This is a genomic window from Streptomyces sp. ADI95-16 (assembly GCF_003721495.1).
Taxonomy (GTDB): Bacteria; Actinomycetota; Actinomycetes; order Streptomycetales; family Streptomycetaceae; genus Streptomyces; species Streptomyces goshikiensis.
In genome coordinates, this window is sequence record NZ_CP033581.1 from 6,780,560 (window position 1) to 6,837,814 (window position 57,255).

48 protein-coding genes and 4 pseudogenes (2 of these 52 only partly in view) are annotated in these 57,255 nt (G+C 72.1%); 31 read left to right on the forward strand and 21 right to left on the reverse strand.

Features of this window, described 5'->3' with window-relative positions; all coding sequences use genetic code 11:
- Positions 1-812: the 3' portion of a trypsin-like serine protease gene (locus tag EES41_RS30220; protein ID WP_123081152.1), read on the forward strand. The gene continues 991 nt to the left of window position 1, outside the view; the window shows 812 of its 1,803 coding nt (coding positions 992-1,803); its start codon lies off the left edge, out of view; it ends in the stop codon at positions 810-812.
- A 66-nt stretch (positions 813-878) separates the two neighbouring features.
- Positions 879-1,107, forward strand: a pseudogene (locus EES41_RS43205) (pyridoxamine 5'-phosphate oxidase); the annotation flags it as partial.
- Positions 1,108-1,284: 177 nt separating this feature from the next.
- Here EES41_RS43205 and EES41_RS42390 read toward each other — a convergent pair.
- The 3 genes and pseudogenes from EES41_RS42390 to EES41_RS30235 form a co-directional block, all read right to left on the reverse strand.
- Positions 1,285-2,418 (reverse strand): hypothetical protein, encoded by a 1,134-nt coding sequence (locus EES41_RS42390; protein WP_216827320.1) that lies wholly within the window; start codon positions 2,416-2,418, stop codon positions 1,285-1,287.
- A pseudogene (locus tag EES41_RS30230) lies at positions 2,413-2,789 on the reverse strand (asparagine synthetase B); the annotation flags it as partial. The gene EES41_RS42390 and the pseudogene EES41_RS30230, both read right to left, overlap by 6 nt.
- Positions 2,790-2,975: 186 nt before the next feature.
- On the reverse strand, positions 2,976-4,106 hold the full coding sequence (locus EES41_RS30235) for an MFS transporter (RefSeq protein WP_254211614.1): 1,131 nt from the start codon (positions 4,104-4,106) through the stop codon (positions 2,976-2,978).
- On the opposite strand from EES41_RS30235, the gene EES41_RS43210 reads away from it, so the two are divergent.
- On the forward strand, positions 3,994-4,302 hold the full coding sequence (locus EES41_RS43210; RefSeq protein ID WP_250569103.1) for a hypothetical protein: 309 nt from the start codon (positions 3,994-3,996) through the stop codon (positions 4,300-4,302). The two genes, EES41_RS30235 and EES41_RS43210, sit on opposite strands and share 113 nt — an antisense overlap.
- A gap of 555 nt (positions 4,303-4,857) precedes the next feature.
- Here EES41_RS43210 and EES41_RS30240 read toward each other — a convergent pair.
- From EES41_RS30240 to EES41_RS30250, 3 genes and pseudogenes are all read right to left on the reverse strand, one after another.
- Positions 4,858-5,040: pseudogene (locus EES41_RS30240) on the reverse strand (5'-nucleotidase); the annotation flags it as partial.
- Between the two features lie 106 nt (positions 5,041-5,146).
- Positions 5,147-6,265: an acyl-CoA desaturase gene (locus EES41_RS30245; protein ID WP_123081154.1), complete on the reverse strand. Its 1,119-nt coding sequence runs from the start codon at positions 6,263-6,265 to the stop codon at positions 5,147-5,149.
- 7 nt (positions 6,266-6,272) lie between these two features.
- Complete coding sequence (locus EES41_RS30250) at positions 6,273-7,328, reverse strand: ferredoxin reductase (RefSeq protein WP_123081155.1); 1,056 nt, start codon at positions 7,326-7,328, stop codon at positions 6,273-6,275.
- 86 nt (positions 7,329-7,414) lie between these two features.
- Between EES41_RS30250 and EES41_RS30255 the strand changes: the two genes are divergently transcribed.
- Both EES41_RS30255 and EES41_RS42395 read left to right on the forward strand, forming a co-directional pair.
- Entirely contained in the window at positions 7,415-8,563 is a 1,149-nt protein-coding gene (locus EES41_RS30255; protein ID WP_123081156.1) for a CdaR family transcriptional regulator, read from the forward strand.
- Positions 8,564-8,706: 143 nt separating this feature from the next.
- Positions 8,707-9,057 carry a hypothetical protein gene (locus EES41_RS42395; RefSeq protein ID WP_216827271.1) on the forward strand — a complete coding sequence of 117 codons (351 nt, stop codon included), beginning with the start codon at positions 8,707-8,709 and terminating at the stop codon, positions 9,055-9,057.
- Between the two features lie 95 nt (positions 9,058-9,152).
- Here the strand turns inward: EES41_RS42395 and EES41_RS30265 are convergent, their stop codons facing one another.
- Together EES41_RS30265 and EES41_RS30270 are read right to left on the reverse strand one after the other, a co-directional pair.
- Positions 9,153-11,342, reverse strand: coding sequence for a DUF4157 domain-containing protein (locus EES41_RS30265; RefSeq protein ID WP_123081157.1), 2,190 nt, complete (start codon positions 11,340-11,342; stop codon positions 9,153-9,155).
- Between the two features lie 167 nt (positions 11,343-11,509).
- The gene (locus EES41_RS30270; RefSeq protein ID WP_254211615.1) at positions 11,510-14,566 is read right to left on the reverse strand and encodes a LuxR family transcriptional regulator; all 3,057 of its coding nucleotides are present in this window, start codon (positions 14,564-14,566) and stop codon (positions 11,510-11,512) included.
- Between the two features lie 80 nt (positions 14,567-14,646).
- Between EES41_RS30270 and EES41_RS30275 the strand changes: the two genes are divergently transcribed.
- The 3 genes from EES41_RS30275 to EES41_RS30285 all read left to right on the forward strand — a co-directional run bounded on the left by EES41_RS30275 (position 14,647) and on the right by EES41_RS30285 (position 18,289).
- Positions 14,647-15,285: a LuxR C-terminal-related transcriptional regulator gene (locus EES41_RS30275; RefSeq protein WP_123081158.1), complete on the forward strand. Its 639-nt coding sequence runs from the start codon at positions 14,647-14,649 to the stop codon at positions 15,283-15,285.
- A 179-nt stretch (positions 15,286-15,464) separates the two neighbouring features.
- Positions 15,465-16,154 (forward strand): DUF4255 domain-containing protein, encoded by a 690-nt coding sequence (locus EES41_RS30280; protein WP_123081159.1) that lies wholly within the window; start codon positions 15,465-15,467, stop codon positions 16,152-16,154.
- Entirely contained in the window at positions 16,151-18,289 is a 2,139-nt protein-coding gene (locus EES41_RS30285) for an ATP-binding protein (RefSeq protein ID WP_123081160.1), read from the forward strand. The genes EES41_RS30280 and EES41_RS30285 overlap by 4 nt, the downstream gene beginning before the upstream one ends.
- A gap of 119 nt (positions 18,290-18,408) precedes the next feature.
- On the opposite strand, the gene EES41_RS30290 is transcribed toward EES41_RS30285, so the two are convergent.
- Entirely contained in the window at positions 18,409-19,944 is a 1,536-nt protein-coding gene (locus tag EES41_RS30290; protein WP_123081161.1) for a hypothetical protein, read from the reverse strand.
- Positions 19,945-20,289: 345 nt separating this feature from the next.
- On the opposite strand from EES41_RS30290, the gene EES41_RS30295 reads away from it, so the two are divergent.
- The 12 genes from EES41_RS30295 to EES41_RS30350 all read left to right on the forward strand — a co-directional run bounded on the left by EES41_RS30295 (position 20,290) and on the right by EES41_RS30350 (position 34,119).
- Positions 20,290-21,918, forward strand: coding sequence for a phage tail sheath subtilisin-like domain-containing protein (locus tag EES41_RS30295; RefSeq protein ID WP_123081162.1), 1,629 nt, complete (start codon positions 20,290-20,292; stop codon positions 21,916-21,918).
- 81 nt (positions 21,919-21,999) lie between these two features.
- A complete protein-coding gene (locus EES41_RS30300) occupies positions 22,000-22,440 on the forward strand; it encodes a phage tail protein (RefSeq protein ID WP_123081163.1) in 441 nt (146 codons plus the stop codon).
- Complete coding sequence (locus tag EES41_RS30305; RefSeq protein WP_123081164.1) at positions 22,440-22,922, forward strand: hypothetical protein; 483 nt, start codon at positions 22,440-22,442, stop codon at positions 22,920-22,922. The genes EES41_RS30300 and EES41_RS30305 overlap by 1 nt, the downstream gene beginning before the upstream one ends.
- Positions 22,919-23,077 carry a DUF6760 family protein gene (locus EES41_RS41630; protein ID WP_164495973.1) on the forward strand — a complete coding sequence of 53 codons (159 nt, stop codon included), beginning with the start codon at positions 22,919-22,921 and terminating at the stop codon, positions 23,075-23,077. Before EES41_RS30305 ends, EES41_RS41630 begins: the two co-directional genes overlap by 4 nt.
- A gap of 2,987 nt (positions 23,078-26,064) precedes the next feature.
- Positions 26,065-26,442 carry a hypothetical protein gene (locus EES41_RS41635; RefSeq protein ID WP_164495974.1) on the forward strand — a complete coding sequence of 126 codons (378 nt, stop codon included), beginning with the start codon at positions 26,065-26,067 and terminating at the stop codon, positions 26,440-26,442.
- A gap of 155 nt (positions 26,443-26,597) precedes the next feature.
- Entirely contained in the window at positions 26,598-27,035 is a 438-nt protein-coding gene (locus tag EES41_RS30320; RefSeq protein ID WP_123081167.1) for a phage tail protein, read from the forward strand.
- A gap of 3 nt (positions 27,036-27,038) precedes the next feature.
- Positions 27,039-27,761: a peptidase M23 gene (locus EES41_RS30325; RefSeq protein WP_123081168.1), complete on the forward strand. Its 723-nt coding sequence runs from the start codon at positions 27,039-27,041 to the stop codon at positions 27,759-27,761.
- Positions 27,761-29,659, forward strand: a complete 1,899-nt coding sequence (locus EES41_RS30330; RefSeq protein ID WP_123081169.1) for a VgrG-related protein — start codon at positions 27,761-27,763, stop codon at positions 29,657-29,659. Before EES41_RS30325 ends, EES41_RS30330 begins: the two co-directional genes overlap by 1 nt.
- Positions 29,659-30,102 (forward strand): GPW/gp25 family protein, encoded by a 444-nt coding sequence (locus tag EES41_RS30335; protein WP_123081170.1) that lies wholly within the window; start codon positions 29,659-29,661, stop codon positions 30,100-30,102. Before EES41_RS30330 ends, EES41_RS30335 begins: the two co-directional genes overlap by 1 nt.
- On the forward strand, positions 30,102-32,060 hold the full coding sequence (locus EES41_RS30340; RefSeq protein WP_123081171.1) for a putative baseplate assembly protein: 1,959 nt from the start codon (positions 30,102-30,104) through the stop codon (positions 32,058-32,060). The genes EES41_RS30335 and EES41_RS30340 overlap by 1 nt, the downstream gene beginning before the upstream one ends.
- Positions 32,061-32,074: 14 nt before the next feature.
- Positions 32,075-32,722 (forward strand): phage tail protein, encoded by a 648-nt coding sequence (locus EES41_RS30345; RefSeq protein WP_123082786.1) that lies wholly within the window; start codon positions 32,075-32,077, stop codon positions 32,720-32,722.
- A 431-nt stretch (positions 32,723-33,153) separates the two neighbouring features.
- Entirely contained in the window at positions 33,154-34,119 is a 966-nt protein-coding gene (locus EES41_RS30350; protein WP_367995788.1) for a zinc ribbon domain-containing protein, read from the forward strand.
- A gap of 381 nt (positions 34,120-34,500) precedes the next feature.
- On the opposite strand, the gene EES41_RS30355 is transcribed toward EES41_RS30350, so the two are convergent.
- Together EES41_RS30355 and EES41_RS30360 are read right to left on the reverse strand one after the other, a co-directional pair.
- Positions 34,501-36,024 (reverse strand): aldehyde dehydrogenase family protein, encoded by a 1,524-nt coding sequence (locus EES41_RS30355; RefSeq protein ID WP_123081173.1) that lies wholly within the window; start codon positions 36,022-36,024, stop codon positions 34,501-34,503.
- A gap of 53 nt (positions 36,025-36,077) precedes the next feature.
- Positions 36,078-37,364 (reverse strand): GAF domain-containing protein, encoded by a 1,287-nt coding sequence (locus EES41_RS30360; RefSeq protein WP_123081174.1) that lies wholly within the window; start codon positions 37,362-37,364, stop codon positions 36,078-36,080.
- Positions 37,365-37,619: 255 nt separating this feature from the next.
- Between EES41_RS30360 and EES41_RS30365 the strand changes: the two genes are divergently transcribed.
- Both EES41_RS30365 and EES41_RS30370 read left to right on the forward strand, forming a co-directional pair.
- Complete coding sequence (locus EES41_RS30365) at positions 37,620-37,802, forward strand: hypothetical protein (RefSeq protein WP_123081175.1); 183 nt, start codon at positions 37,620-37,622, stop codon at positions 37,800-37,802.
- 23 nt (positions 37,803-37,825) lie between these two features.
- Positions 37,826-38,373, forward strand: a pseudogene (locus tag EES41_RS30370) (MOSC domain-containing protein).
- 55 nt (positions 38,374-38,428) lie between these two features.
- Here EES41_RS30370 and EES41_RS30375 read toward each other — a convergent pair.
- Entirely contained in the window at positions 38,429-38,893 is a 465-nt protein-coding gene (locus tag EES41_RS30375) for an SAM-dependent methyltransferase (RefSeq protein ID WP_214354410.1), read from the reverse strand.
- A 55-nt stretch (positions 38,894-38,948) separates the two neighbouring features.
- Positions 38,949-39,737, reverse strand: a complete 789-nt coding sequence (locus EES41_RS30380) for a hypothetical protein (protein WP_123081176.1) — start codon at positions 39,735-39,737, stop codon at positions 38,949-38,951.
- 135 nt (positions 39,738-39,872) lie between these two features.
- On the opposite strand from EES41_RS30380, the gene EES41_RS30385 reads away from it, so the two are divergent.
- Positions 39,873-40,787 (forward strand): oxygenase MpaB family protein, encoded by a 915-nt coding sequence (locus EES41_RS30385; protein WP_123081177.1) that lies wholly within the window; start codon positions 39,873-39,875, stop codon positions 40,785-40,787.
- Between the two features lie 23 nt (positions 40,788-40,810).
- On the opposite strand, the gene EES41_RS30390 is transcribed toward EES41_RS30385, so the two are convergent.
- On the reverse strand, positions 40,811-41,410 hold the full coding sequence (locus tag EES41_RS30390) for a class I SAM-dependent methyltransferase (RefSeq protein WP_123081178.1): 600 nt from the start codon (positions 41,408-41,410) through the stop codon (positions 40,811-40,813).
- Positions 41,411-41,570: 160 nt separating this feature from the next.
- On the opposite strand from EES41_RS30390, the gene EES41_RS30395 reads away from it, so the two are divergent.
- The 5 genes from EES41_RS30395 to EES41_RS30415 all read left to right on the forward strand — a co-directional run bounded on the left by EES41_RS30395 (position 41,571) and on the right by EES41_RS30415 (position 46,598).
- Positions 41,571-42,353 carry an MHYT domain-containing protein gene (locus tag EES41_RS30395; protein WP_123081179.1) on the forward strand — a complete coding sequence of 261 codons (783 nt, stop codon included), beginning with the start codon at positions 41,571-41,573 and terminating at the stop codon, positions 42,351-42,353.
- Between the two features lie 129 nt (positions 42,354-42,482).
- Positions 42,483-45,089, forward strand: a complete 2,607-nt coding sequence (locus tag EES41_RS30400; RefSeq protein ID WP_123081180.1) for a nitrate- and nitrite sensing domain-containing protein — start codon at positions 42,483-42,485, stop codon at positions 45,087-45,089.
- On the forward strand, positions 45,086-45,529 hold the full coding sequence (locus tag EES41_RS30405) for a roadblock/LC7 domain-containing protein (protein WP_123081181.1): 444 nt from the start codon (positions 45,086-45,088) through the stop codon (positions 45,527-45,529). The genes EES41_RS30400 and EES41_RS30405 overlap by 4 nt, the downstream gene beginning before the upstream one ends.
- Complete coding sequence (locus EES41_RS30410) at positions 45,526-45,936, forward strand: DUF742 domain-containing protein (protein ID WP_123081182.1); 411 nt, start codon at positions 45,526-45,528, stop codon at positions 45,934-45,936. Before EES41_RS30405 ends, EES41_RS30410 begins: the two co-directional genes overlap by 4 nt.
- Positions 45,936-46,598, forward strand: coding sequence for an ATP/GTP-binding protein (locus EES41_RS30415; RefSeq protein WP_254211616.1), 663 nt, complete (start codon positions 45,936-45,938; stop codon positions 46,596-46,598). The genes EES41_RS30410 and EES41_RS30415 overlap by 1 nt, the downstream gene beginning before the upstream one ends.
- An 18-nt stretch (positions 46,599-46,616) precedes the next feature.
- Here the strand turns inward: EES41_RS30415 and EES41_RS30420 are convergent, their stop codons facing one another.
- Positions 46,617-47,054 carry a PPOX class F420-dependent oxidoreductase gene (locus tag EES41_RS30420; protein ID WP_123081183.1) on the reverse strand — a complete coding sequence of 146 codons (438 nt, stop codon included), beginning with the start codon at positions 47,052-47,054 and terminating at the stop codon, positions 46,617-46,619.
- A gap of 106 nt (positions 47,055-47,160) precedes the next feature.
- On the opposite strand from EES41_RS30420, the gene EES41_RS30425 reads away from it, so the two are divergent.
- Together EES41_RS30425 and EES41_RS30430 are read left to right on the forward strand one after the other, a co-directional pair.
- Positions 47,161-47,559, forward strand: coding sequence for a roadblock/LC7 domain-containing protein (locus EES41_RS30425; protein ID WP_073772704.1), 399 nt, complete (start codon positions 47,161-47,163; stop codon positions 47,557-47,559).
- A gap of 100 nt (positions 47,560-47,659) precedes the next feature.
- Positions 47,660-48,481 (forward strand): DUF6397 family protein, encoded by an 822-nt coding sequence (locus EES41_RS30430; RefSeq protein ID WP_123081184.1) that lies wholly within the window; start codon positions 47,660-47,662, stop codon positions 48,479-48,481.
- On the opposite strand, the gene EES41_RS30435 is transcribed toward EES41_RS30430, so the two are convergent.
- From EES41_RS30435 to EES41_RS30445, 3 genes are all read right to left on the reverse strand, one after another.
- Positions 48,445-48,846, reverse strand: a complete 402-nt coding sequence (locus EES41_RS30435) for a YchJ family protein (RefSeq protein ID WP_123081185.1) — start codon at positions 48,844-48,846, stop codon at positions 48,445-48,447. The two genes, EES41_RS30430 and EES41_RS30435, sit on opposite strands and share 37 nt — an antisense overlap.
- Positions 48,847-48,919: 73 nt before the next feature.
- Positions 48,920-49,822, reverse strand: a complete 903-nt coding sequence (locus tag EES41_RS30440) for an acyl-CoA thioesterase II (RefSeq protein WP_123081186.1) — start codon at positions 49,820-49,822, stop codon at positions 48,920-48,922.
- Positions 49,823-49,883: 61 nt separating this feature from the next.
- On the reverse strand, positions 49,884-52,406 hold the full coding sequence (locus tag EES41_RS30445) for an RNA helicase (RefSeq protein ID WP_123082789.1): 2,523 nt from the start codon (positions 52,404-52,406) through the stop codon (positions 49,884-49,886).
- A 144-nt stretch (positions 52,407-52,550) separates the two neighbouring features.
- Here EES41_RS30445 and EES41_RS30450 point away from each other — a divergent pair, with 144 nt between their 5' ends.
- Positions 52,551-53,342, forward strand: a complete 792-nt coding sequence (locus EES41_RS30450; RefSeq protein WP_123081187.1) for a metal-dependent hydrolase — start codon at positions 52,551-52,553, stop codon at positions 53,340-53,342.
- A gap of 70 nt (positions 53,343-53,412) precedes the next feature.
- On the opposite strand, the gene EES41_RS30455 is transcribed toward EES41_RS30450, so the two are convergent.
- The 3 genes from EES41_RS30455 to EES41_RS30465 all read right to left on the reverse strand — a co-directional run.
- The gene (locus EES41_RS30455) at positions 53,413-55,194 is read right to left on the reverse strand and encodes an ABC transporter ATP-binding protein (RefSeq protein ID WP_123081188.1); all 1,782 of its coding nucleotides are present in this window, start codon (positions 55,192-55,194) and stop codon (positions 53,413-53,415) included.
- Positions 55,191-57,011, reverse strand: a complete 1,821-nt coding sequence (locus tag EES41_RS30460; protein WP_123081189.1) for an ABC transporter ATP-binding protein — start codon at positions 57,009-57,011, stop codon at positions 55,191-55,193. The genes EES41_RS30455 and EES41_RS30460 overlap by 4 nt, the downstream gene beginning before the upstream one ends.
- 144 nt (positions 57,012-57,155) lie before the next feature.
- Positions 57,156-57,255 carry the end of an FAD-binding and (Fe-S)-binding domain-containing protein gene (locus EES41_RS30465; RefSeq protein ID WP_123081190.1) on the reverse strand. 2,837 nt of this gene lie beyond the right edge of the window, so 100 of the gene's 2,937 nt are visible here — the last part of the coding sequence; the start codon falls outside the window, past its right edge; it ends in the stop codon at positions 57,156-57,158.

Genomic DNA, 57,255 nt, shown 5'->3' on the forward strand with positions numbered 1-57,255 from the left:
AGATGTACACGGGTCTTGCCGATGCGTCGGGTCACATTCAGCCGTTCACCAGCAGCTATACGGTGCCTGCGAGTGCCGGCTGGGACTGGAACGCGATCCAGCTTCACGCGGGTGACCTCAATGGTGACGGCCGTTCCGATGTGGCGATGGTCTACCGTCATGCGGACACGTCGATCGGTTTCTACAGCTCTTTCACCACCGCGACCGGTGCCTTTGGTGAGTTCACCGAGGGGTACAAGGTTCCGGCGGCGAGCTGGGACTGGGCGTCGATGAAGTTGGTCTCCGGTGACTTCAATGGTGACCGTCGCATGGACATGGGCATGATGTACCGGTTCGGTGATGGCTCGATCAAGATGTACACGGGTCTTGCCGATGCGTCGGGTCACATTCAGCCGTTCACCAGCAGCTATACGGTGCCTGCGAGTGCCGGCTGGGACTGGAACGCGATCCAGCTTCACGCGGGTGACCTCAATGGTGACGGCCGTTCCGATGTGGCGATGGTCTACCGTCATGCGGACACGTCGATCGGTTTCTACAGCTCTTTCACCACCGCGACCGGTGCGTTCGGTGAGTTCACCGAGGGGTACAAGGTTCCGGCGGCGAGCTGGGACTGGGCGTCGATGAAGTTGGTCTCCGGTGACTTCAATGGTGACCGCCGTATGGACATGGGCATGATGTACCGGTTCGGTGATGGCTCGATCAAGATGTACACGGGTCTTGCCGATGCGTCGGGTCACATTCAGCCGTTCACCAGCAGTTACACGGTGCCTGCGAGTGCCGGCTGGGACTGGAACGCGATCCACCTTCCGTAGGCGATCTCTGCCGCAAAGGCACCACAGGTAACCCTGCCGGGCCCGTCACGACCATCAGCCGAGAGGTGCTGGTCGCGACGGGCCCGGCCTCATTGGGCGGGTGGGAGGACTTGGAAGAAGCCCTGGCCTCAAGTCGCCTCCGCGTAGCCGGGCCTGGAGGCCGGAGCAGCCGCTGCCGGCGGACGCCCAGCCCGCCTCGGTCGAGGTGACGCCGGCCCAGATGCGGATGCCGGAGTTGACGATCGCCGACATCGAGCAGGCGGAGCCGGACTCGCCGAAGTACCGGTACGAGTGACGGGCTGAGCGGAGGAGGAAGGACGAGCCGTGCAGAGGGCTGGTCACCCCTCCAGCAGCGTGCGGCGCGGGGCACGGCCGGATCGACGGCTGCCCGCCTTCCTTCCGGTCCTGGGCGAAAAGGCAGTCCTCCGCCCGCCTGGGAACACAGCCGGCCCAGCCACAACCCGGCCCCCGGTTACGGGTGTTTGGCGCCGCCTGCCTGCGCTTGATGAGGGTGGCCGGCAGGCGGGTTCCCGGCCCGCAGTTCGCGCTTCAGTGCGCGCAGCGCCGTACGTTCCTCTGCGCGACGCCGCAGCCGGGCACGCCACCGCTTGCGCGTGACGATGAGGACGAGGCCCGGGGCGAGGAGGCCGCCGACGGCGAGACCGGCGACGAGCCAGGGGAAGTAGGACAGCCGGACCGTGTTGCTCTCCACGGTCCTTGCCGCGCCGCCGGGAACGGTGGCGATCACCGAGGCGGTGACCGCGCGGCGGCCGAGAGCGGGAAGGTCGGCCGGGCGGCCGGTGATGGTGGCGCTGCCGCCGGGGATCACGTAGATCCCCGTGGGGGTGAGCGGGACCGTACGCGTCGAGCCGCCACCGGTGACGTTCAGCGTTCCGGCGAAGGTGTACAGGACGTTGCCCGTGTTGCGTACGGTCACGGTGAACTCCTCGTCGCCGCCCGCAGGCCGGTGCTCCAGTTCTGTCAGGGAGACCTGGAGGTCGGCTGTGCCGGGGACGGTGAGCTGGACGAGCCGGGCGATACGGGTTTCGGTGTTCACCTGGCCGCTGACCGCGGGGGTGCGCAGCGCGGTGATCAGGCTGCCGAGGTAGCTGCCCGGCGGGGTGCCGTCGGGGACCGCGAGGGAGAAGCGGACCGTGGCGCTGCTCTTCGGCCGCACGGTGATGGTGGCCTCGGAGTCCAGCTTCAGCCAGGCTCCGACCGCGCGCATCTGCTGGCCTTCCTGCGCGGGGGCCAGGCCGCCGCCGGCCGCGTTGGTGACGTCGACTCCGTAGACGTGGAAGGTCCGGGCCTCGTCGCTCTCGTTGTGGATGACGGCTGAGTCCTCGATCCGGGCGCCGGCCTTCAGCGCGTACCCGAAGTGCCCGCCGGTCAGCGTCGTCAGACCGTAGAGCCCGGCCTGCACGCCGAACGGCGCGCCCGCGGCGGATTCCGGTGGGGCGGGCGATGGTACGGGGGCCGGCGATGCCTGCGCGCCCGGCGCCAGGGCGAGCACGGGGCCCGTGAGGAGGAGGCTCCACAGGGCGGGGAACTGTGCCCGGCGGGTGGCGGTGGCGCTGCCCCGGGCGCGCAGACAGCTGTCGAACATGCCGTTCAGCTGTCGGCGACGCCAACGCCCCACTCCAGGTACCCCCGGAGGACCACCTCGGTGTCGCTCTCGGTACGGAAGCGGTGTCCGCGGGAGATCAGGTCCGCGCGCAGCTCGCGGTAGTTGTAGATCTCACCGCTGAAGGTCAGCACCGCCAGCGTGCACCCGTCCTGTTCGGCGGTCATCGGCTGACGTCCGCCCTCCAGGTCGATGACGGAGAGACGACGGCGAACAATGGCGGCGTGCTGATCAATCCACACGCCTTCGGCGTCGGGACCGCAGCACGCCATCGTCTGGGTCATGGCGTCGACGATGGCGCGCTCCTGGGTGAGATCGCGCCCGTGATCCATCCAGCCCGCAATGCCGTACATGAGCGACGTTCTCCTTGGGCAGGCGATCGTGGCATCTGGCTCGTCGAGGTGGTCCGAGAAGGGGAGGTGGAGACACCTCTCGCCGGGCCGGGCCGGCCCGGCCGGCTGGAGCGGGCGCGACCGGGAGCGAAGGGGGAAGCGGTGGAGCATGCGCCGGGGCGGACGGCCACCCCGATCGCGGTGTGGCTAGGCGGCCTTGGGCCACGCGTACCTTCCGGCCCAGTGGACCCAGGCCACGAGGACCGTCAGGACGGCTGCCAGTCCGCCCAGGACCATGACTGCGCAGGGCGAGGAGCGGTCGAGGACAGCCCCTCCGACCAGGGCTCCGATGGAGATCGTGGCCTGGAAGGAGGCGGTGAAGAGGACCGAGGACGCCTCGGGGGAGTCCGGGGCGGCCTTGGAGAACCAGGTCTGGGAGCAGACCGGGACAGCGCCGTAGGCGACGCCCCAGACGACCAGTAGTGCCACTGCGCCGGCGTCCGAGTGCCCCAGGACGGGCAGGAGGAGGGTCGCGCCGGCGATCAGCGCGGCGGCCGCCGCGAAGGTGGACCGCGGGTACCGTCCCACCGTCGCTCCGCCCAGGAAGTTGCCGGCGATGCCGGCCGCTCCGTAGATGAGCAGGTAGACCGTGATGAGACCCGAACTGACATGGGTCACCTGCTCCAGGAACGGGGTGACGTAGGTGTACGTGCCGAAGTGGGCGAGCACGACGAGGAAAGTCATGACCAGGGCGAAGCGGGTGTTGACGCTGCGGAGCATGCCACCGAGGACGTCGAGGCGCGTCGCCTGGTCGGAAGGCAGGGGCGGGACGACCACGAGCAGCAGCACGAGGACGGCCAGCGTGAAGCCGCCCATGACGAGGAACGCCGTCCGCCAGCCTGCGATGTCACCGATGAACGTGCCCAGCGGCACGCCGAGTACGGAGCCGAGCGGTACGGCGGAGAAGATCAGCGAGGTCGCGCGGCCGACGGACTTTGCGGGAACCAGCTGGCTGGCGAGTCCGGCGCCGATGGACCAGAATCCGCCGATGGTGATGCCCACCATGACGCGGGAGATCAGGACCAGCCAGTAGTTTGAGGCGGCGGCGGCCAGGAAGTTGGCCAGCGCCAGCAGCAGGATGAACACACCCAGCATGACCCGCCGGTCGATACGCCCTGTGGCCACCGTGACCACGGGGGCCGAGACCGCGGCGAGGAATCCTGGCATGGTCATCATGAGACCAGCCATTCCGTCCGAAATGGTGAAACTCGATCCGATCGACGTGAGAAGGCCGATCGGAAGAATCTCGGTCGTGACGATGGAGAAGATCCCTAGCATCACCGAAATGACGGCCAGCCAGGAGACGGACGGTGAGCGGTCCGTCGGTGCGGGGGATTGGACAGAAATGGTGGTTGCCGTGGACATGAATCCCGTCCTGAGTTGGACATCACATGCAGAGTTGCGTGATCTCGAGTCCAGCAGGAACGGGCATCATTTTCTGGCAGGTTACCGACACCAACAACCGACCCCTTGAGGCGTCGAGAGTGATCCGGCTGCACCCGCAGAGTCGCTAGCTCCGGTGTTTCAGCAGGTCAACGGGTTCTTTCAAGTGTCGGAGCGGGCCGTTCGTCATGATGCGGCGCGCGGGAGGCGCTGTGTGGCTCGCGACCACCAAGCCAAGTCGAGAGACTGTCCGCGCAGGAAAAACGTCGCGGGATGGTTCACGTCACGAACCTGCCAGACCGCGACTCGATTCGGGATGGGAAGTTCTGGCACTGATCCATGTCCAGCATGTCCCTGGCGCCCGCCACTGCGTCGCGGGGGCCGGCCGGTGAGGCCATGCGCCCGTGAAAAGGACGTCGGCCCGGCGGCGGGCGAGGCAGAGCAGAACTTGGGTGTGGTGCCTCCCTTCGAGATCCGGACTCCAGCAATAGCCGTCAAGCCGGAGGGCTCCGTTGAGCCCTGAGGCGCTTGTCGCCATCCACACGCGTCAGTGTCCAGGGCGACGCGTTGGGCTCGATGAGATCTGCTGCGTTCAAGTACCGCACCGGGACGCCGTGGATGGACCTGCCTGAGTGCTTCGGTTTCTGTTCAGCGACAGCAGGCGCCGGACGAAGGGGAAGGCCACCCCCTTGTCCAGGACGTCGTCCACCTCACCCTGCTCCCGGAACACCGCGTCGCAGTCGGCGAGGTCGAACAGGGCGCTGGGGGCGATCCCGATGACGACGCGGTCGGACAGTGCCCACACGCGGATGATTCCGTGTGCAGACATCCCGGTGACCTCGTGGGCGGGGGTCTTCGTGACCGGGCGATCGGGCATCTCACCGAACCCGGTGGTGCCGCCGGTACGGCCGAAAGATCTGAACCGCTACCGGGAATCAGGCAGCGACGAGCTCCTGCTCGCGGTCCGGCGCATTGACCTTGGGCTTCTTGTTCGGCAGGGAGAGCCGGAAGACCTTGTGCCACGCGGAGAACACCTGCTTCGGCAGCGGCCCGGTGACGTACTCCAGCTCGTACTTCTCGAACAGCGCGCGCACCCTCACCGCGACCTCGGCGTACCGGTTGCTCGGCAGGTCCGGGAACAGGTGGTGCTCGATCTGGTGCGACAGGTTGCCGGTCATGAAGTGCATGGCCCTGCTGCCGCTGATGTTCGCCGAGCCCATCATCTGGCGCAGGTACCACTGGCCGCGCGTCTCGCCCTTGATCGACCGGCGCTCGAAGACCTGCACGCCTTCGGGGAAGTGCCCGCACATGATCACGGAGTGGGACCAGATGTTGCGGACCAGGTTCGCGGTGAACGTGGCGGCGAGGGTGGTGAGGAATGACGGGCCCGACAGCAGTGGGTGGATCACGTAGTCCTTGAGTACCTGCTTGCGGATCTTGCGGCCCACGGCCTTGGCCCGTGCGCGGAATTCCGGGTTCTTGCGGCGGCGCTTGTGCAGGTTCTTGCCGAGCTCCAGGTCGTACGCTGCGATGCCGTACTCGAAGAAGCAGGCGTTGATGAAGTTCCACAGCGGCTGGCCGAGGTGGAACGGGTGCCACTTCTGGTCCTCGTCGACGCGCATGATGCCGTAGCCGAGGTCGTTGTCCTTGCCGATCACGTTGGTGTACGTGTGGTGCAGCTCGTTGTGCGAATGCCTCCACTGATCGGACGGCGAGACGTGATCCCACTCCCAGGTGGTGGAATGGATCTTCGGGTCCCGCATCCAGTCCCACTGGCCGTGCAGGACGTTGTGGCCGATCTCCATGTTGTCCATGATCTTCGCCACGGACAGACCGGCGGTGCCGAGCAGCCACGCGGGCGGGAAGAACGAGAACAGCAGCACGCCCCTGCTGACCAGCTCGAGCTTGCGCTGCGCCGAGATGACCTTACGGATGTAGGCGGCGTCCTTCTCGCCTCGGCTGGCGATCACCTCATCGCGGATCGCGTCCAGCTCGCGGCCGAGCTCCTCGATCTGCTCCGCGGTCAGGTGGGCGGTGGGGTCGATGGCGGTCAAGGTGCTCCTACCGTTCGATATCGCAGGGGCCCGCCGCGGCGGACACACAGGTCTGGATGAGGACGCCCGGCTCGGCCTCGGTGATCTCGCCGGTGCGCAGGTCGCGGACGGCACCCGCCTTGAGCGGCGTGACGCAGCCGAAGCAGATGCCCATACGGCATCCGGACGGCATGAGCACGCCGGCCTCCTCGCCGACGTCCAGCAACGGCGTGGCGCCGTCCGCGTCGACGGTCCTGCCGGTGGCGCTGAACGTGACCTCGCCGCCGTCACCGGCGACGACGATGCTGGGGCGGAAGCGTTCGGTGTGCAGGCGCTCGTGTACGCCGTGCTCAGTCCAGTGCTCTTCGGCGGCATCCAGCAGGCCCGCGGGCCCGCAAGCCCAGGTCTCGCGCTCGGCCCAGTCGGGTACCAGTTCGTCGAGACGGGCGATGTCGAGCACGCCGTCCGTGTCGGTGTGCACCTCGGTGAGCCGCAGCTTCTTGTCCGCGACCAGGTCGTGCAGTTCGTTGCGGAAGATCACGTCTTGTGGCTGGGGCGCGCAATGGACCATGACGACGTCGTCGAAGTCGATGTCACGCAGCATGCCCATCACGGGCGTGATGCCGCTGCCGGCCGTCAGGTAGAGCACCTTGGCGGGCTTGGCCTTCGGCAGTACGAAGTCACCGGTCGGCTGGTCGAGCTGGACCAGCGTGCCCGGTTTCGCCCTGCGGACCAGGTGGTTGCTGACCTTGCCGTCCGGGATCGCCTTCACGGTGATCGTGACGCGGCCGTCCTGGCGGTCTGTCGGCGAGGTGATGGAGTAGGCACGCCACAGGCGCCTCCCGTCGACGTCGACCCCGATCCGCACGTACTGACCGGCCGTGTGACCGCGCCAGCCCCTTCCCGGCCTGATCACGATGGTCGCGGCGTCACCCGTCTCGGGGTGCACGGCCTCGATGCGCCCACGCAGGTCAGCGCCCGCGCGCAGCGGGCTGACCAGGTCGAGGTAGTCCGACGGCAGCAGCGGCGTCGTGATCATCTCCAGCAGTTTCCACGCCCTACTGCGGAGGGCTGCACTCGTCATGACCCCAGCTTGATGCGCCTCAAGGCGTAAAGTCCTGACCACAGGACGTAAATTTGCCCGGCTGAATTGTTCGCAGGGAATAAAATATGAGCCATCCAATCCGGAGGGTCACCGAACTGGCCCTGGATCAGACAACGGTCACCGCACTTCGGGCCGCGCTGAAGACCACCGCCGACGAGGTCGTCCAGGCGATCATCGACGAGGTCCCTCCCTACGCCAACGCCCTTTCGGGTCGCATGGGCGTCACCATCCGCCGAGCCGTCCGCACTGCCCTGGGGCACTACCTGGACCTCGCGAGCGGGAACGCCACAGGCGGCGACGCCGGTGACGCGGCCTACGAGCTGGGCCGCGGCGAGGTGCGCGACGGGCGTTCGATGGACGCCCTGCTCAGCGCCTACCGCGTAGGCGCCCGCGTGGCCTGGCGATGCCTGGCAGCGGGTGCCGTACCCGCAGGTCTGCCCGCCGCCGAGGTCGCCAAGTTCGCCGAGCTGACCTTCGCCTACATCGACGAGCTCTCCGGCGCGAGCGCCGCGGGCCACGCCGACGAACTGGCTGCCCGGGGCCGGGACCACGAGCGCCACCTGGAACACCTGGCCCGCGACCTCCTCGCCGGCGCGAGCCCGGAGGTGCTGCTGGCCTCGGTTCAACGGGCTGGGTGGCAGCCTCCGGTTTCGCTGACCGCCGTCTTGCTGCCCGCCGCCCAGGCCCGGCCCGCCTACCGCGCGCTCGACCCGGGCACCCTCGTCCTCGACGATCTGCCGGACGCCACCGGCGTGCTGCTCGTCCCCGATGCCGACCGGTCACATCTCTTGCGGCAGCTGACCGACCGCACCGCCGTGGTCGGCCCGGCCCGGCCATGGACTCGTGCGTCCGCCTCGTACGCACGAGCCGTACGCGCGCGCTCCCTCTCCCCCGACATTCGCGACACCGAGGACCACCTGCCCGAGCTGGTGCTGAGCGCCGACGTGGACGCGTTCGCAGACCTGCGCGCCCGAGCCCTCGCACCGTTGCGGACCTTGCCTGTCGCGACGGCACGGCGGCTGGAGGAGACGTTGCGGGCGTGGTTGCTGCACCAGGGCAGGCGGGACGAGGCGGCGGCGGCGTTGTTCGTCCATCCTCAGACCGTCCGGTACCGGATGTCGCAGCTGCGGGAGCTGTATCCGGATCTCGCATCGCCACACCGGGTCCTCGAGCTGACGCTGGCGGTCGGTCTCGGCGTGCCACCCGCCCGGTGAGCCGGGCCTGGCCCGCGACTGGTCCGGAGCAGCCGGTCAGGAGCGGGAGAGGGGCGGGAGGAACCGGAAGAATTGACAACCGTGTCGAGCGGGTCACGCCGACGGCGCCGAAGGCGGGCCGCCCCCCCCACGACCGCGTGGCCGTGGGGGGCGAGCCTGCCCGCAACGGCCAGGGCGACGAAGCCGCCTACGAGCGGCATGCCGCCCGCGCCCTCGCGGCGGGCCTGTCCGGGGCCGGGGAGCGGCGCCTGGTGTCAGTCGGGCTGGCCTCCGTACTGTCCACAGCGGCCGGGGCGCCGCTGATGGACACACCGGACCACCCGCAGGAGTGGCGGGCGTTCTACGTAGGCCACGGCGCCGGAACCGAGGCCTTGAGGGCGGCCGCGCCCGAGGGCCTCCACCTGATGCGGTCCCTTGGCCCTGGCTGGTCCGGATCTTGCCAGGACGCTCACGGCGGGGAGGGCACGGGGTGGGCCGGGAAGTTCTGGGAATGATCGGGAGCGGCTGGCATCGTGACCCTGGCCGGCGCTGTGCGGGCGGTGCCCAGCGCGGCGGGGTCTGCCTTTCCCGACCGGTCGTGGTTTCCCCCTTATCTGGGCCGGCGGCTGCGGCTGCGCTTCGGCGGAGGGGCGTAGAGGTCTTCCTCGACGTCGGATTCCGCGTAGCTGGTGGGAACGACGGTGGGGCGACCGCTGTCCGTGAAGAAGGCCATCTGGCCGGACGAGGGGCGGCGGCTGCGGTTGCGCTCCCGCCGCGGCGCGGGTTCGGCCGGGGCGCCGTAGAAGGCGTCCCTCGTGTCGACGGCGCGACTGCTCGACCTGCGGCTGTCTGGTGCCCGGCTCGACGTCCGGTGGCGCCCGCGTTCCCGTTCCCGTTCCCGTTCTCGTTCGGGCGCCGGTGTGGGTTCGGAGGGGCCGCCTCCGTACGCGTAGGCGCCTTCGATGCTGACCGAGCCGCGGCGACTCCTCCTGCCGGAGCGCGCCCCCTCGTCCCCGGAGTCGACGGCGTAGTGGTGGCCGCCGCCGCGGTGGCGCGACTGGCTGCGGCTGGGGATCTGACTGCTGACGGGATAGTCGTCCTCGTACTCCGGCGCGGCGTAGTTGACGGGGGCGGCGGCGGGAGGGCGGCCCGACCTGCTCAGCGGTGGGCGGCTCGACCTGCGCCGACGGGCGGGCGCGGGGGCGGGAGTCTCGCTGACGCGGCTCCTGCTCTTGCTCCTGCTGCGGTAGGAGGAGGGGCCGCCCTCCTCCTCGGGGCTGTTGCTGCGCGAGGCCGCCTCGAACCGGTAGGTCTTCCGGCGGGCGGCCACGTCGGCCCCCTTGTCCTTGGTGGTCTGCCGGTGACCGTAGCCGTATTCCTCCAGGTCCGCGTCCTCGTCGGAGACGCCGCCCGCGTACGTCATGCCCTCCGGCACGGCCTTTCGGTTCAACACCCCGTAGAAGCTGTTGTGCGTCGACTCCTTCCCGTACATGGACGGATGGGGCATGGTCTCGCTCACGGTCACATCGCGCCGATCGGCTTCCAAGGGGAGCCTGATGGAGTCTCTGACGAGCTTTTGGGTGGAGTAGCCCGCCTCTCGTCCCGTGCGCGGCATCTGGACGTGCACGTTGGCGTTGGGGGCGAGCTTGCGGACGAGGCCGGCGGCCTTGGGCGCTCTCATGTCGACACCGTTGATGACGGTGACGTCCAGGCGCCGCAGATCCTCGCGGTTGGCCGCGTACTGCTGGTAGTCGGGCTGCTCCTCGAACGTGGTCACGGCGGTCCTGGCCGCCTCGCGCGGGTTCTTGCGCAGCCGCGCCCGCACCCCTGACAGGTCGGCCTCGGACATGAGGAGCTGGCTGCGGTCGTGCAGGTTCTCCTCGGGCGGGCGGACCCGGCCCGGCGGGTGCAGGCTGCCCACCGTGGGCCGGACGCCGATGATCTGGTCGGGGTACACCGCTATGCGCCCCTGCTCGGAGGTGTCGAAGATGTGCATCACGCCGTCCGACGAGGCCCTGACGTACCGCCCCATGACCGAACCGCGTGCGGTCGCGATCTCGAACTGCTGGCCCCGGTCGCTCGGATACATCTTCCTGCCATCGGTGGACCGTGCGCGTGCCACCGAGATCCCACCACCGGTCTGCACGGGCGCGGGGGCCGGTGCTGAGGCACCGGATCCCGGGCCCGACAGGTCGGGCATGGCGCCCTGGGCCATGCGTCTGCCGTTCGCCGTGGCGTGGCGCTCGAACGGGTCGTCCTGGTGGGAGAGCTTCACTCCCGCCCCGTTGTCGGTCCCCGGGACGGAGCCCAGGGACTGCTGCCGGACGTGGTCGAGTTCGTGGAACATCGTCTCGTCGTCCGTGCCCTGCGGGCCGACGACGATGTCACTGCCGGTGGTGTAGGCGCGGGCGCCGAGCGCCATCGCGGAGCGCTGTGCGACCGGGTCGCTGTGGACGCGCACGTGGCGGAAGGACATGCCGTAGCCCTGCTCCGCCCTCGCCAGGAGACGCGGGTCCAGCGGGCGCCCCGGGGAGCGAACGGCGTCGGCCACGGACGACTGGTCGGCGGAGGCCTGAGGGACGGGCGCCTGGTCGGCGAGCGGCTGCTCGGCGGGCGGCCGGTCGTGACCGCAGCCGGTGCCGTGCTCGTGCTGTTCTTCCTCGATGGCGCGGCTCACGCTCGCGTTTCCCACCGAACGCTGGAGTGTCAGGACGCGCTGCGCGAGCGTACGCGGTCTCTCCGTGCGTCCGCCGCTCTTGCGGCCACCGGACTGCTCGGCCTGTGCCTTGTATGCGCGCACGGTGCTCCTCGCCACTCGACGCCCGATCAGGAATGGTCACCCGCACCGCGGCGGGAGCGAAAGGTCCGCGAGGGCAGAGTCACGGGGGGTCCGGGTGGACGGGAGGGCCGTAAGGGCAGCGTCCGCGCTCGATGCGCCCCTCGAACCCCTCGGCCCCGGACCCCCGCTCAGACGGGGTCTTCCGCATCGCTGCTCAGCACGGCGCGCAGGTCTACCCGCCGCCGTATGCCGAGCTTGCGGTACGTGCTGGTCAGATGGGTTTCCACGGTACGCAGCGCCAGGTGCAGAAGCTCGGAGATCTCGGCGTTCGTACGGCCGTCGGCGGCCAGTGCGGCGATCCGGCGTTCACCGGCGGTCAGCGAATCCGGGCCGGTGAGCGAAGTGTTCCAGCGGCGGGAGCCGCTGGCGCGCAGGGCCCGTTCCGCGCTGCTTGACAGCCTGATCGCGCCGAGCCGTTCGGCTGCCGTCGCGGCCTCCCTGAGCAACGGGCGGGCCCGGCGGGGCTGCCCGGCGGCCGTGAGCTGGAGGCCGTGGGTGACGAGCGCGGGGATCAACTCGATGTCGAGCGAGGTGCCGCGCAGAATGCCGACGGCCTCGGCGGTGAGTTCGAGACCGCGTCGGCCGCCGGTGGCCGCGCCCAGGACGCGCAGCGCGCGGCCCCGGACCCGGGGAGTGCCCCACGCGGCGGCGTACCGGCTGTCTTCCTCGGCGAGCGCGAGCGCCTGGGGGGTTTCCCCCAGAAAGAGAAGGCATTCGGCGGCGGCCGAGCGCCACGGTGTGATGACAAGGCTCTCCACGTCGCGGCCGAGTTGGCGCCTGCCGCACTCCCGGAAGTCGGCGAGGGCGCCCGCCGGATCGCCTAAGGACGCACGCAGGACGCCGCGCGCGTAGAGGAACCGGTTCAGCTCCCAGCTGTCGTTCGCTTCCTCGACATCGATGTCGGCGATGAGTCGCTCGGCCTCGGCGGCGCGGCCGCGCTCGGCGAGTGCGATGACGCGATGGGCCAGGAGGTTGCTCACACCGGTACGAGCCGCGTCGGCCGGTGTCCGCAGCTTGTCAGCGGTCTCCTCCAGCAGCCACTGGTACTGGCCGCGTGCGGCGGCGGTGTCCGCCCGCGAGTCGAGCAGGGAGCGGTGGACGGGGTGCAGCGGTGTCAGCCAGTGCTCGGTCAGCCCGGCCCTGACGAGCCGTTCGGCGTCGTCCGGCGCGTCGGCCCACTGGGCCACGGCGGCGGCCGTGGCCAGTAAGTACGGCACCAGCAGGGGATCCTCCGGGGCGGCCAGCAGTTGCCGGATCTGTTCCACGGCCGACGCCGCAGACAGTGCTCCGGCCGCCGCCCTGTAGCGGATCAGCAGGGCGCGCAGGGCCGGGCTGATCCAGTCGGGGGATTGCTCGGCGCGCTCGAGGAGCCGGGTGTGGACGGCTCTGCGGATTTCCGGATCGTGGTCGGAGAAGAACGCCGATGCCGTCTGGACGGTACGGGCGAGGACGGGTTCCGCGTCCAGCGGACCCAGATCGCGCAGGACGTCGAGCGCGGCGTGCGGCCTGCCCTGGTTGGCCAGGGCGTTGCCCAGGTTGACGGCGGCCAGCACCCGCCCCCTGGGCTGCTCCTGCAGTCGCAGCGCTTCGGCGAGCCGGGGTATCCCGCCCGTCCGCTGGGTGGTGAACTCCAGTTCGCCGAGTTCGGTGAGTACCGCGGACCGTCGCTCGCGCGGCAGCGGTTCGTCCAGCGCGCGGCGCAGATAGAGCGCGGCGGCGCCGGTCCTGCCGGCCCTGGACGCTTCGGCCGCCGCGTCCAGGAGGGCTCTGTCGACGGGCCCCCCGCCTCCGGCCGCACCGGACGGCTCTGTCCCTCCGTCCGCGCCGGCGGGGGAGGTGCGCAGCAGATGCCCGGCCACTGCTTCGGCCCCGTCGCCCCGGCGTCGGCGCAGTTCGGCCGCGCGGTGGTGCAGAGACTGCCGGTGCGAGCGGGGCCAGCCGTCGAGGACCGCTCCGCGTAGCAGCGGATGCGCGAAGCGCGGGACGCCGGTGCCGGAGGCGCGGCGCAGCAGCCCGAGCCGGATCATCGCGGCGACCCAGCCCGCGACGCGGTCGGGATCGGCCCCGGTGAGCTCGGCGAGGAAGTCGACGAAGTCGAGGCCCGGGTCGGGCTCACCGGGGCCGGCGGCCCCCGGGCGGAGGTCGGACGTTCCGGCCCCGTCGGGGAACCCGCGTCCCCCGACTCCCTGTTCGCTGTCCTCCTGCCTTCCCTCGTCGCACTGTTGCGGAGCCGAACCCTCCAGTTCTGCCAGCGCGCGGGCCACCAGGGTGCTTTCGTGGCCCGTGCTCTTCAGCCACCACGAGACAGCCGCGACGAAAGCCCCCGGGTACAGCTCGGCGCACCTTTCGGGAAGCCGCGGCTCCGGGCCGCCGCTGTCCGACGCGCGGTACGGGAAGGCCGCCCGCAGGTCGTCGAGCAGCGAGCGCAGCAGCAGCGGATTGCCGGCGCCGGCCCGTACACAGCCGTCCAGCCAGGCGTCGCTGGTGTCCGGGCCCAGGGCTCCGCGGACCAGTTCCGCGGCGGCGGCGCGGCTCAGCGGCGCGAGCGCGTGCATCCGCACGGTGTCGGGGGGCAAGGTGTACGCGAGGCCCGCTCGGGGCGGGGTGATGTCGTACTGCCCTCGTTCGGTGACCACCATGAGGACCGGCATTCCGGTCAGCCGCCGGGCGGCCTCGGTCAGCCAGTTCCGGGAGGCCTGGTCGGCGAGGTGCACGTCATCCACGGTGATCAGCAGGGGGGACACGGCCGCGTACCCGCACAGTAATCGCCACAGGCGGGACGAGTGGGTCGAGAGCTTCGGAGTCTGCGGGGCACTGTGGAGGTCGCCGGGATCGGACTCCGCGTCGAGGAGCCGCTGCACCAGGGCGAGGGGGGCGCCGGGGCAGTCGGCCGAGGCATGGGCCCGCAGGACCTGCATGCCGAGCTTCGCGCCCTGTTGGGCGGCGACCTCCAGCAGTGCGCTGCGGCCCGTGCCGGTGGGCGCGCGGAACAGAACCAGTCGACCCGATCCGTTCAGGGCTCGATCGGTCTCCGCCGCCAGCAGCTCCAGCGCGCCGTCGCGTTCCAGGAGCCCGGCGGAGCCGGGGCCGGGGACCGACGGTGTGGCCGAATCAAGTGGGTGATGTCGTGGCCGGATCGATTCCACTGTCACGCCGATCTCGTGGTCGGTCTCGTGGTAAGCCACGGTGGTGGTCGTCCCCTCGGCGAAGGAAGGATGTAGCAGGCACGCTTTGTTCCGATGAGTGAGACGTGAGGACGTAGGGCATGGTTCTTCGAAGCCCGAACAGAATTCCGGTAGAGGTCCACGCGTCGGACCCGCTGTCCCTGGACGGAGCGGTCAGCCAACTGCGCCGCCACTCCGAGGTGGAGCTCTTCGAGGAGGGCGCGAGCCGGCCGGGCACGGTCGCGGTCCTGCTCGCGGAGGTCCTGGACGAACCCACGATGTCGCGGCTGAGGCGGCTGACGCGCGCGGATGGCATCAGGGCGGTTCTCGTCACGCACCTCATACGCGAGGCGGAGCTGCTCCAGGTGATCGAGTACGGGGTCGGCGCGATCGTCTGGCGGCGCGAGGCCACCGGACACCGCCTTCTCCAAGCGGTCCTCGCGGCCTCCCGGGGCGACGGGGACCTTCCATCGGACCTGCTGGGACGGCTGATGGCCCAGGTCGGCACGCTGCAGCGCGGCACGACCAGCGTGTCGGGAGCCACGGTGTCCGGCCTGGCGCCGCGTGAGATCGATGTGCTCCGACTGGTGGCCGAAGGGCTGGATACCGCGGAGATCGCCGGCAAACTCTCGTACTCCGAACGCACGGTCAAGAACGTCATGCACGGCCTGACGACCCGCCTGCAGCTCCGCAACCGGGCCCATGCCGTGGCCTACGCCTTGCGCGAAGGCTACATCTGACGTCTCGCGCGCCGGTACCGCGCCGGTACAAGGTCCCCGAGGACAGGAGCAGGGCGACGCGGGGGCAGCGGAGTTGCCCCCGGATCGTCCCCCGGGTGCCTCGCGGGCGGGCGCCCCGGCGGCCACGATGGACTGGGCTCCTCCATGCCCGGGCGTCGACGGCGAAGGGCAACGCGACCGTGATTCACGAGGTGGACGACATCCTGAGAGGGCTGCTCATCCGCGGCTCCTTCGCGGGGTCCGAAGTCGAAGTCACCTTCGACGCCCCGACGCGCGACTGGGCTGCCCGGCGCAACGCGCCGACCATCGACGTGTACCTCTACGACATCCGCGAGGACACCAAGCGGCGCCAGCGCGGCAGGATCGGGCTCCGCGACGAGCAGGGGATCACCGTCAAGGAGCACCAGCCGCCGCGCTGGTTCCGGCTCTCGTACCTCGTCACGGCCTGGACCAAGCGTCCGCAGGACGAGCACCGGATGCTCTCCGCGGTACTGCACACCCTGCTGCCCAAGGAGATCCTGCCGCCGGAGGACCTGACGGGCACCCTCGCCCGACTCGGCCTCTCCGTCCAGTTGACCGTCGCGGGGCTGCACACCGAGGCGCGCTCGCTCGCGGACATCTGGTCCGCGCTGGGCGGTGAACTCAAGCCCTCGCTCGACGTGGTGATCACCGCACCCTTCCAGGCATCCCCCGACTACCGCGTCGGTCCGCCGGTCACGGAGGGACTCGGCGTCCAGGTCCGGGGCACGGACGGCGGGTCCGACGACGTTCCCACGCACCACCACAGCGCCAAGAGCGTGGCCGCCGCCAAGGAGGACTTCGTGCGGAGGAACAGCAGGACGGGATCGGTTCAGGAGCAGCAGAAGTGAACGACTCCTCCCCCCTGCTCGAACGGCTCGCGGAACTGCGCGCGCGGGTGGCCCTCCTCGTCGATCGCCGCAGCGCCACGGACCCGACGGCCACCGACCCGATGCGCGGGATGTACCTGACGGGGGAGGCGGTACAGCACCTGCTGTTCGGGCGGACGGAAACGAAAGGCCTGATTCCGTCCGGCCCGGACGAGCGGCAGGGGTCCGGCGATCCCGGCGCGGCAGAGCAGCCGGAAGCCGAGGACGCGGCGGAGCCGGACGAGACCTGGCCGTCCGAGGACGACCGCCTCCACTGGCTCGCCCACTGGCTGCGCCTCAGCCCCCTCGACACCCAGATCCTGCTGATCGCGCTGGCGCCCGACCTGGACCGCTCCTTCGAGGCGCTGTACGGCTACCTCAATGACGACGTGACCCGTCGCCGGGCGACCGTGGCGCTCGCGCTCGACCTGTGCGGAGTGCCCGCACACTCCGCCGCCGGACGCTCCCGGTTCCATCCGGCCGCACGGCTGCTCGCGCGCGGGCTGATCGAGGTGGACGACTCCGAACGCCCCTTCCTCAGCCGCTCCTTGCGCGTTCCCGACCGGGTCGTGGCGCATCTGCTCGGTGACGACACCCCGGACCCGGCGCTGCGGGGCACCGTACGTCCGCTTCCGTACCGGCCCGGCGCGGCGGCCGAGGACAACGCGGCGGCCACCGGCACGCCGGACGGCGGCGACCTGCTGACCCGGAGACTGGCCGGGCACCTGGCGGCGCGCCCGCTCACCGCCTACCTGCGCGAGCACCGCGACGGCGACGGCCTCGCCTGCGCCACCGTCGCCCTGGGCGCGGCGGGCATCCCGGCCCTGCACTTCGCGCCGGCAGGACGCCCCGAGGAGCACCGCCCCGAGGAGCACGCGCCGGAGCACCCTCCGGCGGGGGAGCGCCTTCCGTACCGGGAACTGCTGCGCGAGGCGCGGCTGACGGGACGCGCGATCGTGGTGACCTCGCTGCCCGAGAAGCCCCGGGAACTGATCCGGGCGCTCACCGTGAAGGACGTCCCGGTCCTGTTCGCGGACCCGCGCTCGTACGACCCGCAGTGGTGCGACAGCGGACGTGACCCGATCGTGCTGGACGCGCCCCGGCAGCGGACCGGCGATCTCGACGCCTGGCGGGCGGCGCTCGGCCCCCAGGAGCCGGCGTTCGACCTGGCGCCGGTCGTCGCCGCGTACCGGCTCGGGCCCGGCGGGATCGACCGCGCGTCCCGCGCGGCGCGCGACCTCGCCGCGTTCGACGGCACGGAACTGTCCGCCGCACACCTGCGGTTCGCGGCCCGGCAGCAGTCCGCGTCGGGCCTAGAGCGGCACGCCCGCCGCATCCGGCCCGACGTCGGCTGGAACGACCTGGTCCTGCCCGTAGGCCCGCTGGCGCAGCTGCGGGAGCTGGTCCTTCGTGCCCGACACCGCGACCGGGTGCTCGGCGACTGGCGGCTGAGCACGGGCGGCGGGCGCGGGCGGGGCGTGGTGGGGCTGTTCGCGGGCGACTCCGGGACCGGGAAGACCCTCTCCGCCGAAGTGATCGCGGGGGAACTGGGCCTGGACCTCTACGTCGTACAGTTACCGTCCATCGTGGACAAGTACGTCGGCGAGACGGAGAAGAACCTGGAGCGGATCTTCACCGAGGCCGACCGTACGGACACGGTGCTGCTCTTCGACGAGGCGGACGCGGTCTTCGGCAAGCGCTCCGAGGTCAGCAGCTCCAACGACCGCCACGCGAACATGGAGAGCGCCTACCTCCTGCAGCGTCTGGAGTCGTTCGACGGAATCGCCCTGCTGACCACCAACCTGCGCTCCAACATCGACGACGCCTTCACCCGCCGGCTGGACCTGGTGGTCGACTTCCCCTTCCCGGACGAGGAGCAGCGCCTGGCGCTGTGGCGGCACAGCCTCGCCCACGTTCCCTGCGCCGAGGACATCGATCCGGCCTTCTGCGCGAGGGACTTCGAGCTAGCGGGCGGCTCGATCCGCAGCGCGGTCGTCACGGCCGCGTACGCGGCGGCGGGCCGGGGCGACGGTGTATCGACGGCGGACCTCCTGGCCGGCGCCCGGCGCGAGTACCGCAAGGCGGGCCGGCTCGTCCTGGACGACGCCTCCTGGTAGACCGTCTTCGGACAGTGTCCCGGCCAGGCCGCGTCCTGGCCGAACGGTTTGCGTGCCGCGGGCCCGCCGCGGCCGGACCGCGAGGGTCCGGCCGCAGCGGGCGACGACCCGGGCCGCGGCTACTTCATCGGTCCCGGGAGCCAGTCCTTGGCTGTCACCGTGCCCGGCGCGGCCTGCTCGTGGACCCAGCCCAGTTTCGCCTTCGTGAGAGTCGGCTCGTCGAGGACCCCGGTCTGCTCGGCCCCGAACTGGGCCTGGTACTCCTTGATCCGGTCCGTGTCGGCCCCGGTCGGCTTCTCCTGGAGCTGTACGTGCTTGCGCAGGTAGTCGATGTTGGCCTTCGTGTACGTGACCGTCGTGGCCAGGTCGCCGTCGTCGAACTCGCCCTGCGTGCCCCAGAGCAGGATGTTCCGTACCCAGGGCACCTCCGGGCTGGCCTGGTTCTGGTTCAGCGGCACGTCCTTGCCGGCGACGAAGTGCGCTGCCAGGAGCGCGGTCATCGTGGTGCGGCCCAGGTTCCCGGGCCCGTCGGTCTTCGTCATCTGGCTGAACTGGCCGTACTTCGAGTCGTTGGACTGCTGGAAGCACGTCAGCGCCTGCTGGGTCGCCGCGTCCAGCTTGCCCACGGTGTAAGGGGCGGTCAGCTTGCAGCCGGCCGCCCCCTCGACCAGCCGTACCTGTGCGAACTGCACGAAGAGGTTCGGCTTGTCCTGCGAGGTGATGGGCAGCGGACCCCGCGCGGGGTTGGCCTCCTCCGGGGGCTTCTCCTCGCCCCCTCCACCGCCGGCGTCCGGTCCCTCGGGCGGTCCCTCGGGCTGCGCCGTGGGCGAGACCGCCGGCGTCGGCTTGCCGGTCGGCTGCTCCGGCAGCGCGGTGGCCGCCGCCTGCTGCAGCTTCTCCTGCGCGAGAGTGCGGACCGGCGCCTTGTAGGTGAGCCAGAGTATGACTCCGGTGACGGTGACAGCGAGCAAAAGGCTCAGCGCGGTCATCATCCAGACCGGCAGCAGTGTGCGCTGCACGTATGTGCCGTTCACCACCAGGGGGTCGAAGCCCGAGCGCCGCACCGACAGCTCGTACGGCCGCTGCTGCTTCTGCCCCACCCAGGTGATCTGCCGGGGCTTCAGCGTCGCGTCGACGAAGGCGGCACGGCCGGGTTCGATCTGAACGCTGGACGGGAGGATCTCGTACGAGAGGTCGTCGCTGGTCTTGTCGCCGCCACCGATCGACGCCGTGAGCACGGTGTTGCCGAGGTTGTCGACGGCCAGCTTGGGCCGGCCCCGGAAGCGTCCCTTGACGGTCTGCGGGACCAGCTCGGCCCGCACCTCCATGAACGTGGTGAAGGTGACGTTCCCCTCGGCGACCGTGGCCGCCCCGGGGTGTTCGGTGGGCAGGATGCGCACACCGTACGGGTGCGGGCCCGCGGTCGCGTCCGGGCTGCGGGGTGGGGCGACCGTCAGCTCCACGGTGCCGGTGGTGCCCGGAAAGAGCCTGATCGTCGGCGGTTCCACCGAGACGTACGGGGCGATGTCGCCGACCGCCTCGAAGCGGTACTCGTCGACGACGTCGCCGGTGTTGCGCAGACGCAGTCGTACGGTGGTGCTGCTGCCCGGGTCGACCGTGGTCGAGGCGGGCTCCAGGGATGTCCAGGTCGTCACCCGATGGACGCTACTGCCCACGGCAGGGCCGGCATCAGGGGCCGCCGGGTAGCGCCGCTGCCCGAAAGGTAACGCCCGCTGCCCTCGAACACGCCTGCGCGCGCCTGCCGTCGAGGGACGCGGGACCGAGCCCGCGGCCGCGTTCCACGGCGCTCCGCCCGGCGCCGCCCCCGGTACGTCCCCGCCGCGGGCACCTCGCCAAGGCTCGGCCTCGCGGGCATCCTCCCGTTGCCCCTGGGGACATGGTCACTGCCCCCGACAAGGCACCGGAGGACGTATCCCCGGTCGGGTGCGGGGCGCGAGGGTGAGTCAGGTCTTGTCCTGGTACCCCGAGGAGAGCAGAGCATGCCGTCTTACCTGTCGCCGGGCGTATACGTGGAAGAGGTGGCCAGTGGCTCTCGTCCGATCGAGGGGGTCGGCACCTCGGTGGCCGCGTTCGTCGGGCTGGCGCCGGACGGTCCGCTGAACGAGCCGACGCTGGTCACCAACTGGACGCAGTACGTCGCCTCCTTCGGCGAGTTCACCGACGGATACTTCCTGGCGCACGCGGTGTACGGCTTCTTCAACAACGGTGGCTCCGCGGCCTACGTGGTACGGGTGGGCGGGGAACGCGACGGAGTGGCGGGCGCACCCGGCGAAGGCACCGAACCGATCGGCGGCGGGCGCGGCCGCGCGGTCGCCGCAGGCGGTGCGTCGGCGCCCGCCGCTCTCACGCCCGGGCCGGCGCAGGCACTGGGGACGTTCAAGGTGTCGGCCGTCGCGCCCGGCGAGAACGGCACGCTCAGCGTCGAGGTCGCGGACGCGGAGGGCGAGGGCCCCACCGAGCGGTTCCGGCTGGTCGTCAAGGACGGCTCGACCCCCGTCGAGACCTTCGACGTCTCGGCGAAGAAGAGTGCCCGCAACTACGTGGTCACCCAGGTCAAGGAACACTCCAAGCTGATCTCCGTGCAGGAGGGGGCCGCGGCCGCACAGCTCGCCCGCCCCGACAACCAGACCGTCGCGCTCGAAGCGCCCGTCGCCGCCGGGCGGGCCCCCGCGGTCCCGGACGCGGCGCAGGGCGCGCCGGTCGGCATCGCCGAGTACCTGGGCGACTCCGCGGACCGCACCGGCTTCGGCGGCCTCGAAGCCGTAGACGAGATCTCCATGGTCGCCGTCCCCGACCTGATGGCCGCCTACCAGCGCGGCGCGATCGACCTGGAGGCCGTGAAGGCCGTCCAGCTCGGTCTGATCGCCCACTGCGAACTGATGGGTGACCGGCTCGCGATCATCGACCCGCCGCCCGGCCTCAACGCCCGGCAGATCCGGGTGTGGCGCCAGGAGACGTCCAACTACGACTCCAAGTACGCCGCGCTCTACTACCCGTGGATCAAGGTCTTCGACCCGGCCGGCGGTCAGACCCGGTTGATCCCGCCGAGCGGCCACATCGCCGGCATCTGGGCCCGCAACGACTTCGAGCGCGGCGTGCACAAGGCTCCCGCCAACGAGGTCGTGCGCGGCGCAGTCGACCTGGAGTTGCAGATCACCCGGGGCGAGCAGGACCTGCTCAACCCGGTCGGCATCAACTGCATCCGCACCTTCCCCGGCCGCGGCATCCGCGTCTGGGGCGCGCGCACCCTCTCCTCCGACCCGGCTTGGCGCTACCTCAACGTCCGCAGGTACTTCAACTACCTGGAGGAGTCGATCCTCAACGGCACCCAGTGGGTGGTGTTCGAGCCCAACGACCAGGCGCTGTGGGCCCGGATCAGGCGGAACATCTCCGCGTTCCTGGTCACGGAGTGGCGCAGCGGCGCGCTGTTCGGCGCCACGCCGGAGGACGCCTACTACGTGAAGTGCGATGCCGAGACCAACCCGACGGAGTCGGTGGACCTCGGGCGGGTCATCTGCCAGATCGGTGTCTCGCCGGTCAAGCCCGCCGAGTTCGTGATCTTCCGGCTGGCGCAGTTCTCCGGAGGCAGCGGGGAGTTGGAGGAGTAGCGGTCCGGCCGCCTCCGACCCTCGCTCGACAGCGCGGGGCAGCCACAGGTCCCAGTATCAGCAGATGGAAAGGCTTCCTTCATGGCCGCTCAGGGTGATTCCCTCACCACCAACAACTTCGGCCTCCAGATCGACGGCGTCATGGTCGAGTACCTGCACGGCGTGGGCGAGATCGGGATGGAGCAGGACGTCATCGAGTACCAGCAGGTCTCGGCGAACGGGCAGCCCATCACCAAGAAGATGCCCGGCGTGAAGAAGGCCGGTGAGACCACCGTCACGCGCGGTATGGAGCAGTCCACCGCCTTCACCGAGTGGATCAACGCCTCCCTGCGCGGCGACATGGGGTCGGCACGCAAGAACGCGAGCATCATCTACATGGACTCCCAGTACAACCCGGTCAGGCGTCAGCATCTGCGCAACGCCTGGTGCAGCAAGGTGATGGGCGCGGCGGCGACGGCGGGCGAGGCCGCCGTGATGACCGAGACCGTCACGATCGTCTACGAAGAGCTGGTCACCGAGTAATGCGCCGCGGACCTGTCAGGCCCGCCACCGACGCCGCTGCCGCCACCTCCGCCTTCGCGGACGTGGCGGTCCCGCCCGTCGGGCCGGCGGAAGTACCGGCCGCACGACAGCAGTTGCGGACCGAGTTCGCGTTCGAGCTGCCACGCGGGTACGTGGACGACATGGGCACCGTGCATCGCGAGGGCGTGATGCGACTGGCGACCGCCCGGGACGAGCTGATCCCGCTGCAGGACGTGCGGGTGCAGCAGAACCCCGCGTATCTCTCCGTGGTGCTGCTCGGACGGGTCATCACCCAGTTGGGCACCGTGGCACACATGCACGACGGTGTGGTGGAGAACATGTTCGCCTCCGACCTCGCCTTTCTGCAGGACTTCTACCGGCAGGTCAACGCCGAGGGCCATACCAGGGCCGGTGTCTCCTGCCCGCACTGCGAGCAGCCGTTCGAGGTCGAGCTCGGCGGGAGCCGCCTGGGGGAATCGTGACGTACGCGACCGACCGGATCCATGACGAGATCGCGTACATCGCCTACCACTTCCACTGGAGTCTGGACGACATCCTGGACCTCGAACACCGTGAGCGGCGGCGATATGCCGAGCAGATCGCCACGTTGGTGACGCGCGCCGCGACGGAGCAGTGATGGGTATCTTCGACCGACTCAAGGGCCGGGGCCGGGGCCGGGAGCGCGGCGCGGGCGGGAACGGCACGGCGCCGGGCCCCACCCCCGAGGCGTCCGCAGACGGCGTGGCCATTGCCGGCAACGATGCCGGTGCTTCCAGAGGGGGACGTGGCTGGGCCGCTCTGCCACCGATCCGGCGCGTCATGCCGGCGTCGGCGAGGCAGACGGTCGCGTCCGCGGATTTCGGCAGCTCCCTGACCACCTGGCAGAACCACTCCTTCTCCGGGACGCTCTCGCACGCCGTGCTGGACGGAGCCCCGACCGGTCTCATCAAGGACACGCTGTCGTTCGCCCGAGGACCCGGGGCGGGCGGCCCCGCCAATGCAACGCTCTTCCCGGCGCCCGCTGTCGTCGACGCCGGTGACGCGCCCGGGCCGGTGCCCTTCGTGCAGCGCGCCCGGGGCCCGCGGGTCGCTCCCGTACGGCCCCGGCCGCCGCGGCCTGCGCCCTCGGCGCTGACGCGAGCCTCCGCCCCGCGCACGGGACACGGCAGGGTGCTTCCCGCAGTGGCACCGGGCAGCGTGACGGCCGCCCCGCCAGGCGCTGGGGGAGCGGCGCGGACGGCTGCGCTCGCGCCCCTTCCGGCGCAGGCGTCCTCGTCCTCGCCTTCCGGTGCCGACTCGCCGAGGCCCGCTCCCGGCTCTCCCCTCCGTCCCCTCCCTCCCTCCTCCGTATCCGCGGCTGCCCCGGTACGCGTCCAGCGTTCCGAGGGAAGCCAGGACGGCTCCCTGCGGTCGGGTCCGGCGGGCCCGCCCGCGGCAGCGCCCCCGGCCGACCGGACCCCGCCGGCTCGCACCTCCTCGCCCCCCGTACGGCGAAGTGCGGCGAGTGTTCCCGGGCCGACGACCGGGCGGGCTGCCGTCACGCCGCCTCGGCGCCCGCTGCTCGGGCCCCCGCTGTCAGGACCTGTGGATCCGCCGGCCGCTCCGCCGGCGCCCGCTGCACCGGTGCACCGGCGTCGTGGCATCGACGGCCCCGTCGTGGCGCCGTCCCCGCCAGGACCGGCCTGGCCCGTGGCTTCGGCGGACCAGGTGCCTGCGTCCGGCAGCGTCGCGAACGGCGGAACGCGGCCCGTACAGAGGACAGCAGGGACCGGGCCGGCAGCTGTGGTGCGCTCGGCGGCAGGAACGTCCGGGTCAGGCCTGTCGTCCGGAACCAGTACACCCGCGATGCCTGCGCCCGTATCCCGCCCGGCCGCCCGGCCGAGGCTGGGCGCTCCGTCGAGTGGACCCGTCGGCGGTCAGACGGCGATCCCGCCCTCGCCCGCACCGGCGGCACTGCCCGCACCGCCCGCACCGGCGGCACCGGCGGCACCGGCCGCACCGGCGGCGCGTCGGCATACGAGCGCCCCGGCTCCCGGCCGCACACCTTTCGTGCAACGTTCCCCGGTGCCGCCGACCGTCCGTCCGGTGGCGGGCCCCGTGACGCCCGCCACCGCACCGGCGTCGCCCGTCCAGCGGTTTGATTCCGCCGGGCGCGACGGTTCCTCCGAGTCGACCACCTTCCCCAAGTCCTCCGAGCCCTCCAGACCTTCCGGCTCCGGTGTGGGGGCGAGCGGCGGGGGATCGGGATCCGGCACGGTCGCCGGACCACCCGTCGCTCCGACGCGTGCGCCCGCGGAGCGGGCCGGCGGGCCGGCGCCGGTGCAGCGGCTCGCTGCCCCGGGGCCATCCGGCCGTGCTGGTACTCCGACGCCGAGCCGCCCCAGTGGCGTGGCCGGTCCTGCGGGCACAACGCCCACTGGCTCTCTTGCGAACGACCCTGCCTTACCTACGCGTCCGCCCGTGGTGCGCACTTCCGGTCCGCCGGCTTCCGGTCCGGCGTCCAGCGATCCGGTGGTTCGTCATGGCGCGCCGGTGCCCGGCGCTCCCGTTCGGCCGTCCGGCGTCTCCGGCGGGAACCCCGCCGACAAGGCAACCCCGGCGACGCGCCCCTCGCCGCCCATGGCGGGCGGATCCGAAGTCGCTCGGTCCGCCACTGTGCTTCCGGTGCAGCGGCAAACGGCGGCGCCCTCCGTACCGGTGCGGCGGCCTGCCTCGACCGTACCGCTGCCGGGCGGCCCACGGCCGGTGCCCGCGCCCGTGGCCGTGTCCGCGCCCGGCGTCCGTCCCGCTCCCGGTTCGCCATCCGGTTCCGCGGCGGGAGCGCCCGTGCGCCCCGCGGTGAACAACGCGTCCGGATCGCGTCGTTCGGGTGGCGCGCCGCCCGTGCAGCGGTCGTCCCTCGCCCCGGCCCCGGTCCAGCACCCGGCCCCGGTGGCGAGTGCCGGGCCATCCGTGACGCGGCAGTCCGCCGTGTCCGCCGCGTCTGCCACACCCCTGGCGTCTGCCGCGGGGCGGGGGCTGACACCGGTCGCTCCGCTGCTGGGTTCCTCACGGCCGGTCACGGCCGCCGGGTTCACGCCGCCGCCGGTGGGGCGGCGCTCCGCGACTCCTGCTCCGGCAGCCGTCGTGCGGCGGCCCGCCGCTCCCGGGGCGGCCGCGCTCCCGGGCGTCCGCAGTGCTGTACCACCGTCCTCGCCGTCGCCGGTTCCCGCACCCATCGCGAAGGGCACTCCGGCCGCCGTGCGTCTGCACCGCGTTCGGACCGCACCTGCCGCTGCCGGCGCTCCTCGTCGGCCTGCCGTACAGCGTGCCGTTCCGCCTGCCCTGGTACCGCCGTCCGCCGCCCGGCCTGCCGCCGCCCGTTCGCTGCCGCGGACAGCCGCTCGTTCCCCGGCCGCTCCCGCCACGGCGCCCGCGCCCGTGCGACCTGCCGGCTACGAGGGATCCCGGCCCTACGGCGCACCCGCAGGATTCCCGGTCGTTCAGCGCGCCGCGGCCGCGGCCGCGACCGCGTCCGTAGCGGCATCGGCGGCGCCCGTCCCCGGCGGGACCGCCCGCATGCCGGTGCGGGACGCTCCCGCTGCTGCGACCGCGTCGGTGGCCCGGCCGGTCCGGAGCCCCGTCGTGTCCCTCGCGCCGGTCCGGTCCGCTCCGGCAGCCGCGCTCCCGGTGCAGCGGGCCGCGCCCGCCACCCCGGCCGCGCTGCCCACCCTTCCCCCGGTCGCGATACCGGCGTCGGTCCGCACACCGGCGTCCGCCCCCGCGCGGGTGTCCGTCCCGCACCGCGCCCCGTCCGGCGAGCGGCGGCGGAGTAGCGACGGCGGGGGCTCCTCGGGCCGGCCCGCGCCCTCCGCGACGAGCCATTTCACACCGCGTGATCTGAAGGAGGACCAGGTGGCCGAGCTGGCCCACCGGCTGATCGAGCCGATGACGCGGCTGCTGCGTACCGAGCTACGGCTCGACCGCGAGCGGATCGGCAAGCTGCGCGATCCACGCCACTGACCCCCGCACACGAGCCCGAGCCGCACGAGCTGCCATGTGAGCGCGTCAGCGCGTGAGCCCCGAAGGCCGTGAGCCCTGACACCCGTGCCCCACGCCCTATGCCCCATCGCCCCATCGCCCCAGCCCCACGTGGAACCGCAGGAAGGCCCCACCCGATGCCCCAGGAACTCGACGCAGGCTCAACCATCTTCTTCAACCTCACCATCGACGGTGAGAGCCTGGGCTACTTCAACGGTTGCGAAGGGCTCGCCTCCCAGGTCGAGATCGAGCAGCGGCAGGAGGGCGGCAACAACGGATTCGTCTGGCAACTGCCTTCCCGTGTCACCTTCTCCAACATCACGCTGACCCGGCCTCTCACCGAGGAGACCGCGAGGGTGGCGGAGTGGATCTCCTCGGTGACCACGGGGGTGACCCGCCCCACCGGACAGATCGCCGCGCTGCGCGCCGACGGTTCGACGGTCGCCCAGTGGGGGTTGATCGACGTACTCCCGGTGAGCTGGCGCGGTCCTTCCTTCGATCCGGCGAACCCCGCCGTGGCCACCGAGGTCTTGGAGATCGCCCACCACGGATTCACGGACGCGGGGGAGGCGTAGCCGATGGACCTCTCCAGCTTCGGCATAGGCGACAGCCTGGTGCGGGCGACGCTCGCCATCCATCAGCCGCCGATCGGCAGCAGCACCAGCCCCGGCGCGCTCATGAAGACGTTCCACTTCGACTTCAACCCGTCCCAGCTGTCACTCACCCGCAGGGCCCAGTGGAAGACCACGCCCACCGCCGCCGTGCGGGACGGCGCGGTCCCTGAGTTCATGGGGCCCGAACCCCGCGAGATGGCGGTGGAGATCTTCCTCGACCGCTCGGACGACCCGGACAGCAACGACGTGCGCAAGAAGGTCGAAGCCCTGTTCTCCTGCTGTGAGACGACCACAGCCAGCATCGCGGCGAACCAGCCGTCGACCCCGTGGGTGGTCTTCGAGTGGGGTGCCTTCTCCACCGCCCGCTTCAACGCGTACGTCAGCTCCGTGGAGGCCCAGTACACCCTCTTCAACACCAACGGGATGCCGATCCGGGCCGTCTGCCAGGTGAGCCTGCACGAGATCCCGAGCAGCACGCTCGGCCAGAACCCCACCTCCGGCGCGCTCACCACCCGCCGCGTGCACCGGGTCGTGGCCGGCGACTCGCTGCCGCTCCTCGCGTGGCGCGAGTACGGGGACGCCACCGTGTGGCGCACGATCGCCGAGGCCAACGACATCGACGACCCGAAGACGCTGACGCCCGGCGTCGAACTGATGCTGCCCGCAGCGGAAGAGGTCGGCGCCTGATGTCCGGCATCGGCTTCTCCAACATCCTCACGGTGCAGATCGCCGGAACCAAGCTCAAGTCCCCGCAGAACAAGGACCTGGTGGCCGGCCGGGTCGATTTCGGCGCGGGCGTTCCCGGCGCCTTCCAGCTCACCTTCCGTGACGACGCGAAGGACATCCTCGCCAAGCTGAACGTCGAGATCGGTGTTCCCGTGGTCATCGCGCCCTTCTCCGACGGCAAGGGCACACCGCTGATCACGGGAGAGGTCACCGCGCTGGAGACCGACTATGACCGCCTCGGCACCTTCACCGTCATCCGGGGCTACGACAAGGGTCACCGCATGCTGCGGCAGCGCAGGGTGGCGGCGTACAAGAACAAGACCGCCACCGAGATCGCCGTCGAACTGGCGCGGGAGAGCGGCATTCCGCTGGGAAGGACCCAACGGACCAAGGGCCAGTACGCGTTCATCAGCCAGGCCAATGTCACCGACTGGGACTTCGTCCAACGACTCGCGGACGAGAACGAGATGGTGATGTCCATCAACTCGAAGGGGAGGTTCCAGTTCGTCAAGCGGCAGAGGGCGATGACGGCTCCACCGGAGAGCATGCCGAGCTCGCGGAGCCCGCTCCTCCTGAAGGGCGGCGAGGAGATCCTGCGCTGCCGTGCGGCGGTCACCTCCGCGGACCAGGTGACCGCCGTAGAGGCGCGTGGCTGGAACGTCACCACCAAGCAGTCCCTCGTCCACAAGACGCCCGCCCTGGACAATCCGGGCTTCGTCATCGGTACGAAGCCGTCCGAGGCGTCCAGGAGGTTCGGCAAGGCCGAACTCGTCGACACCGCAACGCCCTACGACAAGCTGGACGAGGTCAAGCACGCCGCCGACGCCCTGGCGGAGGACGTGACCTCGTCCTTCGCCGAAGTGGAGGTCACGGCGCGCGGCAACACGGAACTGCGGCCGGGCGTCGCCGTCACCCTCAAGGGCGTCGGCAAGCCGTTCCAGGGCAAGTACACGATCACGGCCGCCCGTCACACCTTCGGCGACCAGGAGCACTACCAGACGTTCCTGAACGTCAGCGGCCGCCAGTGGCGTTCGCTCTACGGGCTCACCTCCGGAGGCGGAGGGGCGGGCCCGGCCAGGCTGCCCAGCGTTGCCAATGCCCTGGTCACCGATATCAAGGACCCGCTGCGGCAGGGCAGGGTCAAGCTGACGTTCCCCTGGCTGGACGACATGTACGTCAGCGACTGGACCCGGACCGTGCAGCTCGGCGGGGCCAAGGGCGGCAGCATGATCTCCCCGGACGTCGACGACGAGGTGCTGGTGGCCTTCGACCGCGGCGCTCTGGACCACCCGTACGTCATCGGCGGCCTCTACAACGGCGTCGACAAGCCGGACCCCGTCGACGTGCCGGTCTACGACCCGACGCGCGGCAAGGTCACCCGGCGCACCCTGTCCGACCGCAGCAACAACCGCATCGACCTGCTCGACCAGAGTGTCGGTCTCAAGCGCGGGGTGCGGCTGTCCACCGGAGACGACCGGCTCACCATCAACCTGGACCGCACGAAGACCGAGATCGTCGTGGACAGCAAGGGCGCCGTCTCCATCAGGGGATCCGCCGGGGTGGCCGTCAACGCGGGAGGCAACCTCTCGCTGAACGCGGTGGGCTCCCTGACGATCCGCAGCGGCGGGCCGATGAACATCAACGCGGCGTCCGTCCTGTCCGTACAGGCGGGCGGCGTCGCGTCCGTGACCGCCGGCGGGGCGCTCACCATGACGAGCACGGCGGCCATGACCTTGACCGCCGGGGTCTCCCTGCAGATGACCGCCGCCATCAACATCGGCCTGCAAGCCGTCACGATCAAGTCCAGCGGCCTCCTCACCTCCAACAACAACAAGGTGCTGACCATGGGGGCGGGCTGATGGCAGAGCAGTTCGTCGGCTCCGGATGGGCGTTCCCGCTGCGCATCGGCCCCACCGGCGGAATCGCCCTGGTCAGTGGGGAACGCGAGGTCGAGGAGGCCATCAGGCTGGTCCTGTCCACCGCGCCCGGAGAACGGCCGATGCGCCCCGAGTTCGGCTGCGCCATCCACGACATGGTCTTCGCCCCGGTCAACGAGGCCACCGCGGGCCGCATCCAGCACGAGGTGCACAGCTGCCTGGACCGCTGGGAACCGCGCATCGAGGTGGACGACGTCGCGGTGACGGCCGGCGCGGACGAAGGCGTGCTCTTCATCGACGTCCGCTACTCGATCACCGGCACCAACAACCCGCGCAGCCTGGTCTTCCCGTTCTACGTGATCCCCTCCCACGACGGACCCGATGGGTCCGCCGCGCCCGACGAGCACCTTGGAAGCGACCGCTGATGGCCCTGCCCTCCCCGAACCTCGACGACCGGCGCTTCCAGCAGTTCGTCGACGACGCCAAGCGCTACATCCAGCAGCGCGCTCCCGAGTGGACCGACCACAACGTCTCCGACCCGGGCGTGACCCTCGTCGAGACGGTCGCCCACATGGCGGACCAGATCGTGTACCGGCTCAACCGGGTTCCGGAGAAGAATCACCTCGCGTTCCTGGACCTCATCGGGATCACGCTCCTCCCCCCGTCCGCCGCGCGCGCCGACGTCACGTTCTGGCTGTCGGCGCCGCAGAAGCAGCCCGTCGTGCTGGCGACGGGTACCGAGGTCGCCACGGTCCGCACCCAGACCGAGGACGCGGTGGTGTTCGCGACCGAGCGCGAACTCACCGTGGAGCCCTGCGAGCTGTCGTACCTCGTGGTCCAGCGGGCCGATCAGGAGGCGGTCGATCGCACCTCGGACCTCGCGGGGGCGAAGGACGTGCACTGCTTCTCGGAGGCTCCGCGCCCCGGCGACCGAATGCTGTTCGGGCTCAGCGCCGCCGTTCCCCAGTGCGTGGTCGTCCTGGAACTCGACAGCCAGGTCGACGGTGTGGGTGTCGACCCCAGGCAGCCGCCGCTGGTCTGGGAGGCGTGGACCCCCGACGGCTGGGCCCGCTGCGACGTCGACCGGGACACCACCGGCGGGCTCAACCGCCCCGGCGAGGTGGTGCTGCACGTCCCCGGCGGCCACGCGCTCTCCCGCACCGGGCGGCGCGAGGCGGGCTGGTTGCGCTGCCGGGTCACCGATCCGGAGCAGGGCCAGCCGTTCTACACCACCTCGCCCACCATCCGCTCCGCCGAGGCGTTCAGCATCGGCGGCAGCACCGGCGTCGTGCACGCCGAGACGGTCCGTGACGAGGCACTGGGGGAGGCCACCGGCCTGCCGGGCCAGCGGCTGCGGCTGGCCAACAGCCCCGTCATCGGTGACGCGCAGCCGCTGCTCCTTGAGGTCGCCGAGCGTGACGGCTGGGTCAGGTGGGAAGCCGTCGGCAATTTCGCCGCCTCGGGAGCCGGCGACCGGCACGTCACCCTGGACGCGACCACCGGTGAGATCGCCTTCGGCCCGTCCGTACGCGAACCGGACGGCACCCTGCGCCAGTACGGGGCCGTACCTCCCAAGGGTGCGCCTGTCCGGGCCCGCCGCTACCGCACGGGCGGCGGAAGGGCGGGCAATGTCGCCAGGGGCGCGATCCAGGTGCTGCGCGACTCCATCCCGTACGTCTCCGACGTCGTCAACCGGGAGGCCGCGCGGGGCGGGGTCGACGGTGAGACCGTCGAGGAGGCGAAGGTCAGGGCGCCCATCGCGCTCAGGGCGCAGGACCGCGCCGTGACCTTGCGGGACTACGAGGAACTCGCGCGCCGCGCGGCACCCGAGACCGCACGCATCACCTGTCTCGCTGCCGAGCCGGACGAGCACGGCGCACACGCCGTACGGGTACTGGTCGTCCCGCAGGCCGTGTCCGACCCGGGCGGCCGGCTGCGCTTCGAACAACTCGTCCCCGGAGACGCCATGTTGGGGCGCATCACCGCCTATCTGGACGAGCGGCGCCTGATCGGGACCCGGCTGGCGGTCGGTCCGCCGTTCTACCAGGGGGTGACGGTCGTCGCGACGGTGCACGCCTTCCGAGGCACCGACACCGACCGGGTCAGGCGACAGGCGCACGACGCCCTGTACCGCCATCTCGACCCGCTGACCGGGGGAGCGTACGGCACGGGCTGGCCCTTCGGCCGCCCGGTGCAGGCAGGCGAGGTGTTCGCGGTGCTGCAGCGGGTGCCCGGCGTCGAGCTGGTGGACGAGGTGCTGCTGCACCCCGCCGACCCGCTCAGCGGCCGGCGCGGCGACCCCACGGAGAGGATCGACCTCGAACCCTCCGCGCTCGCCTTCTCGTTCGACCACCGCGTCCGGGTGATAGGAGACGCGTCGTGAACGCCGGCGGGAGCATGCGCGGCTCCGTCGACGGACTCGGCTCCTCCGCGCCGCTGGGCGTGATGCTGCCGGCGGTGTTCGCCGACGACGATCTCGCGCAGCGCTTCGTCGCGGGTATCGACGAGGCCCTCGCACCGCTGCACAACGTGCTCGACTGCCTGGACGCCTATTTCACGCCGTCGCTCGCGCCCGCGGACTTCACCCGCTGGCTCGGCAGCTGGGTGGGTGCGGAAAGCGACGGGCCGGACGCCGCCGGGGGCGCAGGCGGTCCTGTGGACGCCGAACCGGCGGAAGCCGCGCCGGCCCCACCGGCCACCGGCCGTCCGCAGGACACGGAAGCGACGGTCGCGCTGCGCGCCGCGGTGACCGCCGCGGTACGGCTGCACCGCATCCGTGGGACCCGGCGCGGACTGTCCGAGACGATACGGCTCGCCTTCGGCGTGGAGCCGGAGATCACCGAGAGCGGCGCGGCCGCCTGGGACGCGCGGCCCCTGGGCCCGGTCCCCGGCGAGCGGCGGCCGCATCTGCACGTCACCGTACGGCTGCCGGAGCCCGACCCGGCCGCCGAACACCGGCTGGAGCGGCTCGTAGCGGCAGCTCGCCCCGCCCACATGCCTTACACGGTCCAGGTGACCGCCCCCGAAAGGACTCCCGACAGGTGACCAATCAGCAGGGTTCCCCGTCCACCCCGTCGTCCGCAGCTGTCGGCGCCGACGCGGGGGACGCGGGGAACACGTCACATCATTGTGCTGAATGCGGCACGCGCTCGACTCCGGGGCAGTCGTTCTGCGACGGCTGCGGCGCGGTACTGAGCTGGACCCCGGGGCAGGAGGAACGGGGTACGGGGACGGCAGGCCGGCACGTCGGCGCGGGTGCGTCGGGTGCGTCGGCTTCTTCCGGCTCGGGCGGGGGCACGTCGGCCGATGGCGATGCCGAGTCCGATCCCGAGGGCAGTCCGGGTCCCGACCCCGACCCCGGCCTCGGTCCTGATGCCGGTGATCCAGTCCCCCGGACCGGGAGCGCGGGCCCGGTGGGGGAAGCCGTCCGCGGACCCGTGAGCGCCGCATCACCGACGGCGGCGCGCGCGGAGGATGTGCCCCTCCCCACCGTCCCGGTGGCTCCCGTCGCACCGGCTGCCTCCCCGGCGGGCGCGACCCCGGACGCGAGGGCGCGCGCCAGGGCGCTGCTCGTTCCGGTCGCCGGCCAGCGCGCCGCCGCACCGGCACCGGATGTCGCGCCCGTCCTCCCCGGCGTGCCCGCCGCGGCCCGCCCCCGTGTCCAGGCTCCCAGCGCGGAACCGGCCGACGAGGCCGGTCCGCCGTGCCCCTGGTGCGAGGTCGGCAACCGCCCGGACCGACACTTCTGTCGGCGCTGCGGCATGTCACTGGCGGAGCGCCCCGGTGCCCCGAAGGCCCGGCGCCCCTGGTGGCGCCGGATCCGGAACGTCGGCAACCGCCCGGACCCGTGGGCGGGCGAGCGCCCGCGGCTGCGCCGCGGCATCGGCCGCGGCCTCACCTGGGTCGCGTACGGCCTCGCGCTCACGCTGGTGATCTACGGGGCGTTCAACGTGAGTACGGCATGGAGCGCGGCGCGCGACCATTTCGCGAAGCGGGCCCAGGTCACCCCGGATTCCGCCGAGGCGTCCCGTTCCTTCGACGGCCACCCGCCGAAGGTGCTCTTCGACAAGATCAACAACAGCTGGTGGGGCCCCGGCGTCTCGCAGTCCGCCGACGGGGAGTGGATGGAGGCGCGCTTCAACGAACCCACCCGCCTGCTGGACGTCCTGATCACGTCCGGCATCTCCACCAAGGCTTCGGACCTCTCCGAGGCCGCGCTGCCGCACCGCATGGACGCGATCATCACCACGGCCGACGGGAAGCAGACCACGCGCCAGATCACACTCGACCAGGTGAGCGGGCCGCAACAGCGGAAGTTCCGGGCGCAGAACGTCGTCAGCGTCAGGTTCGTCATCCGCTCGGCGTTCAACGTGGGCGCCGACAAGCAGGTTTCGATAGCCGAGATCGAGTTCTTCACCCGTTCCGCGACCAACGGTACCTAGTGTTCTGAGCCGGGAATTCTGTTCGGATGCGTGGGCTCGGCCCCTGGCACGGACGGGGCGGCCGAAGGCCGAGCTCACGCTGTCGGACGAGGAACGGGCCCGCGCTCAAGGAGCGGGCGCGGCGTCGTTCCACGCCGCAGACGAGGACGTCGCTGCTCAACTCGGCACCCCACCGGAGGTGGTGGGCGCCGGCGGGCCCGGCTCGTGCGGTACCGGATTGCCGGCCCGGGTGACATGCCGCGCCGGGGCGGCCCCAGGACAGTGACGGACGAGCAGGTCGCCGCGGTGGTCACCAGGACGCTGGGATCCGCCTCTGCCTGGACCCGCCCGAGCCGCCCCTGGTCTTCTGCGTGGACGAGAAGTCGCAGATTCCTCGTGCGTCTAGAAGAAGCCGAGACGCTTCGGCGAGTACGAGACCAGCAGATTCTTCGTCTGCTGGTAGTGCTCCAGCATCATCTTGTGGGTCTCGCGGCCGATCCCCGACTGCTTGTAGCCGCCGAAGGCGGCGTGGGCCGGGTAGGCGTGGTAGCAGTTCGTCCAGACGCGGCCCGCCTGGATCGCGCGGCCCGCGCGGTAGGCCGTGTTGATGTCGCGGGTCCAGACGCCGGCGCCCAGGCCGTACGCCGTGTCGTTGGCGATGCGGACCGCGTCCTCGAAGTCCTGGAACGACGTCACCGAGACCACCGGGCCGAAGATCTCCTCCTGGAAGATCCGCATCCGGTTGTCGCCCTCGAAGATGGTCGGCTGGACGTAGAAGCCGCCCGCCAGCTCGCCGCCCAGGTCCTGCTTCTGGCCGCCCGTCAGGATCTTCGCGCCCTCCCGCTGGCCGATCTCCACGTACGACAGGACCTTCCGCAGCTGCTCCTCGGACGCCTGCGCGCCGATCATCGTGTCCGTGTCCAGCGGGTGCCCCGGCACGATCAGTTCCGTGCGCGCGACCGCCGCGTCGAGGAAGTCCCCGTACCGGCCCCGCTCGATCAGGGCGCGCGACGGGCTCGTGCACACCTCGCCCTGGTTGAGGGCGAACATCGTGAAGCCCTCCAGGGCCTTGTCCCGCAGCTCGTCGTCGGTCGTCCAGATGTCGTCGAAGAACAGGTTCGGGCTCTTGCCGCCCAGCTCCAGGGTGACCGGCTTCAGGTGCTCCGCCGCGTACTGCATGATCAGCCGCCCGGTCGAGGTCTCCCCGGTGAAGGCGATCTTCGCCACGCGCGGGCTGGACGCCAGCGGCTTGCCGGCCTCCTCGCCGAAGCCGTTGACGATGTTCACCACCCCCGGCGGCAGCAGGTCCGCGACCAGGCTCAGCCAGTAGTGCACCGACGCCGGCGTCTGCTCCGCCGGCTTCAGCACCACCGTGTTGCCCGCCGCGAGCGCCGGCGCCAGCTTCCACACCGCCATCAGGATCGGGAAGTTCCACGGGATGATCTGGCCGACCACCCCCAGCGGCTCGTGGAAGTGGTAGGCGACCGTGTCGTCGTCGATCTGGCTGAGCGCACCCTCCTGCGCCCGCAGCGCGCCCGCGAAGTAGCGGAACTGGTCGATCGCGAGCGGTATGTCCGCGGCGAGGGTCTCCCGGACCGGCTTGCCGTTCTCCCAGGTCTCCGCGACCGCGAGGGCCTCCAGGTGCTGCTCCATCCGGTCCGCGATCCGCAGGAGGACGGACGACCGCTCGGCCACCGGGGTGCGTCCCCAGGCGGGCGCGGCGGCGTGCGCCGCGTCCAGGGCCCGCTCCACGTCCTCGGCCGTGCCCCGCGCGACCTCGGTGAAGGTCTGCCCGTTGACGGGGGAGGGGTTCGCGAAGTACCCGCCCCGGGCGGGATCGACGTACTCACCGCCGATGAAGTGGCCGTACCGGGACGCGTACGACATGAGCGAGCCCTCGGTTCCGGGCGCGGCGTAACGGGCCATGAGTCCTCCACTCGCGGGGCGCCGGCCGCCGTCGGACAGCGCTCGCCAGGAGGCTACGAGGGGGCAGGTTGCGGGGACGTTGCACGCGGCGCGCCGAGTTCGAGGTCCAGGGAGCGTACGCGGGCCAGCGCGGCCGGCCGCCCCTCCGGCGGGAGCGCCGCGGCCAGGGCCCGCCACACCTCCGGGTCGTCCGCGCCCCACGGGCCGCACACCCAGTCGCTCAGCAGCCCCGGGTCCGCCCGGGCGATCACGGCGGCCCGCGCCTGGTCCTCGATCCGCCGCCGCAGCCGGACGATCCCGGGCGCGGTCGAGGCCGGCAGCAGCGGCCCCGGATAGCGGCCCAGCGCGGCCGAGACGGCGCCCGCCGCCAGGTGCCGGGTCACGGCGGCGAAGTCCGCCTCCAGCGGGGCGGCGGTCCGGTAGGGCCGGGAGAGCAGCCGCTCCGGGCCGAGCAGCCCGCGCAGCCGCGAGATCTCCGCCCGCAAGGTCACCGGGCACACCGACTCGTCCTCGTACAGGGCGACCGCCAGCTCCTCGCCCGACAACCCCTCCGGATGGTGCGCCAGCAGCGCCATGATCTCGCTGTGCCGCCGCCCGAGCGTGATCTCCCGGCCCCCGGCCACCAGCAGCGCCTCGTCGCGGCCGAGCGCGGTCAGGGTGTCGCGGGCCGCCGCCGGGGGCGGGCTCAGCAGGGCCAGCTGGGCCTCCGCCGCGCGCGCCACCGCCTGGACGAACGCCAGCGAGTGGGGGTGGGCCAGCCCGTCGCCGCCGGTGATGTCGACCGCGCCGAGCACCCCGCCGGTCCGGGGATCGCGGACCGGGGCCGCCGCGCAGGTCCAGGGGTGCACCCGGCGGCTGAAGTGTTCCGCCCCGAAGACCTGGACGGGCTGCCCGAGCGCGACCGCCGTACCGGGCGCGTTGGTTCCCATCGCCGTCTCCGCCCAGCGCGCCCCCGGGACGAAGCCGAGCCCCTCCGCGCGCCGCAGCGTCGCCGGTTCGCCCTCGACCCACAGCAGGCTGCCCCGGGCGTCGCACACCGCCAGCAGATGGGCCCCGCTCGCGGCGAACGCCCCGACCAGCTCGCGGAACACCGGCATCACGCGGGCCAGCGGATGCTCCTCCCGGTACGCCCGCAGCTCCGGCTCCGCCCGTTCCACCCGGGCCCCGCACTCCGGGCTGACCCGGGCCCGGGCACACCGCCGCCAGGACTTCGCGATCACCGCCCGGACCGGTGCCTCGACCAGCCCGGCCCCGGTGAACGCCGCGTGCGCCCGTCGCAGTTCGCGCGTGCGCTCGGCCGGGTCCGCCCCGCCCGGCAGCGCCAACGACGGATCGCCCATGTCACCCTCCCGTGCTGCCGCGGTACCCGGAGCGCCCCCATCGTCGTGCGGGGTGCGGATCCCGGCAAGCGGTACGTCGGCCAGAGCGCGCCGAAACCTTGCGAGGGCCTCAGGGCTCAGGCCTCAGGGCTCGGTGTGCCGGTATCCGGCTCCGCCGGGCCGGGCCACTGCGAGACCCGTCCGGGTGGCCGGGAACGCACGGCCGAGACGGCGCGTTGTGGGAGTAGTGGCCGACGCAGCAGGAGGTGTCCGCAGATGTCCACACGCGGAAAAGTCGCGGTTGCCGGAGTCGTGGCAGCCATCGTGTTGTTCTGGGCGGTCGGGTTCTGGGCGGGGCTGTTGGTCCTGATCGGGGTGCCGGCGGCGGCCTACCTGCTGCTGGACTCCTCCCAGCGGCGTCGAGTCCGGGGCATGTCAAAGAAGCAGATCGGCCGCTGACGGCGGCAGTGGGGGGACGTCCGATGGGCACCGCACAGGTCGCGGCTGTCAGCAGCAACGCCGTGTACTCGTTCAGCAAGCCCAACCGCGAGAGCATCACGCTGCTCGCCGGGCTCGGTGTCGAGGGAGACGTGCACGCGGGAGTGACGGTCAAGCACCGCTCCCGCGTCGCACAGGACCCGACCCAGCCCAACCTGCGCCAAATACACCTCATCCACCGCGAGCTGTTCGACGAGGTGGCCGGGGCCGGGTTCCGCGTCGAGGCGGGGCAGCTCGGGGAGAACGTGACCACGGAGGGCATAGACCTGCTCGCGCTGCCGGCCGGCACGCTGCTGAGCCTCGGCGAGGAGGCGGTGGTGGAGGTGACCGGGGCCTGCGCAACCCGTGTCTCCAGATCGACCACTTCCAGGACGGGCTGCTCAAGCAGGTCGTGCTGAGGGACGAGGAGGGCCGGCTCGTCCGCAAGGCCGGAATCATGGGCGTGGTCCGCCAGGGCGGCACCATCCACCCGGGTGACCCGATCGCCGTGACCCTGCCGCCGCCCCCGCACATACCGCTCGACCGCGTCTGACCCACCCCGCGGGCGGTCGCCGGCCCCCGCCGGCGCACCGCCGCGCTCGGGAGGGTCAGTAGTAGTCGCGCATCAGCGTCGTCGCCCACTCCGGCTGGCGGACCTCGCCGCGCGGCCCGAATTCCGCCATGTACGGCTTGATGTCGAGCACCGGGGTGCCCTCCACCGCGTCCAGGCCCTCCACGTGAACGTCCAGGCCGTCCACCTTCAGCACCCGGCAGCGCGAGACCCCCAGCCGGTTCGGCCGGTTCTTGCCGCGCTGGGCGAAGATGCCCACCAGCGGCCAGTCCGGGTTGCCCCGGGGATGCCGCGCGCCCGACTCGACCTTCTCCGCCGGGACCCGGTCGAAGTGGTAGACGACCTCGACGTGCGAGAAGTCCGCCAGGCCGAACAGCGCCTCCGGACCGAACCGCCGCTCGTCCAGCCGGATCACCGCCGTCTCCCGCCCCCAGTCGTCGTCGACGACCTCCGCTCGGCCGCCCACGACCACTGCCACCGCTTCGGACTCCACCCGCATCATGTCCCCCTCGTGCCCCAACCCGTATTCAAGCCCGCGTCCCTCCGGCCGACCGTGGTCACACCGGCCGTACCGCGACGCGGTCCAGCGCGGCCAGCAGTTCCAGCAGCTCCGGCAGATCAGCCGTCGCCTCGTGCGGGACCGTCAGTACCTCGCTCGGCTCCTCGTCGAGCAGCAGGAACGCCGCGTCGCCCGTCCGGGCCACCAGCGACCAGCCCGGTCCGTCCACCCGTAGCGTCCGCGCGTCCTCGCCCGCGAACGAGGAGCGTATCCGGCCGGGTGGCGGCGGCTTCTGCGTGTACTCCAGGGCCTCCTTGAGCGCCCGCGCCAGCCCGGGGTGCGCGGCTGCCGCCGCCCCGCCGTCCGTCGCGATCCGCTCGCGCCAGTCGCCCCACTCCCGGGCTATCTGGTCCGCGCCCATCCGCCGCTGAACCGGCCCCCACGCCTCCGCCGAGGGCGGCGCCAGCGGCACCCGGCCGGTGCCGTCCGCGCCCTGTTCCGGGTCGTGCGGCTCCGGGACCCCCGTCGTCGAGACCGTGAGGTCCAGGGGCCAGCCCGCCAGCGAGACCACGATGGTCCGCTCGTCGGGCGACAGGTCGTACTCCATCCCGCAGTCCCAGGACGCGATGGCCGCGGCCACGAGCGAGACGTCGTCCACCACGACCGTCCAGCGCGCGCCCTCCTCGTCCTGGCCGAGCACCAGCCCGTACCCCTCCGGCGCCGCCGGCACGCCCAGCAGTGAGCAGGCCTCCGGGAAATCGTCGCCCAGTACTCCCGGGAACTGCGCGGGGGTCATCAGTACGGCGGTCAGCACGTACAGGGACCCGCCGTCATCCTCGTCGGACACGTAGCCTCCCGGTCGCTCTCTCGTCGGCGCACCCTAACCAGCGGGTAACCGCCGCGTCGAGAGCCCGCGGGAGTCGAATTCCAAGCCCGCTACCTGCACGTAGAGTTGAGGACCCGCAACAGAAAGGGACACCCGGTGCAGCGTTACGACCGGCTGAGGGAGATCCTCCGGCTCGATCCCGACCACGACTTCCTCGCCATCTACCGGCTCACCGCCACCTCCGAGTTCCCCTGGGACTTCGCCCGGGCCCAGGAGCTCGCCCTGTTCCGGACCTACGCCGTACCGGCGATCGGCCGCCTGCTGGCCGAGACCGCCGAGTTCACCGACCGCGCGCAGCGGCGCTACGACGACACGGTGCTGCTCCTCGACGCCGTCGTGGAGCACGGCTTCGACAGCGACACCGCCCGCACCGCGATCCGCCGCGTCAACCAGATGCACCGCAGCTACGACATCGGCAACGAGGACATGCGCTACGTCCTGTGCACGTTCGTGGTGATTCCGGCGCGATGGCTCGACGCCTACGGCTGGCGCCCGCTGACCCGCCACGAGCGCCGGGCCTGCGCGAACTACTACGCCACCCTCGGCCGCCACATGGGCATCACGGACGTACCGGACACCTACGAGGAGTTCGAGGCCACCCTGGACGGCTACGAGAAGGCCCACTTCGGCTGGGACGAGGGGGGCCGCGAGGTCGCCGATTCCACCCTCGAACTGATGGCCTCCTGGTACCCCGCCCCGCTCGCCCCGGCCGTGCGGGCCCTGGGCCTGTCGCTCTTCGACGAGCCGCTGCTCTCCGCCCTCCGGTACGAGCCCCCGCACCCCCGGGTCCGGGGTCTGTTCCGCGGCGCCCTGTGGCTCCGGGGCCGCGCGGTACGGCTGCTGCCACCGCGCGCCACCCCGCACTACGCGCGGCAGAACCCGGAGGTCAAGGGCTACCCGGACGGCTACGACGTCGGCGAGCTCGGTACCTTCCCGGTCCCCGGCCGCGGCGGCTGCCCGGTGCCGCACCCGCGCCGCCCGGCCGGCGCGGACGCCCAGCCCCCGACCTGACCCGGCCGGTCCGGCCGACCGGCTCAGGCGCGGCGCACCGCGAGCGCCAGGAAGCGCTCGTCCTCGTCGGCGTACGAGGTCATGTCCCACCCGGAAGCGGACAGCAGCGGGCCCAGGTTGTGCTCGGCCCGCAGATCGTCCGGGGTCAGCTCGCGCCCGTGGCGCGCCGCCAGCGCGGCGCGCCCGATCGGGTGGAACAGCGCCAGCCGGCCGCCCGGGCGCACCACCCGGGCCAGTTCCCGCAGGTTCGCCTCCGGATCCGGCAGGTGCGCGATGAGCCCGGCGGCGAACACCGCGTCCAGCGCCGCGTCGGGCAACGGAAGCCGGGCCACGTCCGTGAGCAGCAGCGCGCCGTCGGCCGCCCGCCCGGCCTGCCGCGCGGCGGCCAGCATCTGCGGGGTGAGGTCCGCGCCGAGCACCGTCCCGGTCGGCCCGACGGCCGCCCGCAGCGGGGTCAGCGCCCGCCCGGTCCCGCAGCCCGCGTCGAGGACCCGGTCGCCGGGGCGCAGCCCGAACTCGGCCACGGCGGTCGCGAAGGCCGGCTCGTCGTCCGGGAACTTGCGGTCCCAGCCGGCGGCGCGCGTCCCGAAGAAATCCTGTACGTGCGTGTGGTCTTCGCTCATGTGGACATGATCCCCCACCGGTACACCGCTCCGTTGCGTGCGCAAGGTGGTACGCGGTGTGATCGAACATCAACATAGCTCTGTCATATTCCAGCAGTTCCAGCTGCTTTCGAAATGCTCCCCTTGTTCGTGCCCTCACCCCCACTAGCGTCCCGTGGCCATGGGACACCTGGACCACGCCGCTTACGGCTTGCTGACACCCGCGCTGTCATACGTGATGGCATCCATAGGCGCCGCCCTCGGGCTGCGCTGCACCGTGCGCGCCCTCGCGGCGACCGGCTCCGCCCGCCGCAACTGGCTCATCACCGCGGCCTCCGCCATCGGATCCGGCATCTGGACGATGCACTTCGTCGCCATGCTCGGCTTCAGCGTCACCGGCACCGAGATCCACTTCAACGTGCCGCTGACCGTCCTCAGCCTGCTCGTCGCCGTGCTCGTCGTCGGCGCCGGGGTCTTCACCGTCGGCTACGGCAAGCGGCGCGGCCGCGCCCTCGTCCTCGGTGGGCTGACCACCGGCCTGGGCGTCGCCAGCATGCACTACCTCGGCATGGCGGCCCTGCGGCTGCACGGCGAGGTCTCGTACGAGCCGCTCATGGTCGCGCCGTCCGTCGCCATCGCGGTCGTCGCGGCGACCGCCGCGCTCTGGGCGGCCCTGAACATCAAGGCCCCGGTGGCCGTAGCGATCGCCTCGCTCGTCATGGGCGCCGCCGTCACGAGCATGCACTACACCGGGATGCTGGCCGTGGCGGTCCGGGTCACCCCCTCGGACGCCGCGCTGCCAGGGGTCACCGCCATGCAGTTCATCTTCCCGCTCGCCGTGGGGCTCGGGTCCTACCTGTTCATCACCTCCGCCTACGTCGCGCTCTCGCCGACCGCCGACGAGCTGGCCGCCTCGGCGTCGGTGCGGAACCTGGGCGGTCGCGCCGCCGCCGCCCAGCACTGAGCGAAGCCCGTACGAGGGCCCGTACGAGAGCCCCTACGAGAGCACGCGCACCCCCCGTAGCCCCGACCCCCACCCGCCGCCGTATCGACGTACCGCCGAGCCGCCGTACCTCCCCGGAACGAGGAGCCCATGCGCACACCCCGCAGGAAACCGGAAGCAGCGGCGCCGCGGCCGCCCGCGCCCCCGGCGCGAGGCCGCCGGGCACACGCCGGGCCGCCCGCCGAGGAGCCTGCCGACGACCGCGAGGCCGCCCGCCCGGCCCCGGCCGGTGCCCCCGCCGCCCCCGACCGCACCTTCAGACCCCGGCGCGGGGTCCGGCTGCGGCCGCGTACCGTCCGCGCGAAGGTCCTCTCGCTGCTCGTGGTCCCGGTGGTCTCGCTGCTCGCCCTCTGGGGCTTCGCCACGGTCAGCACCGCCCAGGACATCTCCCGCCTCAGCCGCGTCCAGCGCGTGGACAAGCAGATCCGCACGCCCGTCGCCGCGGCCGTCACCGAGCTGCAGGCCGAACGCCGGGCCGCCGTCCGGCTGCTGGCCGATCCCGCCGCCGATCAAGCCGCCCTCGGACAGCAGGCCCGGCGTACGGACGGCGCCGTCGACCGGCTCCGCCTCGGCGACGCCCACACCGTGGCCGACTCCGGCGACTACCCCACCGAGGTGGTCGTCCGCCTCGACGCCCTCGTCGCCGCCGTCGAAGCGCTCGACGCCGTGCGCAAAGACGTCACCGGCCGCCGGATCAGCCCCGTCGCCGCCTACGAGGCGTACGGCAAGGTCGTCGACGACGCCTTCGCCGTCGACGGCGCCCTCTCCGGCGGCGAACACGCCGAACTCGGCCCCGACGCCCGGGTCCTGCTGGAATTCGCCCGGGCCGGAGAGCTCCTCGCGCGCGAGGACGCCCTGCTCGCCATCCCCGGCCCGCGCAACGCCGAAACGCTTCGCCGGCTGACCGGCGCCATCGAGGCCCGCCGCGCCCTGACGGCCGCCGCCGGCGGTGACCTCCCCGACGCCCAGCGCGACACCTGGGAGTCCGTCGCCAAGAGCGCCGCCTACGCCGACCTCACCGGGGCCGAGGACCGGGCCCTCGCCACCGGCACCGGACGCGAGTCGGCGACCGCTCCGGCCGGCTGGGACGCCGCGTACACCGGCATCGCCGCCTCGATGCGCGAGATCGACGCCGCCGTGCGCGCCGAGGCCGCCGACCGCTCCGACCCCTTCTCCGAAGGCGCGCTCAGCCCGGCCGGCGCCGCCGTCCTGCTGGGCCTGGCCGCCGTCGCCGCCTCGCTCGTCATCTCCGTCCGCATCGGCCGGGCGCTGGTCGTCGAACTGGTCTCGCTGCGCAACACCGCCCTGTCGATCGCCCATCGCAAACTCCCCGACGCGATGGAACGGCTGCGGGCGGGAGAGGACATCGACGTCGACGCCGAGACCCCGCCCGGACCGCCCGCCGAGGACGAGGTCACCCAGGTCGGACAGGCCCTGGCCACCGTCCACCGGGCCGCACTCGGCGCCGCCGTCGAACGCGCCGAACTCGCCAGCGGGGTCAGCGGCGTGTTCGTCAACCTCGCCCGCCGCAGTCAGGTCCTCGTGCACAAGCAGCTGACCCTGCTCGACTCGATGGAGCGGCGCACCGACGACCCCAATGAACTCGGTGACCTCTTCCGCCTCGACCACCTCACCACCCGGATGCGCCGGCACGCGGAGAGTCTGATCATCCTCTCGGGCGCCGCCCCGGGCCGCGCCTGGCGGACGCCGATCCCGCTCACCAACGTCGTACGGGCAGCCGTCTCCGAGATCGAGGACTATCCGCGCGTCGAGGTACGCCAGCTCGCCGAGGCCGCCGTCGCGGGCGCCGCCGTCGCCGACCTCACCCATCTGCTCGCCGAGCTCATCGAGAACGCCACCCAGTTCTCCCCGCCGCACACCAAGGTCCGCGTCAGCGGCGAGCCCGTCGGCACCGGCTACGTCCTCGAAGTCGAGGACCGCGGGCTGGGCATGGGCCGCGAAGCCCTGGGCGACGCCAACCGCCGCATCGAACAGTCCGAGGCGCTCGACCTCTTCGACAGCGACCGGCTCGGGCTCTTCGTGGTCAGCCGCCTCTCGGCCCGCCACGGGGTGAGGGTGCACCTGCGCACCTCGCCCTACGGCGGCACCACCGCCGTGGTCCTGCTGCCGAACTCCCTCCTCCAGGGCGCGATCACGGCCGGTTCCGCGGAGCCGCCGCGCACGCCGCCGACGGCGCGGCCGCCGGAGGATCCGCAGCCGGGCCCGCGCCCGGAGCCGGTGCCGCGGCCCCAGGCGCCGCGGTCACCCGCCGTGAGCGTCGTACGGGAGGACGCGCGCGGGTCCCGGGCTCCGGCCCCGGCTCCGGCCCCGGCTCCGGCCCCGGCGTCGGCCCCGGCGTCGGCGTCGGCGTCGGCGTCGGACCAGGACAAGGCTCCGGCTCCGGCCCGGAACGCCGAGCCGCCGGAGCCGCGTCCCGCCCCGGTGGCCGCGCTCAGGCCGCGCGGTTCCTCCGCCCCCGTCACCGAACTGCCGCGCCGCGTACGCCAGGCCAGCCTCGTGCCGCAACTGCGCGAGACGCCCGCCCCCAAGGAGCCGGCCGGCGCGCGCGCACCCGAGGACCCGCCGGGCCGCAGTCCGGAGCAGGCCCGGGACCGGATGACGGCCTACCGGGCCGGCTGGGCCCGTGGTTCCCAGGACACCTCCCCCCACGCAGGCAGCGAAGGAGAACAGCGATGATCGAGCACCACCGCGTCGACCTCGACGGAGCCCACAGGTCCGGTGAGCTGGACTGGCTGCTGGACGACCTGGTGGTCCGGGTCCGCGAGGTCCGGCACGCCGTGGTCCTGTCCAACGACGGGCTGGCCGTGGGCGCTTCCAGCGCGCTCAGCCGGGAGGACGCCGAGCACCTGTCCGCCGTGGCCTCCGGGTTCCACAGCCTGGCGAAGGGCGTGGGCCGGCATTTCCGCTCCGGGGGCGTGCGCCAGACCATGGTGGAGATGGACGACGGGTTCCTCTTCGTCGCGGCCGCCGGGGACGGTTCCTGCCTGGCCGTGCTCAGCGCCGCCAGCGCGGACATCGGTCTGATCGCCTACGAGATGGCCCGGCTGGTCAAGCGGGTCGGGGAGCACCTGTACACCCCGCCCCGGTTCGCGGCGCGCCCGCCGGCCGCCGGTTGAGCGGGGCGGTCCGGCACGTGGAGGGGCAGTGGTACGACGCCGAGGCGGGCCCGCTCGTGCGCCCGTACGCCATGACCGGCGGGCGCACGAGACCGGGACCGCACGGGGTCCGGTTCGACCTGATCGCGCTGGTGGTCGTGGACCCCGACGGCGGCGACCGCGCCGGCGGGGCGGCCGGGTCGCCGCTGGGGCCGGAGCACCGGGCGCTGCTCGGGCTGTGCCGGTCCGAAACCCAGTCGGTGGCGGAACTCGCCGCCGAGGCGGACCTGCCCGTGGGGGTGGTGCGGGTCCTGCTGGGGGACCTGCTGGAGGCGGGGCACGTCAAGGTCAGCCGCCCGGTGCCGCCCGCGCAGCTGCCGGACGAGCGGATTCTGCGGGAAGTCATCGAAGGATTGCGAGCGCTGTGATGGGACTGCACGACAACGGAACGAACGGACCAGTGGCCGGGGCCGGGGCCGGGGCGGACGCGGACGACGAGGAGTTGGCCGCGCTCGCGCTGAAGATCCTGGTGGCGGGCGGCTTCGGGGTCGGGAAGACCACCCTGGTCGGCTCGGTCAGCGAGATCAGGCCGCTGAGGACGGAGGAGGCGCTCAGTCAGGCGGGCGAACTGGTCGACGACACGGACGGGGTGGACCAGAAGACCACCACGACCGTGGCCATGGACTTCGGGCGGATCACCATCCGGTCCGGGCTGTCGCTCTACCTGTTCGGCACGCCGGGGCAGGACCGCTTCTGGTTCATGTGGGACGAGCTGTCGCAGGGCGCGCTGGGCGCGGTGGTGCTCGCCGACACCCGGCGGCTGGAGGACTGTTTCCCGGCGGTGGACTACTTCGAGCACCGGCGGATCCCCTTCGTGGTGGCTGTCAACTGCTTCACGGAGGCCCGGCATTACGGGGCGCACGAGGTGTCGCGAGCGCTGGACCTGGACCAGGGGACTCCGGTGGTGCTCTGCGACGCGCGGGACCGGGACTCGGGGAAGGAAGTGCTGATCAGGCTGGTCGAGTACGCCGGGCGGGTGCACACCGCCCGGCTGCTCGAATCGGTGGAACCGCAGGCGGGCTCCGTGTGAGGAGCTGCGGGGGGCCGGTCAGTCGGACACACCCGCCACGGCGATCACCGTGTCGACCGGGACGCGGACGAGGAGTTCGCCGGGCACGCCGTTGCGGCGGCCGAAGTCCTCGGCGCGCTCCTCGCCCATGTAGCGGGCGGCGATCCGGGTGGCCCAGCGGACCATCTCGTCGGCGTCGTCGGCGTATTCGCTGATCTCGGCGCGGCCCTGGAGGACCACGTAGGAAAAGGGCGGCCGGTCGTCGTCCACGCACAGGGCGACCCGGCCGTCACGGGTGAGATTGCGGCCCTTGACGGTGTCCTTGCCGGTGTTGAACACGAATGAATCGCCGTCCAGGACGAACCAGATGGGTGCGATGTGCGGGCTTCCGTCCGCGCGGACGGTGGAGAGCTTTCCGGTGCGGGTGGCGTGCGACACGAACGCGCGCCATTCCTCTTGAGTCATCTTCTTCGCCATGGGGACATCCTCCTTGCCGGAAACCGCCTGGTGGGCAAGGCTGGCCGCACGACTACGCGGGGCGGGGCGCGGCCACGGGGGCCGGGTCAACGGGGAGGGGCTCAAAATGGCACTGGACAAGCAGCTTGACTGGCTGCTGGACGATCTGACGCGCAGGGTGCAGCAGGTCCGGCACGCGGTGGTGCTGTCCAACGACGGCCTGGTGACGGGCGCGAGCGCCGGGCTGGAGCGGGAGGACGCGGAGCACCTCGCGGCCGTCGCCGCCGGGTTGCAGAGCCTGGCGAAGGGCTCGGGGCGGCATTTCCGGGCCGGTGAGGTGCGGCAGACCATGGTCGAGTTCGACGAGGGCGTGCTGTTCGTCCTGGCGGCGGGCGCGGGCAGCTGTCTGTGCGTACTGAGCGCCGCCGAGGCCGACATCGGCCAGATCGGGTACGAGATGACCCTGTTGGTCAACCGGGTGGGGGAACACCTGGGCGTCACCGAGCGCCGGATCACCGGGGGCTGACCTCCCCCGTTCCGGAGTTATCCACAGGCCTCGCACGCTGTCGTCACTCTGAGTTACGGTCTTCGCAGAGAGTGATCGTCACTCGCGGGGGAGGACTGTGATGAGGGCCGACGTACGAAAGCTCGACGCACGGAAGACGGATGTAGGAGGGGAAGCACCGCCGGTATGGGTCGGCGGTGCCCGGGCAGCCGGTGAACTCGGCCTGCGCCGGGCCGAACTCGCCCGGGCCGTACAACTCGGCATGGTGCGCGCCGGACCCCGGGCCCCCAGCGGGGCGGCGCGCTTCGCACGGGCCGAACTGGACCGGGTCAGGGCGGCCGACGGCTTCCCGGAGGCGCTGCGCAGGCGGGTCGAGACCGTGGCCGGCGCGGACGCCGCGGCGGAGGCCCTGGCCATCAGCCCGAGCCGCTTCACCCGGCTCGCCCGCTGCGGGCGGGTGACCCCGGTCGGGTATCGGGTCAACCGCTACCGGGCCGTGGTCTGGCTCTACCTGGCGGCGGAGCTCGGGGAGTTCGCCGCCAGGGAGCCCGCGCTGCTGCGCGGGATCGCGCCGCCGGAGGACCGGGAGCTGATGGCGGCCAAGGCGGACCTGCGCCCCCGCATGTGGCGGGAGCGGCATGTGGGGCTGCTGCTGAGACGGACCGCCGACCCCTGGGAACGGGCGGCCGTCCTGGCCTCCGTACTGCCCGAGGCCGAGGTGCGGGAGGCCGTGCCCGATCCGGCGGAGCGGATCGTCCTCGCGGCCCTCGCCCCGCCCCCGCCCTACGGGCATCCGCAGATCCCGGCCGCCGCCGCCGTGGCGCTCAGGCTGCTGCGGGCGGATGCGCCGGAGGAGGTCCACTGGTACCGCACCAGCCTGGAGTTCGCCCTGACCGGCGCCCGGGATCAGTCGAAGTCGACGGGGGAGAGGGGGCCGACGTAGACCCAGGCCCCGCCCTCGCGGGAGAAGGCGCTGTGCTCGCGCAGCGAACCCCTGTGCCCGCCCTCGCGGTAGTGCGCCCGGAACTCCACCGAGCCCTCCGTCTCGAACATCCCGCCGCGCTCGGTGGCGAGGATCTCCAGCCGCTCCCAGCGCTGCGCGGGATCCAGTTCGAGGCGGTCCGGGCGGGTACTGGAGTGCCAGGACCGCAGCAGATAGGCGGTGTCCCCGACGGCGAACGCGCTGAAGCGGGAGCGCATCAGCAGTTCGGCGGTGGGCGCCTGCCCGGTACCGGAGTGGAAGCGGCCGCAGCACTCCGGGTAGGCGGCGGGCAGCCCGCAGGGACAGGGGAGGACCGGGGTGGGCATGGTGCGCTCAGCTCTTCGGAGTTCGGGGCGGGTCATGGGCGGGCCGGACCGGGGCGGATCGGGGCAGGCTGGGCTACTGGGGGGAGACGGGAGGCTGGGCCGCCTTGGCGCCGTACGGGCGGAAGAGCCCTTCCTGCACCACGGACACCAGCAGCCTGCCCTCCAGGTCGTAGATCCGGCCGCGGGCCAGGCCCCGGCCGCCGTGCGCGATGGGTGACTCCTGGTCGTACAGGAACCACTCGTCCGCCCGGAACGGCCGGTGGAACCACATGGCGTGGTCGAGCGAGGCCATGTCGAAACCGCGCATCCCCCACAGGGGCTCCACGGGAATGCGCACGGCGTCGAGGAGGGTCATGTCACTGGCGTAGGTGAGGGCGCAGGTGTGCACGAGCGGGTCGTCCCCCAGCGGGCCGACCGCGCGCATCCACACCGCGCTGCGCGGATCGGCGTCCTTGAGCTCCTCGGGAGTCCAGCGGAGCCGGTCCGTGTACCGGATGTCGAAGGGCTGGCGGCGGGCCATCCGCTCCAGCGCCTCGGGCAGCGCGCCCAAGTGCTCGCGGATCTCGTCCGCGACCTTCGGGAGCGTGTCCGGGTGAGGGAAGTCAAGGCGAGGAGGCAGCTGGTGCTCGATGCTGCCCTCCTCCGGGTGATGGAAGGAGGCGGTCAGATTGAAGATGGTCTTGCCCTGCTGGACCGCGGTGACCCGGCGCGTGGTGAAGGAACGCCCGTCGCGCACCCGCTCCACCTGGTACACGATCGGCACCCCCGGAATGCCGGGGCGCAGGAAGTACGCGTGCAGCGAATGGACCGGGCGGTCGCTCTCGGTGGTGCGGCCCGCGGCCACCAGCGCCTGGCCGGCGACCTGCCCGCCGAAGACGCGCTGGAGGGACTCCTGCGGGCTGGCGCCGCGGAAGATGTTGACCTCGATCTGCTCCAGGTCGAGCAGATCGACGAGCCTCTCGGCGGGATTCGTCATCAGAGGTTCTCCACTGTCGGGTCCGGCGGGTCCGGCGGGTCCGGTCGCGCGCGGGGAAAGGTCAGAGCGCGCCGAGTTCGCCGACCGAGGTGACGCGGATGATGGCCCGGCCCTCCTCGTCGGAGGCCGCCAGGTCGACCTCGGCGCTGATGCCCCAGCCATGGTCTCCGTTGGGGTCGGCGAAGGTCTGGCGGACGCGCCACAGGCCGTGCTCCGCGTCCTCCTCGATCATCAGCAGCTTCGGGCCGCGCGCGTCCGGGCCGGTGCCCAGGTCGTCGTACTCGTCCCAGTAGCCGTCCATGGCCTCGCCCCAGGCGTCGGCGTCCCAGCCCGACTCGCCGTCCAGCTCGCCCAGCACGTTCACGTGGTCCAGGGCCGCCAGCTCCACGCGGCGGAACATCGCGTTGCGGACCAGGACGCGGAAGGCGCGGGAGTTCGCGGTGACCGGCTTGACCTGGTCGGCCTTCTCCTGGGCCTGCTCCGCCGTCTCCACCTCCGGGTTCGCCAGCTGCTCCCACTCGTCCAGCAGGCTGGAGTCGACCTGGCGGACCAGCTCGCCCAGCCAGGCGATGAGGTCCTGGAGGTCCTCCGACTTGAGGTCGTCGGGGATGGTGTGGTCCAGCGCCTTGTACGCGCCCGCCAGGTACCGCAGCACGATGCCCTCGGTGCGGGCCAGCTCGTAGAAGGAGGTGAACTCGGTGAAGGTCATCGCGCGCTCGTACATGTCGCGGATGATCGACTTCGGGGAGACGGGGTGGTCGCGGACCCACGGGTGGCTCTTGCTGTACACGTCGTAGGCGTGCAGGAGGAGCTCTTCGAGCGGCTTGGGATAGGTGACGTCCTGGAGCCGCTCCATCCGCTCCTCGTACTCGATCCCGTCGGCCTTCATGGCGCCCACGGCGATGCCGCGTTCCTTGTTCTGCTGGGCGGCCAGGATCTGGCGCGGGTCGTCCAGCGTGGACTCGACGACGGAGACCATGTCCAGCGCGTAGGAGGGGGACTCCGGGTCCAGCAGGTCGAAGGAGGCCAGCGCGAAGGTGGACAGCGGCTGGTTCAGCGCGAAGTCCTGCTGGAGGTCGACGGTGAGCCGGATGGTGCGGCCCTCCGCGTCCGGGGTGTCGAGCTTCTCGACCACACCGCCGTCCAGCAGCGAACGGTAGATCGCGATGGCCCGGCGGATGTGCCGCAGCTGGGCCTTGCGCGGCTCGTGGTTGTCCTCCAGGAGGTGGCGCATCGCCTTGAAGGCGTCGCCCGGGCGGGCGATGACCGACAGCAGCATGATGTTGGTGACCTTGAACCGAGAGGTCAGCGGCTCCGGGTCGGCGGCGATCAGCTTCTCGAAGGTGGTGTCGGACCATGCGACGAAGCCCTCGGGGGCCTTCTTGCGGACCACCTTGCGGCGCTTCTTCGGGTCGTCGCCCGCCTTCGCCAGAGCCTTCTCGTTTTCGATGACGTGCTCGGGCGCCTGGGCGACCACGAAGCCCGCCGTGTCGAAGCCGGCCCGGCCGGCCCGGCCGGCGATCTGGTGGAACTCGCGGGCGCGCAGCGTGCGGACCCGGTTGCCGTCGTACTTGGTGAGCGCGGTGAACAGCACCGTGCGGATCGGGACGTTGACGCCGACGCCCAGGGTGTCGGTGCCGCAGATCACCTTCAGCAGACCGGCCTGCGCGAGCTTCTCCACCAGGCGGCGGTACTTGGGCAGCATGCCCGCGTGGTGCACGCCGATCCCGTGCCGCACATAGCGGGAGAGGTTCTGGCCGAACTTGGTGGTGAAGCGGAAGTTGCCGATCAGCTCGGCGATCTTGTCCTTCTCCTCACGGGTGCACATGTTGATGCTCATCAGCGACTGCGCCCGCTCGACCGCCTGGGCCTGCGTGAAGTGCACGATGTACACCGGGGACTGCCGGGTCTCCAGCAGCTCGGTGATGGTGTCCGTGATCGGGGTGGTGACGTACTCGTACGACAGCGGGACGGGCCGCGACGCGGAGCGGACCACGGAGGTCGGCCGGCTGGTGCGCCGGGTCAGGTCCTCCTCGAACCGCTTCATGTCGCCGAGGGTCGCCGACATCAGGATGAACTGCGCCTGTGGCAGCTCCAGCAGCGGGATCTGCCAGGCCCAGCCACGGTCCGGCTCGGCATAGAAGTGGAACTCGTCCATCACGACCTGGCCGATGTCGGCGTACTTGCCGTCACGCAGGGCGATGGAGGCCAGCACCTCGGCCGTGCAGCAGATCACCGGGGCGTCCGCGTTCACGGAGGCGTCGCCGGTGAGCATGCCGACGTTCTCGGTGCCGAAGAGCTTGCACAGGTCGAAGAACTTCTCCGACACCAGCGCCTTGATCGGGGCGGTGTAGAAGGTGACCTTGTCCTGGGCCAGGGCGGTGAAGTGCGCACCCGCCGCGACCAGGCTCTTCCCGGAGCCGGTCGGGGTGGAGAGGATCACGTTGGCCCCGGAGACGACCTCGATCAGTGCCTCCTCCTGCGCCGGGTACAGGGTGATGCCCTGGTCCTCCGCCCACGAGGAGAAAGCCTCGAAGAGGGCGTCGGGGTCGGCGTTCGGCGGGAGCTGATCAATGAGGGTCACACCCCCCATCTTGCCTGGCTTCCCCCCGGATGAGGGAACCGGCGGACGGAACGAAGATCACCGAGGGTACGCTGTGCCGTCGAGCGGGCCCGAACGAAACCGTCGCTGGGGCCCGAACACACAGGACTGGGGCGGGAACGAAGCATGATGGGTCCGGCGCACTCACTGTCCGGTGCAGCGGCCTGGCTGGGGGTGGGCGCGGCCATGTCGGCCGCCGGACACCCGATGCCGTGGCCGGTCCTCGTCGTCGGCGCGCTCATCTGCGCCGGCGCCGCCCTCGCCCCCGACCTCGACCACAAGTCGGCGACGATCTCGCGCGCCTTCGGTCCGCTCTCACGGGGCCTGTGCGAGGTGGTCGACAAGATCTCGTACGCCGTCTACAAGGCCACCCGGGCCCCGCGCGACGCCCGCCGCACCGGCGGACACCGCACGCTGACGCACACCTGGCTCTGGGCGGTCCTGATAGGGGGCGGCGCCTCCGCGCTCGCCGTCACCGCCGGGCGCTGGGGCGTGCTCGCGCTGCTCTTCGTCCACCTGGTGCTGGCCGTCGAAGGCCTGCTGTGGCGGGCCGCCCGGATGTCCAGCGACATCCTGGTCTGGCTGCTCGGCGCGACCAGCGCCTGGACCCTGGCCGGCGTGCTCGACCAGCCCGGCAACGGTGCGGACTGGCTGTTCACCGCCCCCGGCCAGGAGTACCTCTGGCTCGGCCTGCCGATCCTGCTGGGCGCCCTCGTCCACGACATCGGCGACGCCCTCACCGTCTCCGGCTGCCCGATCCTGTGGCCCCTCCCCATCGCCGGCAAGCGCTGGTACCCGATCGGCCCGCCGAAGGCGATGCGCTTCCGGGCCGGCAGCTGGGTGGAGCTCAAGGTCCTCATGCCGGTCTTCATGATCCTCGGCGGCGCCGGCGGCGCCTCCGCCCTCGGCTTCTTCTAGGGCCTGTCTTTCGGATCATGCCGGGCTCGCGGCGCGCCCCCGCCCGGCGGTCGCCGGGCCGGGGTACCGGTCAGCCGTGCCAGGAGCGCCACAGGGCCGCGTAGGCGCCGTCCGCCGCGACCAGGTCGTCGTGGGAGCCGAGTTCGCTGATGCGGCCGTCCTCGACCACCGCGATCACGTCCGCGTCGTGCGCGGTGTGCAGCCGGTGGGCGATCGCGATGACGGTGCGGCCGTCCAGCACCCGGGCCAGCGAGCGCTCCAGGTGCCGGGCAGCCCGGGGGTCCAGCAGCGAGGTGGCCTCGTCCAGGACCAGCGTGTGCGGGTCCGCCAGCACCAGCCGGGCCAGGGCGATCTGCTGGGCCTGCGCCGGAGTCAGCGCGCTGCCGCCGGAGCCGACCTCGGTGTCCAGGCCGGACTCCAGGGAGCGGGCCCAGCCGTCCGCGTCGACCGCGCCCAGTGCCGCCCACAGCTCGGCGTCCTCCGCGCCCGTACGGGCCAGCCGGAGGTTGTCCCGCAGCGAGCCCACGAACACGTGGTGCTCCTGGTTGACCAGCGCCACGTGCTCGCGCACCCGCTCCGCCGGCATGTGCGCCAGCCGGGCACCGCCGAGGGTGACCTCGCCGGTCCGGGGCGCGTAGATGCCCGCCAGCAGCCGGCCCAGCGTGGACTTGCCCGCGCCGGAGGGGCCCACCAGAGCCATCCGGGTCCCCGGCGGCACCGACATCGACACCTGGTGCAGGACGTCCACGCCCTCCCGGTACCCGAACCGCACCTCATCGGCCCGCACGGCCCGGCCGTCGGGGGAGACGGACGCGTCGCCCGCGTCCGGCTCGATCTCCCGGACGCCCACCAGCCGGGCCAGCGACACCTGGGCGATCTGCAGCTCGTCGTACCAGCGCAGGATCAGCCCGATCGGATCGACCATCATCTGCGCCAGCAGCGCGCCCGTGGTCAGCTGCCCCACCGACATCCAGCCCCGCAGCACGCAGTACCCGCCGATCATCAGCACGGCGCCGAGGATCGTCACGTACGTGACGTTGATGACCGGGAAGAGGACCATCCGCAGGAACAGCGTGTACCGCTCCCACTCCGTCCAGGACTTGATCCGCCGCTCCGACAGCGCGATCCGGCCCGGCCCCAGCCGGTGCGCCTCGACCGTGCGGCCCGCGTCCACCGTCTCGGTGAGCGCCGCCGCGACCGCCGCGTACCCGGCCGCCTCCGAGCGGTACGCCGACGGCGCCCGCTTGAAGTACCAGCGGCAGCCGATCACCAGCACCGGCAGTGCCAGCAGCGCGGCCAGCGCCAGCTGGGGCGCGGTCACCGCGAGCGCCCCGTAGAGCAGCCCGGCCCACACCACGCCGATGGCGAGCTGCGGGACCGCCTCCCGCATGGCGTTGGCGAGCCGGTCGATGTCGGTGGTGATCCGCGACAGCAGGTCGCCGGTGCCCGCCCGCTCCAGCACACCCGGCGGCAGGCCAACCGACCGCACCAGGAAGTCCTCGCGCAGGTCGGCCAGCATCTCCTCGCCGAGCATCGCCCCGCGCAGCCGGACCAGCCGGACGAAGAACGTCTGCACCGCCAGCGCCAGCGCGAACAGCAGCGCCACCCGCCCCAGATGGAGCTCGCGCGCCCCCGCCGAGAGCTCGTCCACGACCCCGCCCAGCAGGTACGGGCCGACCATGGAGGCGATCACCGCGACCGCGTTCACCGTCACCAGCAGCACGAAGGCCCGCCGGTGCCGGCGCGACAGCTCGCGCACATATCCCCGTACGGTCGCTCCCGAGCCCACGGGCAGGGTCGCGGCCGATGCGGGGGCCGCCGGATCGTGCTCCGGTGGCGCCACGCCGATCATGCGGATTCCTCGATCTCTGTGAGTACGTGTCCGAGTCGCGAGAGCCGCTGTTCCTCTTCGGTCTCGCGGGTGACGACCGCCCGGTAGCGCCGGTCGTCGCGCAGCAGTTCACGGTGCGTGCCGACCGCCGCGACCGCGCCCTCGTGGATCAGGACGACCTGGTCCGCCCGGTCCAGCAGCAGCGGCGAGGACGCCAGGACCACCGTGGTGCGCCCCGCGCGCAGGGCCGCGATCCCGTCCGCGATCCTCGCCTCGGTGTGCGAGTCGACCGCCGAGGTCGGCTCGTCCAGCACCAGCACCTCCGGGTCGGTGACCAGCGACCGCGCCAGCGCGAGCCGCTGGCGCTGGCCGCCGGACAGCGACCGGCCGCGCTCGGTGATCCGCACGTCCATCGGGTCGCTCACCCCGTCCGGCGCCGACTGCAGCAGCGCGTCCAGTACGTCCGCGCACTGCGCCGCCGCCAGCGCGGCCCCGGCCTCGACCGCCCCGGACGCCGGTACGCCGAGCAGCTCGCGCAGGGTCCCGGACAGCAGGACCGGATCCTTGTCCTGTACGAGGACCAGCCCGCGCGCCGTGTCCAGCGCCAGGGCGTCCAGCTCGACCCCGCCCAGCAGCGCCGAGGCACCGCCGTCCGGGTCCATGGGGTGTCCGCCGAGCCGGTCCGCGAGCCGCCCCGCCAGATCGGGGTCTCCGCACACGACGGCCGTGAACCGTCCCGCCGGAGCCAGCAGCCCCGTCCGGGGGTCGCACAGGTCCCCGCCCGGAGCGGGCGCGGCCACGGCGGCGCCGTGCCCGCCCTCCGGCTCGGCCGCCTTCCCGGCGGCGCGCGTCAGGGACAGCACCCGGGCCGCCCGCTTGGCGGAGGGCCGCGAGAAGGAATAGGCCATCGCGATCTCCTGGAAGTGCTGGAGCGGGTAGAGCATCGTGGCCACCGCGCTGAAGGCGGCGACGAGTTGCCCGACCGTCAGCCGTCCGTCCAGTACGAGCGCCGAGCCGTACCAGACCACCGTGATCAGCAGGGCTCCCGGGAGCACCACCTGGATCGCGGAGATCACCGCCCACATCCGGGCGCTGCGCACGGCAGCCTCGCGGACCTCCTGGGAGGCCTCGCGGTAGCGGCCGAGGAACAGCTCCTCGCCACCGATGCCGCGCAGTACCCGCAGGCCCGCCACGGTGTCGGAGGCCAGCTCGGTGGCCCGGCCCGCCTTCTCGCGCTGGACGTCGGCGCGCTGGGTGGCGCGCGGCAGCAGCGGCAGCACCGCCAGGGCGACCACCGGGATGCCGATCGCCACGACCACGCCGATCGCGGGCGCGTAGAAGAGCAGACCGACGCAGACGAGGACGACGGAGAAGGCGGCGGCCAGGAAGCGCGAGACCGCCTCGACGAACCAGCCGATCTTCTCCACGTCGCCGGTGGAAACGGCCACCACTTCCCCGGCCGCGACCCGACGGGTCAGGGCGGAGCCCAGTTCGGCGGTCTTGCGGGCGAGCAGTTGCTGTACGCGGGCGGCGGCGGTGATCCAGTTGGTGACGGCGGTGCGGTGGAGCATGCTGTCGCCGAGCGAGATGGCGACGCCGAGGAGCAGCAGCAGCGCGCCGACCCACAGCAGCCGGGCCCCGTCGTGCTCCACCACGGCCTCGACGCCCAGGCCCACCGCGTAGGGGAGTCCGGCGACGCCGCCGAAGTGCACCATTCCCCAGCACAGGCTCTTCAGCTGACCGCCGAGCTGCCCCCGCCCCAGCCACACCAGGAAGCGCGGACCGGAGCGAGCGTCGGGTACCCCCGGGTCCGGATACGGAAGATCGCTGATCTGCATGACGCCCCATGACCTCGGTGAGTGGTTCAAACCGTGCAAGGTTCGCCTTACGCACCGGAGCGGGGCAATCGATTTTGCGTTGGCCACGGCATGACACGACCGGGTGTGCGGCCGCGCGGGCCGAGGGGCGCAAGGGGCGCCCGGTCAGGGGCGCGTGGCCCGCTCCAGTTCCAGCAGCGCCGAATGGTAGGTCCGTCCGGTGGCCAGATCCATGCCCACCTCGCACATCCGGTTCGCCGACAGG

Coding starts and splice junctions, on each gene's coding strand:
- EES41_RS30420 (WP_123081183.1), bottom strand. CDS start 47,054: ATGGCGAAGAAGATGACTCAAGAGGAATGGCGCGCGTTCGTGTCGCAC.
- EES41_RS30395 (WP_123081179.1), top strand. CDS start 41,571: ATGGGACACCTGGACCACGCCGCTTACGGCTTGCTGACACCCGCGCTG.
- EES41_RS43210 (WP_250569103.1), top strand. CDS start 3,994: ATGGTCATCATGAGACCAGCCATTCCGTCCGAAATGGTGAAACTCGAT.
- EES41_RS30330 (WP_123081169.1), top strand. CDS start 27,761: ATGTCCGGCATCGGCTTCTCCAACATCCTCACGGTGCAGATCGCCGGA.
- EES41_RS30250 (WP_123081155.1), bottom strand. CDS start 7,328: ATGACGAGTGCAGCCCTCCGCAGTAGGGCGTGGAAACTGCTGGAGATG.
- EES41_RS30425 (WP_073772704.1), top strand. CDS start 47,161: ATGGCACTGGACAAGCAGCTTGACTGGCTGCTGGACGATCTGACGCGC.
- EES41_RS30390 (WP_123081178.1), bottom strand. CDS start 41,410: ATGAGCGAAGACCACACGCACGTACAGGATTTCTTCGGGACGCGCGCC.
- EES41_RS30325 (WP_123081168.1), top strand. CDS start 27,039: ATGGACCTCTCCAGCTTCGGCATAGGCGACAGCCTGGTGCGGGCGACG.
- EES41_RS30345 (WP_123082786.1), top strand. CDS start 32,075: ATGCGCGGCTCCGTCGACGGACTCGGCTCCTCCGCGCCGCTGGGCGTG.
- EES41_RS30365 (WP_123081175.1), top strand. CDS start 37,620: ATGTCCACACGCGGAAAAGTCGCGGTTGCCGGAGTCGTGGCAGCCATC.
- EES41_RS30435 (WP_123081185.1), bottom strand. CDS start 48,846: ATGCCCACCCCGGTCCTCCCCTGTCCCTGCGGGCTGCCCGCCGCCTAC.
- EES41_RS30440 (WP_123081186.1), bottom strand. CDS start 49,822: ATGACGAATCCCGCCGAGAGGCTCGTCGATCTGCTCGACCTGGAGCAG.
- EES41_RS30300 (WP_123081163.1), top strand. CDS start 22,000: ATGGCCGCTCAGGGTGATTCCCTCACCACCAACAACTTCGGCCTCCAG.
- EES41_RS30400 (WP_123081180.1), top strand. CDS start 42,483: ATGCGCACACCCCGCAGGAAACCGGAAGCAGCGGCGCCGCGGCCGCCC.
- EES41_RS42390 (WP_216827320.1), bottom strand. CDS start 2,418: ATGTTCGACAGCTGTCTGCGCGCCCGGGGCAGCGCCACCGCCACCCGC.
- EES41_RS30235 (WP_254211614.1), bottom strand. CDS start 4,106: ATGCTAGGGATCTTCTCCATCGTCACGACCGAGATTCTTCCGATCGGC.
- EES41_RS30455 (WP_123081188.1), bottom strand. CDS start 55,194: ATGATCGGCGTGGCGCCACCGGAGCACGATCCGGCGGCCCCCGCATCG.
- EES41_RS30340 (WP_123081171.1), top strand. CDS start 30,102: ATGGCCCTGCCCTCCCCGAACCTCGACGACCGGCGCTTCCAGCAGTTC.
- EES41_RS30430 (WP_123081184.1), top strand. CDS start 47,660: ATGAGGGCCGACGTACGAAAGCTCGACGCACGGAAGACGGATGTAGGA.
- EES41_RS30460 (WP_123081189.1), bottom strand. CDS start 57,011: ATGCAGATCAGCGATCTTCCGTATCCGGACCCGGGGGTACCCGACGCT.
- EES41_RS30305 (WP_123081164.1), top strand. CDS start 22,440: ATGCGCCGCGGACCTGTCAGGCCCGCCACCGACGCCGCTGCCGCCACC.
- EES41_RS30335 (WP_123081170.1), top strand. CDS start 29,659: ATGGCAGAGCAGTTCGTCGGCTCCGGATGGGCGTTCCCGCTGCGCATC.
- EES41_RS30360 (WP_123081174.1), bottom strand. CDS start 37,364: ATGGGCGATCCGTCGTTGGCGCTGCCGGGCGGGGCGGACCCGGCCGAG.
- EES41_RS30405 (WP_123081181.1), top strand. CDS start 45,086: ATGATCGAGCACCACCGCGTCGACCTCGACGGAGCCCACAGGTCCGGT.
- EES41_RS30320 (WP_123081167.1), top strand. CDS start 26,598: ATGCCCCAGGAACTCGACGCAGGCTCAACCATCTTCTTCAACCTCACC.
- EES41_RS30295 (WP_123081162.1), top strand. CDS start 20,290: ATGCCGTCTTACCTGTCGCCGGGCGTATACGTGGAAGAGGTGGCCAGT.
- EES41_RS30450 (WP_123081187.1), top strand. CDS start 52,551: ATGATGGGTCCGGCGCACTCACTGTCCGGTGCAGCGGCCTGGCTGGGG.
- EES41_RS30275 (WP_123081158.1), top strand. CDS start 14,647: ATGGTTCTTCGAAGCCCGAACAGAATTCCGGTAGAGGTCCACGCGTCG.
- EES41_RS30255 (WP_123081156.1), top strand. CDS start 7,415: ATGAGCCATCCAATCCGGAGGGTCACCGAACTGGCCCTGGATCAGACA.
- EES41_RS30415 (WP_254211616.1), top strand. CDS start 45,936: ATGGGACTGCACGACAACGGAACGAACGGACCAGTGGCCGGGGCCGGG.
- EES41_RS30355 (WP_123081173.1), bottom strand. CDS start 36,024: ATGGCCCGTTACGCCGCGCCCGGAACCGAGGGCTCGCTCATGTCGTAC.
- EES41_RS30375 (WP_214354410.1), bottom strand. CDS start 38,893: ATGATGCGGGTGGAGTCCGAAGCGGTGGCAGTGGTCGTGGGCGGCCGA.